The 57,671-nt window shown below is 48.4% G+C and carries 50 protein-coding genes (2 of these 50 cut by a window edge); 26 read left to right on the top strand and 24 right to left on the bottom strand.

Features of this window, described 5'->3' with window-relative positions:
* Window positions 1-665: the 3' portion of an FTR1 family protein gene (locus ACJJIV_RS13370; RefSeq protein WP_444889255.1), read on the top strand. 118 nt of this gene lie to the left of the window's left edge; 665 of the gene's 783 nt are visible here — the last part of the coding sequence; its start codon lies beyond the left edge, outside the window; it ends in the stop codon at window positions 663-665.
* 718 nt (window positions 666-1,383) lie between these two features.
* On the opposite strand, the gene ACJJIV_RS13375 is transcribed toward ACJJIV_RS13370, so the two are convergent.
* From ACJJIV_RS13375 to ACJJIV_RS13400, 6 genes are all read right to left on the bottom strand, one after another.
* Entirely contained in the window at window positions 1,384-1,833 is a 450-nt protein-coding gene (locus ACJJIV_RS13375; RefSeq protein WP_444889256.1) for a GNAT family N-acetyltransferase, read from the bottom strand.
* 432 nt (window positions 1,834-2,265) lie between these two features.
* The gene (locus ACJJIV_RS13380; protein ID WP_252083487.1) at window positions 2,266-2,574 is read right to left on the bottom strand and encodes a hypothetical protein; all 309 of its coding nucleotides are present in this window, start codon (window positions 2,572-2,574) and stop codon (window positions 2,266-2,268) included.
* Window positions 2,575-2,669: 95 nt separating this feature from the next.
* The gene (locus ACJJIV_RS13385) at window positions 2,670-3,056 is read right to left on the bottom strand and encodes a Rid family hydrolase (RefSeq protein ID WP_444889257.1); all 387 of its coding nucleotides are present in this window, start codon (window positions 3,054-3,056) and stop codon (window positions 2,670-2,672) included.
* A gap of 75 nt (window positions 3,057-3,131) precedes the next feature.
* On the bottom strand, window positions 3,132-3,431 hold the full coding sequence (locus ACJJIV_RS13390; protein WP_444889258.1) for a hypothetical protein: 300 nt from the start codon (window positions 3,429-3,431) through the stop codon (window positions 3,132-3,134).
* An 82-nt stretch (window positions 3,432-3,513) separates the two neighbouring features.
* Entirely contained in the window at window positions 3,514-4,032 is a 519-nt protein-coding gene (locus tag ACJJIV_RS13395; protein WP_444889259.1) for a hypothetical protein, read from the bottom strand.
* Between the two features lie 460 nt (window positions 4,033-4,492).
* Window positions 4,493-4,732 carry a hypothetical protein gene (locus ACJJIV_RS13400; protein WP_444889260.1) on the bottom strand — a complete coding sequence of 80 codons (240 nt, stop codon included), beginning with the start codon at window positions 4,730-4,732 and terminating at the stop codon, window positions 4,493-4,495.
* A gap of 2,562 nt (window positions 4,733-7,294) precedes the next feature.
* Here ACJJIV_RS13400 and ACJJIV_RS13405 point away from each other — a divergent pair.
* On the top strand, window positions 7,295-9,841 hold the full coding sequence (locus ACJJIV_RS13405) for an alpha amylase C-terminal domain-containing protein (RefSeq protein ID WP_444889261.1): 2,547 nt from the start codon (window positions 7,295-7,297) through the stop codon (window positions 9,839-9,841).
* 73 nt (window positions 9,842-9,914) lie between these two features.
* Here ACJJIV_RS13405 and ACJJIV_RS13410 read toward each other — a convergent pair whose 3' ends face one another.
* Together ACJJIV_RS13410 and ACJJIV_RS13415 are read right to left on the bottom strand one after the other, a co-directional pair.
* Window positions 9,915-11,816, bottom strand: a complete 1,902-nt coding sequence (locus ACJJIV_RS13410; RefSeq protein ID WP_444889262.1) for an alpha-amylase family protein — start codon at window positions 11,814-11,816, stop codon at window positions 9,915-9,917.
* A gap of 51 nt (window positions 11,817-11,867) precedes the next feature.
* A complete protein-coding gene (locus tag ACJJIV_RS13415; protein ID WP_444889263.1) occupies window positions 11,868-14,309 on the bottom strand; it encodes a glycoside hydrolase family 31 protein in 2,442 nt (813 codons plus the stop codon).
* Window positions 14,310-14,494: 185 nt separating this feature from the next.
* Between ACJJIV_RS13415 and ACJJIV_RS13420 the strand changes: the two genes are divergently transcribed.
* Window positions 14,495-16,000: an MFS transporter gene (locus tag ACJJIV_RS13420; RefSeq protein ID WP_444889264.1), complete on the top strand. Its 1,506-nt coding sequence runs from the start codon at window positions 14,495-14,497 to the stop codon at window positions 15,998-16,000.
* Between the two features lie 177 nt (window positions 16,001-16,177).
* Window positions 16,178-17,584 (top strand): alanine/glycine:cation symporter family protein, encoded by a 1,407-nt coding sequence (locus ACJJIV_RS13425; protein ID WP_444889265.1) that lies wholly within the window; start codon window positions 16,178-16,180, stop codon window positions 17,582-17,584.
* An 84-nt stretch (window positions 17,585-17,668) separates the two neighbouring features.
* On the opposite strand, the gene ACJJIV_RS13430 is transcribed toward ACJJIV_RS13425, so the two are convergent.
* Window positions 17,669-18,076 (bottom strand): L,D-transpeptidase family protein, encoded by a 408-nt coding sequence (locus ACJJIV_RS13430; RefSeq protein ID WP_252083479.1) that lies wholly within the window; start codon window positions 18,074-18,076, stop codon window positions 17,669-17,671.
* Window positions 18,073-18,312, bottom strand: a complete 240-nt coding sequence (locus ACJJIV_RS13435; RefSeq protein ID WP_252083478.1) for a hypothetical protein — start codon at window positions 18,310-18,312, stop codon at window positions 18,073-18,075. Before ACJJIV_RS13435 ends, ACJJIV_RS13430 begins: the two co-directional genes overlap by 4 nt.
* A gap of 628 nt (window positions 18,313-18,940) precedes the next feature.
* On the opposite strand from ACJJIV_RS13435, the gene ACJJIV_RS13440 reads away from it, so the two are divergent.
* The 3 genes from ACJJIV_RS13440 to ACJJIV_RS13450 all read left to right on the top strand — a co-directional run bounded on the left by ACJJIV_RS13440 (window position 18,941) and on the right by ACJJIV_RS13450 (window position 22,796).
* Window positions 18,941-19,276: a gamma-glutamylcyclotransferase family protein gene (locus ACJJIV_RS13440; protein WP_444889266.1), complete on the top strand. Its 336-nt coding sequence runs from the start codon at window positions 18,941-18,943 to the stop codon at window positions 19,274-19,276.
* Between the two features lie 135 nt (window positions 19,277-19,411).
* Complete coding sequence (locus ACJJIV_RS13445; protein ID WP_444889267.1) at window positions 19,412-20,314, top strand: hypothetical protein; 903 nt, start codon at window positions 19,412-19,414, stop codon at window positions 20,312-20,314.
* Between the two features lie 1,030 nt (window positions 20,315-21,344).
* On the top strand, window positions 21,345-22,796 hold the full coding sequence (locus ACJJIV_RS13450; protein WP_444889268.1) for an aryl-sulfate sulfotransferase: 1,452 nt from the start codon (window positions 21,345-21,347) through the stop codon (window positions 22,794-22,796).
* A gap of 204 nt (window positions 22,797-23,000) precedes the next feature.
* Here ACJJIV_RS13450 and ACJJIV_RS13455 read toward each other — a convergent pair whose 3' ends face one another.
* The 3 genes from ACJJIV_RS13455 to ACJJIV_RS13465 form a co-directional block, all read right to left on the bottom strand.
* Window positions 23,001-23,297: a putative quinol monooxygenase gene (locus ACJJIV_RS13455; RefSeq protein ID WP_444889269.1), complete on the bottom strand. Its 297-nt coding sequence runs from the start codon at window positions 23,295-23,297 to the stop codon at window positions 23,001-23,003.
* 20 nt (window positions 23,298-23,317) lie between these two features.
* Entirely contained in the window at window positions 23,318-23,770 is a 453-nt protein-coding gene (locus ACJJIV_RS13460; RefSeq protein ID WP_444889270.1) for a DMT family transporter, read from the bottom strand.
* A gap of 144 nt (window positions 23,771-23,914) precedes the next feature.
* Entirely contained in the window at window positions 23,915-24,589 is a 675-nt protein-coding gene (locus ACJJIV_RS13465) for a type 1 glutamine amidotransferase domain-containing protein (protein ID WP_444889271.1), read from the bottom strand.
* A gap of 114 nt (window positions 24,590-24,703) precedes the next feature.
* Between ACJJIV_RS13465 and ACJJIV_RS13470 the strand changes: the two genes are divergently transcribed.
* The gene (locus tag ACJJIV_RS13470; protein WP_252083465.1) at window positions 24,704-25,585 is read left to right on the top strand and encodes a LysR family transcriptional regulator; all 882 of its coding nucleotides are present in this window, start codon (window positions 24,704-24,706) and stop codon (window positions 25,583-25,585) included.
* Between the two features lie 2 nt (window positions 25,586-25,587).
* On the top strand, window positions 25,588-25,905 hold the full coding sequence (locus ACJJIV_RS13475; RefSeq protein ID WP_252083464.1) for a cupin domain-containing protein: 318 nt from the start codon (window positions 25,588-25,590) through the stop codon (window positions 25,903-25,905).
* 54 nt (window positions 25,906-25,959) lie between these two features.
* Here ACJJIV_RS13475 and ACJJIV_RS13480 read toward each other — a convergent pair whose 3' ends face one another.
* On the bottom strand, window positions 25,960-26,820 hold the full coding sequence (locus tag ACJJIV_RS13480) for a LysR family transcriptional regulator (RefSeq protein ID WP_444889272.1): 861 nt from the start codon (window positions 26,818-26,820) through the stop codon (window positions 25,960-25,962).
* A gap of 180 nt (window positions 26,821-27,000) precedes the next feature.
* Here ACJJIV_RS13480 and ACJJIV_RS13485 point away from each other — a divergent pair, with 180 nt between their 5' ends.
* The 4 genes from ACJJIV_RS13485 to ACJJIV_RS13500 all read left to right on the top strand — a co-directional run bounded on the left by ACJJIV_RS13485 (window position 27,001) and on the right by ACJJIV_RS13500 (window position 31,627).
* The gene (locus tag ACJJIV_RS13485; RefSeq protein WP_444889273.1) at window positions 27,001-28,422 is read left to right on the top strand and encodes an aromatic amino acid ammonia-lyase; all 1,422 of its coding nucleotides are present in this window, start codon (window positions 27,001-27,003) and stop codon (window positions 28,420-28,422) included.
* Window positions 28,419-29,279: a TauD/TfdA dioxygenase family protein gene (locus ACJJIV_RS13490; RefSeq protein WP_444889274.1), complete on the top strand. Its 861-nt coding sequence runs from the start codon at window positions 28,419-28,421 to the stop codon at window positions 29,277-29,279. The genes ACJJIV_RS13485 and ACJJIV_RS13490 overlap by 4 nt, the downstream gene beginning before the upstream one ends.
* 15 nt (window positions 29,280-29,294) lie before the next feature.
* Complete coding sequence (locus ACJJIV_RS13495; protein WP_444889275.1) at window positions 29,295-30,617, top strand: phenylacetate--CoA ligase family protein; 1,323 nt, start codon at window positions 29,295-29,297, stop codon at window positions 30,615-30,617.
* A 221-nt stretch (window positions 30,618-30,838) separates the two neighbouring features.
* On the top strand, window positions 30,839-31,627 hold the full coding sequence (locus ACJJIV_RS13500) for an alpha/beta hydrolase (RefSeq protein ID WP_444889276.1): 789 nt from the start codon (window positions 30,839-30,841) through the stop codon (window positions 31,625-31,627).
* A 65-nt stretch (window positions 31,628-31,692) separates the two neighbouring features.
* Here ACJJIV_RS13500 and ACJJIV_RS13505 read toward each other — a convergent pair whose 3' ends face one another.
* From ACJJIV_RS13505 to ACJJIV_RS13515, 3 genes are all read right to left on the bottom strand, one after another.
* A complete protein-coding gene (locus tag ACJJIV_RS13505; RefSeq protein WP_444889277.1) occupies window positions 31,693-32,568 on the bottom strand; it encodes a polyphosphate kinase 2 family protein in 876 nt (291 codons plus the stop codon).
* Window positions 32,569-32,617: 49 nt separating this feature from the next.
* Window positions 32,618-35,155: a plasma-membrane proton-efflux P-type ATPase gene (locus ACJJIV_RS13510; protein WP_444889278.1), complete on the bottom strand. Its 2,538-nt coding sequence runs from the start codon at window positions 35,153-35,155 to the stop codon at window positions 32,618-32,620.
* A gap of 177 nt (window positions 35,156-35,332) precedes the next feature.
* Window positions 35,333-36,199: a LysR family transcriptional regulator gene (locus tag ACJJIV_RS13515; RefSeq protein WP_444889279.1), complete on the bottom strand. Its 867-nt coding sequence runs from the start codon at window positions 36,197-36,199 to the stop codon at window positions 35,333-35,335.
* A gap of 102 nt (window positions 36,200-36,301) precedes the next feature.
* Between ACJJIV_RS13515 and ACJJIV_RS13520 the strand changes: the two genes are divergently transcribed.
* The gene (locus ACJJIV_RS13520) at window positions 36,302-36,889 is read left to right on the top strand and encodes an FMN-dependent NADH-azoreductase (protein WP_444889280.1); all 588 of its coding nucleotides are present in this window, start codon (window positions 36,302-36,304) and stop codon (window positions 36,887-36,889) included.
* A gap of 201 nt (window positions 36,890-37,090) precedes the next feature.
* Here the strand turns inward: ACJJIV_RS13520 and ACJJIV_RS13525 are convergent, their stop codons facing one another.
* Window positions 37,091-38,728: an alpha-amylase family glycosyl hydrolase gene (locus tag ACJJIV_RS13525; protein ID WP_444889281.1), complete on the bottom strand. Its 1,638-nt coding sequence runs from the start codon at window positions 38,726-38,728 to the stop codon at window positions 37,091-37,093.
* Between the two features lie 234 nt (window positions 38,729-38,962).
* The gene (malT, locus tag ACJJIV_RS13530) at window positions 38,963-41,677 is read right to left on the bottom strand and encodes an HTH-type transcriptional regulator MalT (protein WP_444889282.1); all 2,715 of its coding nucleotides are present in this window, start codon (window positions 41,675-41,677) and stop codon (window positions 38,963-38,965) included.
* Window positions 41,678-42,163: 486 nt separating this feature from the next.
* Here malT and ACJJIV_RS13535 point away from each other — a divergent pair, with 486 nt between their 5' ends.
* The 9 genes from ACJJIV_RS13535 (at window position 42,164) to ACJJIV_RS13575 (ending at window position 49,003) form a co-directional block, all read left to right on the top strand.
* Window positions 42,164-43,057: a hypothetical protein gene (locus tag ACJJIV_RS13535; RefSeq protein ID WP_444889283.1), complete on the top strand. Its 894-nt coding sequence runs from the start codon at window positions 42,164-42,166 to the stop codon at window positions 43,055-43,057.
* A gap of 62 nt (window positions 43,058-43,119) precedes the next feature.
* Window positions 43,120-43,770 (top strand): MBL fold metallo-hydrolase, encoded by a 651-nt coding sequence (locus ACJJIV_RS13540; RefSeq protein ID WP_444882889.1) that lies wholly within the window; start codon window positions 43,120-43,122, stop codon window positions 43,768-43,770.
* A 44-nt stretch (window positions 43,771-43,814) separates the two neighbouring features.
* A complete protein-coding gene (locus ACJJIV_RS13545; protein WP_444889284.1) occupies window positions 43,815-44,426 on the top strand; it encodes a DUF2799 domain-containing protein in 612 nt (203 codons plus the stop codon).
* Between the two features lie 77 nt (window positions 44,427-44,503).
* Entirely contained in the window at window positions 44,504-44,935 is a 432-nt protein-coding gene (locus tag ACJJIV_RS13550) for a hotdog fold thioesterase (protein WP_152455066.1), read from the top strand.
* A gap of 30 nt (window positions 44,936-44,965) precedes the next feature.
* A complete protein-coding gene (locus ACJJIV_RS13555; protein ID WP_444889285.1) occupies window positions 44,966-45,673 on the top strand; it encodes a M48 family metallopeptidase in 708 nt (235 codons plus the stop codon).
* A 55-nt stretch (window positions 45,674-45,728) separates the two neighbouring features.
* A complete protein-coding gene (rlmD, locus tag ACJJIV_RS13560; protein WP_444889286.1) occupies window positions 45,729-47,093 on the top strand; it encodes a 23S rRNA (uracil(1939)-C(5))-methyltransferase RlmD in 1,365 nt (454 codons plus the stop codon).
* A gap of 159 nt (window positions 47,094-47,252) precedes the next feature.
* On the top strand, window positions 47,253-47,621 hold the full coding sequence (locus tag ACJJIV_RS13565; RefSeq protein ID WP_444889287.1) for a DUF2750 domain-containing protein: 369 nt from the start codon (window positions 47,253-47,255) through the stop codon (window positions 47,619-47,621).
* A 54-nt stretch (window positions 47,622-47,675) separates the two neighbouring features.
* Window positions 47,676-48,059, top strand: coding sequence for a VOC family protein (locus ACJJIV_RS13570; protein WP_444889288.1), 384 nt, complete (start codon window positions 47,676-47,678; stop codon window positions 48,057-48,059).
* Between the two features lie 14 nt (window positions 48,060-48,073).
* Entirely contained in the window at window positions 48,074-49,003 is a 930-nt protein-coding gene (locus ACJJIV_RS13575) for an SDR family oxidoreductase (protein WP_444889289.1), read from the top strand.
* 105 nt (window positions 49,004-49,108) lie between these two features.
* Here ACJJIV_RS13575 and mnmH read toward each other — a convergent pair whose 3' ends face one another.
* A complete protein-coding gene (gene mnmH, locus ACJJIV_RS13580) occupies window positions 49,109-50,197 on the bottom strand; it encodes a tRNA 2-selenouridine(34) synthase MnmH (RefSeq protein ID WP_444889290.1) in 1,089 nt (362 codons plus the stop codon).
* Window positions 50,198-50,936: 739 nt separating this feature from the next.
* Between mnmH and ACJJIV_RS13585 the strand changes: the two genes are divergently transcribed.
* On the top strand, window positions 50,937-52,787 hold the full coding sequence (locus ACJJIV_RS13585; RefSeq protein WP_444889291.1) for an SLC13 family permease: 1,851 nt from the start codon (window positions 50,937-50,939) through the stop codon (window positions 52,785-52,787).
* Between the two features lie 2 nt (window positions 52,788-52,789).
* Here ACJJIV_RS13585 and ACJJIV_RS13590 read toward each other — a convergent pair whose 3' ends face one another.
* Window positions 52,790-53,236, bottom strand: coding sequence for a CBS domain-containing protein (locus ACJJIV_RS13590; RefSeq protein WP_444889292.1), 447 nt, complete (start codon window positions 53,234-53,236; stop codon window positions 52,790-52,792).
* A 545-nt stretch (window positions 53,237-53,781) separates the two neighbouring features.
* Here ACJJIV_RS13590 and ACJJIV_RS13595 point away from each other — a divergent pair.
* Both ACJJIV_RS13595 and ACJJIV_RS13600 read left to right on the top strand, forming a co-directional pair.
* The gene (locus ACJJIV_RS13595) at window positions 53,782-54,261 is read left to right on the top strand and encodes a DNA binding protein (RefSeq protein ID WP_252083443.1); all 480 of its coding nucleotides are present in this window, start codon (window positions 53,782-53,784) and stop codon (window positions 54,259-54,261) included.
* 179 nt (window positions 54,262-54,440) lie between these two features.
* Window positions 54,441-55,022, top strand: a complete 582-nt coding sequence (locus tag ACJJIV_RS13600) for a SixA phosphatase family protein (protein WP_444889293.1) — start codon at window positions 54,441-54,443, stop codon at window positions 55,020-55,022.
* 19 nt (window positions 55,023-55,041) lie between these two features.
* Here ACJJIV_RS13600 and cobB read toward each other — a convergent pair whose 3' ends face one another.
* From cobB to ACJJIV_RS13615, 3 genes are all read right to left on the bottom strand, one after another.
* Entirely contained in the window at window positions 55,042-55,746 is a 705-nt protein-coding gene (gene cobB / locus ACJJIV_RS13605) for a Sir2 family NAD+-dependent deacetylase (protein ID WP_444889294.1), read from the bottom strand.
* Window positions 55,747-55,950: 204 nt separating this feature from the next.
* Complete coding sequence (locus tag ACJJIV_RS13610) at window positions 55,951-57,258, bottom strand: NAD(P)/FAD-dependent oxidoreductase (protein WP_444889295.1); 1,308 nt, start codon at window positions 57,256-57,258, stop codon at window positions 55,951-55,953.
* Between the two features lie 170 nt (window positions 57,259-57,428).
* Window positions 57,429-57,671, bottom strand: the end of a protein-coding gene (locus tag ACJJIV_RS13615) for a slr1591 family oxidoreductase (protein WP_444889296.1). Its footprint extends 2,043 nt past the window's final position; 243 of the gene's 2,286 nt are visible here — the last part of the coding sequence; the start codon falls outside the window, past its right edge; its stop codon occupies window positions 57,429-57,431.

A 57,671-nucleotide genomic window follows, 5' to 3' on the forward strand; every position in this document is an offset into this window, starting at 1 on the left:
CGCTATTACTCGGTGGATTGGCTGCAATCGTCTATGGTGAAAACCTTGCGCGAGTCTCCCAGGCAATAAATGGTACAGGCCAGGAGCTGGTGAATGCCGGAATATTAATCATAATCTATATATTATTAATAATAGTCACCACCTTGTTGTTACTTAACTACCGTAAGCAGCAATACCATTTACCCATCATACAGGGCGCTATGCTACTGGCTGTCACACTCGCGATTATGCGCGAAGGGTCAGAAGTTTATGTTTATCTTACTTCCTTTTGGCTGCACCAACCACTCTTACCCTCCGTAATAATCGGAGCATTGCTAGGTGCTGGTATCGGCTATAGCTTAGGTGCATTGCTTTATTATTTTTTATGTAGCCTGCCACCCAAATATACTTTGGGGATTTCCTGTATATTACTCATCATCTTGGCTGCCGGAATGATCCTACAGGCCACGCAATTATTTATTCAAGTAAATTTACTGCCTGGGCAAAAGCCCCTTTGGGATAGTTCCCAACTATTAAGGGAGGACTCAATCCCAGGGCAGCTACTCTTTGCTATAGCTGGTTACGAAGCCACACCAACCCCTCTGGAAGTAAAAGTCTACGCAGGCAGTATTTTTCTTATGCTGTGCGTGCTTGGGGGTGTTTATTATAGGTGTTCCAGAGATTAACTAGTGGGCAGATAAGTTATTCCATTTGGGTTTATTTACGCCTTTTCTTATTGAGGGAATTCTCGTAAATATAGTCTTTCATTCTCATGGCCGAATCATCCATGATTTCAAATAACACATATTCGCGCAATCCTGCTTTGAGACAGAGTGTATTAAATTTTGCGGTTGGTGTGTGCTTAGTGTTCATGATATAGCTTGAAATATATAGGTCTTTTAGGCCCCATTTTAATCTACACATGGGCTTCCATTTCCATGGGATTAGTCCTCTCATGAACACTATCTCTCTATTAAAGTCTATTTCTGTCTGCACAGGGAAGAGCTGTCCCCTTAGGCTAATAACGCGGAGAGCCATATAGGAGATATGCAGAGAACAACCCACTCAGGACCAAGATCCAGCGTGATATTAGCGATATATAAAGTTAGCAAGATTAATCCTGCTAAAACAATAAAGATAACACAATAAGAATTTCTTTTGATAGTTACTGTGCCATCAGTGATGATACATTTTTTGGTTAAATTAATGGTCTACTAACTACTAGAATTTTAAAGATGAAGTCTTCTACATAGTGGTTTTATCGTATATTTCATAAATAAAAATATGTAGCCGAAACCGCTAGGCCAGCCAACATACCTTAACAGTTTATAAAATCATTAAACAGTTTTAACCTGCTAAATATGAACCCTATCGCTATCTGAAATATATATCGAAGAAGTTCCTTTAAGTATAATGGAGTTCCATAATCGTTTCATCGAACTCATCCTGATCTACGACTTTAAATCCAAAACGCTCAAAAAAAGGTTTCATGATGTCATGTCCCTCAACATAACAAATGGATATAGAATCAAAGCCTTCAAGTTTCTTTATTTCTGCTAATACGAGTTTCACTGCTTCTGAACCATAGCCTTGACCTTGAAAGCTGATGTCAATCAATAATTGATCTATAAAGATTTCGTTTGGTTTGCCATCCCTATGATTTGGATAATATTGGATAAAGCCAATTGGCTTGTCTCCAAGATAAACGCCTCGATTGATATAATGATCATAAAACTTGGATGCAGCAATAGCTTCTGATGGAAGAGCTACATAGTTTTCCTGCTCTTTTGTGATGTCAAGGTCAATCATATCGACCCAGTTATCTTTTGTTATTTCTCGTAAGTTAATGTTCAATGATATAAATCCTTTTTATATACAATGGGAAGACTAATATTAATTTATAGAGGTAGAATACAGAGCAGTGAGTGCCTTTGTTCTACATTGTGGGTTTACTTGAATCACTAGCTGCTGTTCTATGGTCTTTAGGCACTTGGCTTTATTGAGAACTTTGCTTTTCAACTCGCAGTTATCACAAGCATATACATCAATATGTTGAATAGGTAATAAACTTCGCGAGAATTTTCTTGGCTTTCTTTTGCCAGTGCAGGATTATAGATGTTTTCCTTTTTTGATGCAGGCATACAGTCATTTTTCTCATAAAATACATGTGAGGCTACTATCATAAGTGGAGTCAAACAAGCTAATACAAGAGTTCCATTTCAAATTATGGTTTTTCACCGCTGGTGCTGCCTGAGCAGTCCTCTAGGAACCAGTAAGAACTCCAGTTTACTGTCTGCGATTATTAAGTTTTTGTGCTCGAACATTCAGTTGATAATCTCCGACGCTAGATAGCAAGCACACAACACCGCAAATGAAGGCGAAGAAGGCTAGAATCCAAAAAAATACAGGCTGATCTTTGACAGTTAAAAGAATTTCTTCTGGACGGAAATTTCCCTTTGTTAGGAGGAATTTTCCATCCAGCACAAGCCAAGGAATTAGCCCTAAAAATATACCTGAAGCTATCAGCAAGTTGATAATTGGCGGTTGATGAGATTGCCTAGGGGCTCCGAATTCTATTAGTGCTTTCCAGTTCATATAAAATCTTAATACAGGGATAAGGTGGCGGTTCGGGTAATATTAACGCGTCGTAAACTTGTTCAGTGACGGGTGGAGCGTACTTCAGCGAATTTTTATATCTGGCCCAATACACAATCCATTTCTGTTTCCACAAGCCATGCCAGATCTATAAAGCGACTTACCTCAACAAATGTGCACGCAGGCTTTATTGTAGAGAATAGCTCTCCATGTGCTTTTGCTGCTTCTTCCCAGCGGGATATATCGGTAAGCATGATACGGGTTCTGATGATACCCGTAGGTTTTCCACCCGCTTCTACTATGGCCTTCATCGAAAGCTCCAGACAGTATTTCGTTTGAGTATACACATCACCAATGTAAGCGGTCTGGCCATCCTTGATAGGTGCCGTACCAGAAACAGAAATTAGGTTTCCAACTCGGCACGCTCTGGAAAAGCCTATCGGCTCTTCCAGATGAGAACCTGAGGAGATTAGTTTTCTCATGTTTCCCTACTTGAGTAAAACACCCACTGTAACGTAGTGAGTACAGGCCTGTAAGATCAAAGTTACTTCTGCACATTACAAGGAATGAACAGCGAGTAGTTTTCTTATCGTAACAGTATTTAACCAAACAATAACAGATGCTACTGCAAATTGACCTAGCGAGTGGAGAAAGAGTTTCGGCCAGAAATCTATTTCCTCAGTTAGCAGTGGGTGCCAAACATATACAAGAGTCAAGTTTCCTGGAAATAGAAATATCTTGTACCCAGGCATACCGCCGCCCCAGACATTCCAATTTAGCGCAAAAGCAATGAGCCCAATTACTAACACTAAAGCACCGCCATAAATCGCGATGGTAGTCGACTTGAATTTACTCATCGTGCATCATATCCCTTAAAGTAGAGGTATGGTTTTGTGAGCGACCTGCTACTTATGATTTTTAGACAACTACTGATCGTGATTACCCAATTACTAATATGCCAAGCTTTTCAGGGGTCACTTTACTACACCAAAGTATTAGGTGCTCCCCAGCGTATAAAATATCTTTTGGGTCGAATGTACAATTATTCAGCTTTTTGTCTGCATCATAAAATTTGGTTACGTCACTTTCTGAAAACGACACGTTTTCTATTGTTTCAGCCAGAATTTTTGCATGCCTATGGTCGATGATTGCAGTACTTCCACCACAATATTCCGAAAGCAGCCTTGCTTCCGGTAGTGAGAGGTTAAAAATTGATTCGGCTTTTTCAGAGAGCATCGAGTCAAAATCAATCATTACCATCCCCGAGTGTTGATATGTACTTTCTTCCTGTGCGTACTTGTTCAGGGCATCAAACCATGGAAAGACCATTTCAGTCTTCTGCTTGATAAAAGGAAGAAGTGGTTTCTTGCCGATTTTATGCTCTACTGGCTTTGACTCAACCAATAGTGTATTAATTTCTAATGTATCAATAGTCCAGAAAGTAGAAATTAGGCTCACGAAGTCACCTTTTGCTCAGCGCCTCTCATAACCGACAACTGAAGCGCAATTGATCTGTTGGTTAGGTATAAATTAAAGAACGTCTCTTTATAGGGTTAACTGTAAACACCTTGAAAGATAATACTGTTGACAGAGGTAGTAGAAGAGTCACACGAGCACCACGAATTTTTCCTGTGAGGAATAATATTGCAGCCGAAATAAATAGGAGCTGCGAAATAATGGCTGTGATACAGCAGTTAAAAATTACTCGATAGTTTCTCTTCCTGTTTTTGAAGGCTTTATAAATGGTAAAAATTGAAAGCGCTATAAATGTCAAAATGACTGTTTGGATAAAGGTAAATGAAGCTGTAAATACATTCTTTATTGTTGAGAAATCCATGCGTACACCTAGCCTCTATTCTTAATGTTAACGTGAGGTGTAGAATCAAACCGTACCTTTATCGGTTGCAAAATAACATTGTTATGTTTTTGAGGTATCAAAGTGCTCATACTGGATTATACTAATTTTTACACCCAATTCATTTGATATTAATTTAAACTGGTGTCCCACTGTTTTAGACGGATCTTTCAAGAATAGCTGTGTAACCAAAGGTTCTTGAGTCTTACCATTGGCTGCAATATGCAAAGCGATATCACGAGAAAATTTACGAAATTCATCGGTTTCAAAAGCCCAGTCATCTGAGTAAGCAAATTCGATCATTACGCCTATCCGATTATGGTGATTGTAGGTTTCAATAAATTTGGCCATATCAAATACTGTGCCTCAAGTACTGGTTGGTGAACTTGATGGTTTTTTGAGAAAAAACGGGCTGCTTTACCGAGCTTTCTTTCTCTGGTTTGCTAACCGTTGAACTTACGACAGACTACTTTTTTGCTAGCCATATTTAGGCTGGAAATGATTTTATTTCTTGTTGGAGTCCTGTTTCTTATAGTTTTTACTGCATCTTCTTCAAACTCTATTTGATTTCACTGCATATTGAAATTACCCCCTTGTTCCGAGATTGGGTCTACTCATTGTTTTTTCATGTCCATGGTAAGTGGACTCTTTGAGAACTCTTGGCTAAAGCGTATCGAAATGTAGACTAAGCTGTCCTGAGGAGGATTCAAGGTCCGGAGACGGTTGATCGGTTTTGTTATGTTGGTTCACGTTCTTGACCTAACAACTGCTTTGTACGTTGCCGATCCCCCTCTTCAAAGGCCACCAAGGCAGCTAACAATGCAGACAGAACCAGGCCCGCAACAGGAATGCTAATAAGCCTAAGGAAGTCAATTGCTGAGTAGCCGATAAATGGTCCGATAATGACCCCGACTATAATCCCAATAAAGCAAGGCACGGGTAGTAGGAATATAGCTCGGGCACATGAAAGAACTGCAGAAATATGTACGCTTTTAATATCTTGAATGGTATTAGATGTTTCATCAGTTAAATCCTTTTACAGTTAGAAAATATAACGCGCGCCGTACAGGAGTGAGTCCAGCCGGCGAAGGCGGCGATGTTTCGGTGATTATTATACACTTAATAAAGCAGTGACATTGCCCAACTCATACCTAAGTTCAGGGGTGAGAAAATACATTGCGCCGACGGTTAGTATGGAAAATAGAAGTCCTAGTAAGAAATACTGCCAATAACGTCGCCTGTATATTTTCCCCGTTTCGGTTAAATATTTTGGAAATACGATTTGCAGACCAAAAAATCTTAAGTGAAGAGGGGTCTTATTGATCTCATTCTTAGCTTTAAACATCATAATAAATGAAGCTACGACACAGACTGCCATTAAGAGGCCAGGTATGAGTACTATTATTTCCATATCTCTTTACTATAACGTTCGGTTTAGGGACGGCTTGGGCATAGCGTTAGCTGTATCAGCCTCGCATTATGTAGCGACTTCAACCGCTTATTAAATTTTAGGCCAACACTCTAGCCAAACCCGCTCATTCGGATGATGCTCTGCAATCGTGATTAATGCCTCATCTAGAGCTCTATCATCGCAAGGGGCAATCGTGTAACTGAAGTTGGTTAGATCAATATTACTTGAACGTAGCGAATCTAGCTCCTGTTCATTCAGCACATCACCCCCTACCCATACTGGATATAGGGCTGATTTAATTATCGGCTCTAATTCTAAGTAGCCTTTTCTTGTAACAGCGAATATAACCATAATGAAATTTAAGATTTATATAGTGATAGTCACAACCACATTATCCTGATTATTATTCCGGGGGCAATTTTACATCAGTTTTCTGAAAAGTAAGCTAAATCAGTGACTTACATTAATTTGGCACTAATGTCATATTTGAAATGGTAGTCATGGTGACCACTACCCTAATAATTATTTGTTGGCTTAATATATTGATCTCAATTATTTTTTCTTGTATCTGGCTTGATCCAGAAATAACAGCCACAAAGAGCTAAAAATCTTGGTCAAATTGATCGCTTATGTGAAAAGGATCTGAGTTATTCAGGTGCTACAGCAATGGTTATTATTAAGCAGGAAGGGTGGTCTTGAAAAAGAGAGAATTGAAAATTTTGAGGGCTGTTTACAAGCGGTAGGTTAGAACCCTATACTGCTTGAGACTACAACAAACCTTGCTTAATTAGGGCTATAATTACTTTGGCTATCATAAGTTGATTTCTACCAGCTTAAGTCACTTGATTTAAATGCTGGGTTTTAAGCCCTCCATCCTCACTGATTCATCATTAACTTAATAGCTGCCACCAAAAATTAATTCTGTTGTTTTTTTGAGCACCGCACTGCTTCTCATGTCACTAAGTTCAAATCCCTGCAGATAAAACTACTACGCCCCCCCTGAAGGGGGATGTGTGCGTTAGTACCATTTCTTTACTCTGCAATAGGTCACACCCCAGAGAGGGTGGGCACTTGTGTCAGAGTCGCTAGGTTAGAAGCACTCTTTGAGTTAGGTATAACAACAATAACTAGGTTGATCTATTTCCTTGCCTGTCATTCTATGACAGTCATTTGCTCACAGGGATACCAGCTTTTCGCTTGGATGTATCCAGCTGCTGAGCCTAGCCGTGAATGTCTGGCAATTTGAACCTCATATTGACTGTTGTGCCCTTGGCTTCTTTTACCTTTGTTGGAAGAACCTTTCTCAGCTTCAGAGCTTACTGTTTCTCAATCGGTGACTTTGGTATTCATATTCAGGAAATCTAGTCCCATTGATCCGCTGTTTGTGTGATTGAGGGCTTAGATACCTGGCTTATAAAAAATAACAGCGAAAAGATGACTAAGAGAAAGCAATAATGAACAGTCCATTTCCCCTAAAAAGGCTACTGGCCAGTACAGGCCTTGTACTTGGTACACTATCTAGTGCCCACGTTAATGCCGGTACCGCTTTTGTACATTTATTCGAGTGGAGCTGGAATGATATCGCCAGTGAGTGTGAGAACTTTCTTGGGCCTAAGGGTTTTGATGCGGTGCAAATATCTCCACCCAATGAGCATATCAGCCTGTCCACCTGGTGGGCGCGCTATCAGCCAGTGACTTATACCAACTTAACCAGTCGCAGCGGTACTGAGGAGGAACTGCAAAGCATGATCAATCGTTGTCATGCAGCAGGTGTAAAAGTCTACGCCGATGCGGTAATTAACCATACGGCGGCCTGGAATGGCGGTGGCACCGGTTGGGGAGGCACTGAGTGGACCTTGCTGGACCATCCGGAGTTTTCTGATAACGACTATCACTCCGATTGCACCATTAATAACTACAATGATGCCAATCATGTGTGGAGCTGTCGGTTGAGTGGTTTGCCAGATTTGGATACTGGCTCCAGTTATGTGCAGGGAAAACTTGCTGGTTACCTGAGTAAATTAAAAGGCATGGGAGTTGATGGCTTCCGTATTGATGCCGTCAAGCACATGTCCCCCGATGATTTACAGGCAATTGTGAATCAAGCTGGCAACCCCTGGGTCTTTTCAGAGGTTATTGGTGCTGCCGGTGAGGCCTCAGAAATCCAGCCTTACAATTATACCTTTCTAGGCCGGGTTACTGAATTTAAATATGGCACTGATGTAGCCAGCAACTTTAGCGGTCAGATTAAAAATCTTGCCACTATTGGTGAAAGCTGGGGACTGCTCTCCTCCAGTGATGCCGTTCATTTTATTGATAACCACGATCGCGAGCGGGGCCATGGTGGCGGTGGTAATCTGACTTATCACGATGGAGCCAAATATAATCTGGCCAATGTCTTTATGCTGGCTCATCCCTATGGCTACCCCAAGGTAATGTCCGGGTATAACTTTACCGATACCGACATTGGCCCTCCCAGCAGTGGCCCGAATAACTGTCAAAATGGTGCCTGGGTCTGCCAGCATCGCTGGGGCAATATCGCCAACATGGTAGGTTTTCGTAACTATACCAATGGCACTGCCATGGATAATTGGTGGGACAATGACAACAACCAGATTGCCTTTGGCCGTGGCAACAAAGGATTTGTGGTGATCAATAATGAGGGGGGCTCTCTGAACCAGACGCTCTACACTGGCATGCCTGCAGGGGATTATTGCAATGTGTTGGCGGGCGATAACGAGTGTAGTGGCGATGTGATTACTGTAGATAGTAGCGGCTATGCCACTTTTAATGTCGCTGCCAACTCTGCCGCGGCAATTCATGGTGGGCAATTGGCGACGCCTTGTGACGATTGTGCTGAATCTGGTTTCCCCAGCCTTTACTTTCGCGGTACCGCCAACAACTGGGGTAGTACAGCATTCGAAAAAGTGAGTGATAATACCTGGCAATTAGTTGTGAACTTTGATGGTCAGGCGGACCAGCGTTTTAAGCTGGATATTTATGGTGATTGGACAGAGAACTACGGCGATGATGGTGCCGATGGTACTTTGGATAAGACCGGTGCAGATATTTATACCTCTGTGAGCGGTAATTACCGAATCGAAGTCAACGACCAGAGCCTGAGTTACAGCCTAACTGAAGTTTCCTCAAAGCAGGCACCGGTTGCGGTTGTCACTCCCTCAGCAGTTACTGTTGCGGTCAATGAAAGTATCACGTTGGATGCCAGCGCTTCTAACGATACCGATGGCAGTGTGGTGTCTTATAGCTGGAGTAGTGGTGGCAGCAACGCTAGTACTTCCCTGAGTTTTGCCAACGCTGGAACCTATACAGAAACCGTAACGGTAACGGATAACGATGGCCTGACTGACAGTGCCACTGCCGCCATTACTGTGACTGACCCCAACGGAGGCTATGCACAGAACTTCACGGCACTGCATTTTCGGGGAACGCCCAATAGCTGGGGCACCCAGGCCATGACTCTGATAGCAGATAATATCTGGCGTACTACGGTTGTATTTGATGGCAGTAGCAACCAGCGTTTTAAATTTGATGTAAGCACTAACTGGGATGAAAATTACGGGGACAACAATGCCGATGGTTCTCTGGAGCAGGGAGGCAATGATATTTATACCAATGTGTCTGGTACTTATCTTGTTGAAGTGAATGATAAAACACTCAGTTATACCCTGACTTGTGTGGATTGCGGCAGCCATGCCTCTAATTTTGCCTCTCTACACTTTCGTGGAACGCCAAATAACTGGGGAGCTGAGGCTATGCAGTTAGTGGCGGACAACCTTTGGGAAATTTCGGTTAACTTCGATGGTCAATCCCAGCAACGTTTTAAGTTTGATGTGAGTGGCGATTGGAGTGAAAACTATGGTGATAGTGACTCTAATGGAACTTTGGAGCAGGGTGGTTCTGATATTTACACCTCCGTTACAGGGAACTATAAGGTGCAGATGAATGATCAGACCTTGATTTATAGTCTGGTAGCCCAGTGAATATTATCTAGTATTGATACAGAAAACCCGGCTTCGAGCCGGGTTTTCTGTAATAAAAGACTGTATTTGCTAGTCAATTGTCAAGCTTGAAGATATGGCCTTCAAAGGGGGGAAGATTAAGTGTTATTCGCCCCTGGCCATTTTGGATAACCAGCTGTTGCTTCGCATTGCTGATCTGCCCTTCTAATACATAGCTGCCGTCTTTCAGTTTCCACTGTTTAAGTAGCTCATTGGGGATCAGCAGTTCGAATTTGCTGGCCTCTCGATCAAAATTTGCAACGATCAAGAGTTTTTCCGTTTTATTCCAGCGCGCAAAAGAAAATTGTTTTTCCCCATAGCCGCTATCCTGTTTGCGGTTGTAGCTGTGCAAGTCCAGATAATCGCCAAGCAGGGCCGGGCTCTGTTTGGAGAAATTAAGCAGGCGCTGGTAGAAGCTGCGCAGCTCTTTTTCTTCTTTTGTCAGCAGTGCAGTGTCAAAAGCGCCCTCATTGTTCCAGCGGCGCACACTGGGTACTGACCAGTAGTCGAAAATGGTGGTGCGGCTGGCTTTACCGAAGCCGGCATCTTTGTTGGCGGGCTCTCCTAACTCCTGGCCAAAGTAAACCAAGGTAGGGGCTGGAGAGAGCACGGCAGATACCAGCATTGCAGGTTTACCAGCCTCTGGGTTGTCAGAAAATTGTGGGCTGGCAATACGCTGCTCGTCGTGGTTCTCCATAAAGCGCAACATATGAGAGGAGATATCTACCAGGCTTGCCTGTACCTGTGCGATTTTATCTGTGCTGCCCTTGTTCTCCATGACCGCACGAATAGCGTCGTAAGTGCCGACTTTATCGTAGAGGTAATCCATTTTGCCCAGATGCAGATAATCTCGATAGCGCTCTGGAGTATAGATTTCGGCAAGTAACAGTGTGTTGGGGTTGCGCATTTTGATGGAGGAATTCAGGTAGCTCCAGAATTCTACCGGTACCATACCGGCCATATCATAGCGGAATCCATCGACTCCAAAGTCCAGCCAGTAGTGGGCGATATCGCGGAATTTTTCCCAGGTGTCCGGGACTTTCTTGTCTGCCCAAAACTGGGCGTGGGCCCGGTAGTCGCGCTCGGCATATTCCTGGGGTAGCTCAGAAAAATTCTTACTGTTATCGGGGCGAACGCCAAAATTAATTTTGACGGTTTCATACCAGTCGTGCATGGCAGGTTGTGCACTGCGCGCGCCATTACCGGTCCATTTCGCTGGACTCTCTATAAACTGCCCATCGACAAGATCATTGGCTTCGCCATTGAGAGGCTGATAACTGTCTTCTGCAACGGGTACGCGGAAGTCTTCGCCCACCACATAGTAGAAATTGTTGTTGCGGGCATAGGTGACCTGGGTGTTGTCGCCAGCTCCAAAATCCTGCACGCCTTGGGGTTTATCGAGAGAATGATAGGCGCGGGCTACATGGTTAGGCACTATATCGATAATTACTTTCAGGCCGGCCTCGTGGCTGCGTTCCACCAGTGCGCGGAATTCCTGTAATCGCTCTGCTGGGTTATTGGCCAGGTCTGGGTTTACGCTGTAGTAATCCTTGATGGCATAGGGAGAGCCGGCGCGGCCTTTGACCACATCTGGATCATCGTTACTGATACCGTATTCCGTATAGTCGCCAACGAGCGCGTGGTGCAGGGCGCCGGTGTACCAGATATGGGTGGCGCCCAGCGCGTGGATTTCATTCAGTGCTTTTGGGGTAAAGTCGGAGAACTTGCCCACACCATTCTCTTCGAGTGTGCCCCAGGGTTTGTTGGTACTGTTAGTGTTGCCAAATAAGCGCGGTAGCACTTGGTAGATAACAGCTTTTTTCTCCACAATTTTTTCAGCGTGCTGTATTTCTTCCGGGCTGCTCTCCTGGCTGCAGCCGGCAGTGCCGAATAGAGCAGCACCTAGTAGGGAAGCCGAAAGGAGTTTGGCAATAAACAGGGAATGTAACTTCTTCATTGTTTCCTGATGACTTTAAATTTTTTTGTCAGTGAACAGCGGTTTGCTGAATTATTGATTTTTGAGCACTAAATCCAGCGGTTCTTTGTGCCAGTCAAATTTAACCAGCAGTTGCTGCTTGCGCTTGTTGTACCAGGCCCCACGGGGTGCCTGAGTAAAGTCTTTTTCACTGTCGAAAATAGGCAGGGATTCGCCGCTAATATCGAGCTGCACGGGCACTTGTTGCCAGTTGTGGATCTTTAAAGTGACCGTGCGAGATTCCGGCATACCGGTATAACCGGCTCCTTCGCGATTAAAGACGAAGGCTAAACCCTGCTGTTTGTTTTCAGCTGAGAAATGTAGCTTCTCGTATTTGCCTTTTTCAAAAGCCTGCGCGGTAGCGCCATCATCTTCATAAACATAGCGCTCGGACTTTGCTGCTGATGGGTGCGCGTAGTAGTCCAGGGTCAGGTTTTTACTGGAGTAATCACGACTGCTGAGGATATCGTCAATGGTGGGAATAATGGCGCCGGCCCGCACCAGTACAGGAATAGTTTTCAGGTCCACTTCTACCAGGGCCTGATCGCCGGAATAGTGTTCATCAGTCCAGTAATCGAACCAGGTGCCGCCGGGCAGTTTTACCGCGACCTCATCCACATCTTCTTCTACGACCGGGGCAACGAGGAAGTCCTGCCCCCAAAGGTAGGCATCCTTGTAGTCCAGGAGAGATAGGTCACTTTCGTTTTCGAAAAACAGCGGGCGCATCAGCGGCATGCCGGTCTGGCTGTTTTCGAAGGCGAGGGTGTAGTTGTAGGGCAGCAGGCGATAGCGCAGTTTTACATATTCGCGCAGGATATCGCGGGTGCGGCGGTCGTGGAAAACCGGTTCGGAAGCAATATGCTCCTGGGCGTGCGGGCGGTAAACCGGTTGGAATACGCCGTACTGTAACCAGCGGATATAGAGTTCGCGGTCAAATCTCTCGCCGCCGGCAAAGCCACCCAGGTCTGAATGGGTGTAGCCAAAGCCTAGCAAGCCCATACTCAGAGCCAATTCCACCTGAGGCTGTAAGCCACCCCACTCCCGAGCGACGTCGCCGGTCCAGGGAATCATGCCGTAGCGCTGGGAGCCGGCAAAACCGGAGCGCATCATAATAAAGGGGCGGTGCTCAGGGTGTTTTGCCGTTTGGCGTTCGTGCAGTAATTGCGCCCAGGCGTGGCCGAAGGCGTTGTGGATTTCATCGGCCATACCGATTGCGTGAACGGTATCGGAGGGGTGAACTTCCGGCTCACCCAGGTCGCCCCACCAGCCGGCTACGCCCTGTTCCAATAATCCGTCGTAAATATTCCAGAACCAGTCGCGGCCATCTTCGGAGAAGACATCGATCAGGCCGGTATTGCCGAAGTAGAAATCAAAACGCTTGGGTTCTCCGGCCAGGTTTTTGGCCAGGGCATTATTCGCCACGGCTTCCTGCCAGCGTTCGGAGGTGGAGAGGACAAAAGGCTCGGTCACCAGGATGGTATTGATGCCGCGTTCTTTAAGGTCGGCCATCATCTTTTCTGGTTCGGGAAAGGCCTCCTTGTCCCAAGCCAGGTTGCCCATATGACCTTTTATATCCGGGCCAAACCAGTAGAGGTCCAACACCAGGGCGTCCAGGGGGAAATCTTCTTCGGCAAACTTATCCACGGTTGCGCGGACTTCAGCTTCGCTGTGATAGCCAAAGCGGGAGGCGAAGTTACCCAGGGCCCAACGGGGGGGCAGGGGCTGTTTGCCGGTGGTGGATACATAATTTTCCAGCAACTGTGGATAAGTCTCACCGGCTACCACGATGTAAGCGGTGCGCCCGGCTACGGCTTCAAATTGCAGGATATCTTCTTCGTTTGCGCCCAGATCCAGGGTGCCGGTGGCAGAGTTGTCGAACAGCAGAATGTATTTGTTGCTGGACAGTACTGCTGGCAGGGAAAAATACATCTGGTTGGATTCGGTGGTGTATCCGTAATGGGCACGGTTATACAGAGGGAGGCGTTGGCCGCGACGGTCCATCCCCATAACCCGCTCTCCGCCGCCCAGCAGTTTTTCCTCTGGTGACAGTGCGAAACGGAATCCGCGCATCGTCTCGGTGGCAAAGAAGCCACTCTCTTCACTCAGGATTTGTTCGCTGCCGCGCAAGTACTCGATTCGGAAGGGAGACTTGTGGATGACTGCAGTAAGCGAGCCAGTGCGGTAAACGAGCTTGTCCCCTTGTTGCTCCAGCATTGCCTCGGATCGGCCAGCAGAATTGGTGGCCAACGCGAATGAGGGCAACTGCTTCAGGCCTTCGCGGCGATAGTGCACCGATAGCGCTGACGGACCAGCCGGGGTGAGGGTGACCTCGCCCTCACTCGTCTGTACAGTTAGTGAGTCTTCGCTCATGGTGTGATCGCGGTAGTTGCGCTGTTCAGCGGCCAGGGATTGAGCGCTCAGGCAGAGTGTAGCTGCGAGGCACACCAGGCGCAGGAGTGGGAGTTTTAGGATCATCGCGCGGGACTTCAGTTGCTTGATTAGGATTCACAGTTTCGTGTTGGCCCGACGCGTATGCTGGGCCTGAGTTTATCCTAAAGCGCAGAATCTGGCCCGCATCCTCCCCGCTGGGGGGAGGATGGAGGCCTGTGGTGGGCGTGTCAGAATGGCAAAATAAGCATAACGAGAGATGCGGTGACCCTATGAGCCAATCAGAGCCCAATCCTATTCAACAGCCCCGTCTGCCCTTTTGGCAGGTGTGGAATGTCAGTCTCGGTTTTCTCGGGGTGCAATTTGGCTTTTCTCTGCAAAATGCCAATGCCAGTAGAATCTTGTCTGATCTGGGGGCGGACCTTCATTCTCTATCCCTGTTCTGGATAGTGGCACCGCTCATGGGACTTATTGTGCAACCTATCGTGGGTTCGGCCTCGGATCGAACCTGGAGTCGCTTCGGTCGCCGCAACCCCTTTATCCTTTTTGGTGCCATCGCCGCAGCCCTGGGGATGGCGTTTATGCCCAATGCCGGGATTGTGGTGGCGATAGTGGCCCCAATTATTTTCGGCGGCGTTATGTTGGCCCTGATGGACGCGGCCTTTAACGTGACCATGCAGCCTTTCCGCGCCCTGGTGTCCGACATGGTGCCATCAGAGCAGCGCACCCTGGGGTACTCGATACAGTCTTTGCTGATTAACATTGGCGCCATCTTCGGCTCCATGTTGCCATTCATCCTGACTAATGTGATCGGTCTGGAAAATACTGCCCGTGCGGGAGAGGTGGCGCCCTCCGTTATATGGGCTTTCTATATCGGCGCCACAGTGCTTCTGGGTAGTGTGTTATGGACTGTGCTGCGTACCAAGGAGTATCCGCCAGAGCAGTACAATGCCTATAAAGGTCTCGACTCCGCGCAACTGGAGCGGGAACGACAGCAAAAAGCCCCACTGGCAAAGCGCTTGATCGGTTTTTTCCAACTGCTAATGAAAATGCCGCGCACTATGCGCCAGCTGGCCCTGGTGCAATTCTTCTCCTGGTTTGCCCTGTTTATTATGTGGGTTTACACCACGCCAGCAATCACTCAACACGTTTGGGGAGTGGAAGCCAAGTGGTTTGATCCCGCCTATCTGGAAAGTGTCAAAGAAATTCCCGCACATATCGCTGCTGCCAAGGGTGCTGCCGGTGACTGGGTAGGAATTATTTTTGCTGCTTACTCTCTGTTCGCGGCGATCTTCTCTATTGTCCTGGCCCGTTTGTCTCAGGTGTTGGGTCGTAAGCTCACTTATTCCCTATCGTTGGCACTGGGCGGTTTTGGATACATCAGCTTCCTGTTCTTCCAGGGGGGCGATCCCACACAGGTGAATCTGTTGATTACAGAAGTTTCCGTACCCAGTGGCGCCCTGGGATTATTGCTACCGATGATGGGTGTGGGCATTGCCTGGGCCGCTATTCTGGCGATGCCCTATGCGATCCTCTCCGACTCGCTGCCGGCGGATAAGACCGGTGTTTATATGGGGATTTTTAATTTCACTATCGCCGCACCGCAGATTGTTTCCGCCCTGGTAGCTGGCTTGATATTGAAAACAGTTTTCGAAAACCAGGCAATTTACATCATTGTTTTGGCGGGGGTGTGTATGTTGCTTGGCGCTATGTCGGTGGCGCTGGTGAGGGAGAGTTCAGAACCCGAGCCCGCATTAAAGGCAACTACTACAGCTTGATAAAAAGTTGTAAAAGATCGTTAAAAAAGCCCCTATTTGGGGCTTTTTTATTGCCGGGATTCCAGGTTTTCCCAAATTTTTCGCATTTATGAGGCTGCGGAGTTTTATGGCGGCATTTTGACAGTCTGGTGTGAGCGTACCTAGACTGGGCGAATCTCACTGGAAATGAATTAAATTATGTCGATATTCCCTGCTATTGATCGGGCATTAGAGGCTTTTGCCAGTTTTGTCTGGGGTCCCCCCTTATTAGTGCTACTCGTTGGTGGAGGCCTCGCGCTATTGATCTATTCTCGTGGCCGTCCCTATCGCCATCTTGGGCACAGTATTGGGCTTTTAAGTGGCCGATACGATGACCCCAATGACCCTGGCCAAGTGAATCACAGCCAAGCACTCTCCACAGCGCTGTCGGGAACCCTAGGGTTGGGCAATATTTCCGGGGTTGCAATCGCAATTACGATTGGTGGACCTGGGGCGATTTTCTGGATGTGGGTAACCGCCCTGGTGGGGGTGGCTACCAAGTTTTATACAGCGACGCTGGCGGTGATGTTTCGCGGTCGCGATGCCTCCGGGGAACTGCAAGGTGGCCCCATGTATGTTATTCGCGAGGGGTTGGGCCGACGCTGGATGCCGCTCGCGGTACTGTTTGCCGTGGCGGGACTCTGCGGTATGTTGCCGGTGTTTCAGTCCAATCAAACCACGCAGCTACTGCGCGAGTCTTTTGCTGAGCCCTTGGGTTGGGTAGCACCCGGAGGTTCACTCACTTTTGATTTTGTTATTGGCTTATTAATTGCTGTTGCATCGGCTTACGTTATAGCCGGTCGTATCCAGCGTATCGGTAAATTCTCCGCAAGAGTAGTGCCGGGCATGGTGCTGTTTTATCTGGGCATGACCCTTGTGGTGATTGCCAGCTTCTGGGAGCAGGTACCGGCAGCATTTGCGCTGATCTTCTCGGATGCTTTCAGCGGTCAAGCTATTGCTGGAGGTACTCTGGGTTCGGTAATCACAGTAGGGGTAAGCCGGGGCGCATTTTCCAATGAGGCGGGTATAGGCACGGAGTCTTTGGCCCATGGTGCAGCGAAAACCCGTGAGCCCGTTCGAGAAGGCGTAGTTGCCATGCTGGGCCCTATTGTAGACACACTGGTTATCTGCACTTGCACTGCCCTGGTGATACTACTGACTGGCGCTTGGCAGCAGGAAGGGGATATTGCCGGCGTTACCCTGACTGCACAGGCATTTTCTCAGGTATTTGGGCAGTTTGGTCCAATTTTGCTACTGCTAATGGTCCTACCACTGGCTTTTAGCACCATCGTCACCTGCTGGTATTACGGTATGAAGTGCTATGTTTTTCTTTTCGGTGGCCGCTGGCAGGGCCTTTATACCGGGCTCTATATGATACTGATTGTATTGGGTGCGGTGGCTTCTCTGAGCGCGGTCAACAGCATTATTATTGGCATGTACGCCGTAATGGCTGTGCCCACTATGGTTTCCACATTACTGCTGGCACGGCATGTAAACCGTGCAGCGCATGCGTATTTCACCCGTATGGAAGTCGCAAAGCGGGAAGGGGCAGAGGCCTCTCAATAGCAGATGTTTTTCCAGGCAAAGAAAAAGGCGGACTTAATAGTCCGCCTTTTTTATGGTGCCTTTTCACAAGTGTCTAGATTTTACCTAAGGCACAACAGATACCTTTGTGCCGACTCTGGCGTGGCGGTAGAAAATCTTCGCCATATGCCAGGGGATGCGGATACAGCCATGGGAGGCTGGGTAACCGGGTACATAACCGGCATGCATGGTGACTGGGCCATTAATCCGCATCATGTAATCCATTGAGGCTCCGCGGAAGCGAGACCCGGCAGGCTTGCGATGGCGGCGTACATCCACATTACTGCGCAGTACTTGGCCACGAGAGCTTATATAGTGACCGTACAGGTTGGAGCGGTGGCTGTATTTCTTTTGTGAAATACGAAAGTTACCAGTAGGAGTTCGGTGGCCTGGTTTACCGGTAGAGACCGGGGACATGCCGGCGAGACGTCCTCCCTTATAGAAGTAGGCCATCTGGTCACTTAAGTCGATCACAATACGCGGTGTACCTTGTACATGGCCTTTAAACCACATATGCCGGCTATTTTGTGGTTGAGCTTGTTGGTATCTGCCGTATCGAGAATATGCCCTTTGGTTCCTGCTGTATCGAGAGTAGCTCCTTTGATTCCTATTGTATCGGGAGTGTCCCCTATACTCTCTCCGGTACCTGTAATCCCTGCTATATCTGGAGTGCCGGTCATAATGCCCTCCATGCCCCTGATGAGCGACATACCTTGGGCTCTGGCGGGAATAGGGATTGGAATAATCCGCAGCATAGGCCAGGGGGGCCAATATTGCCGATCCAACAACCATTAGCGCAGCGGCGAACGAAGCGTTTTTACGTAGAGCTCCTTGTACTTTTTGTAGGGATGATTTCTGTCGTGTAGGTATAGTTTGATGGTTTTGCAGCGAAGGTCGGTTATGCATTACACACCTCTCTATTGCCAGTGGGCCGTGTAAACAACCATGGATTTAGAGCCTAACCATTGCCTGCCAGGGTGCGATATCCCTAGCACCCAATCAGGAGCACGGCGCAGGTCAGAGATTTCCCCAAAGCAGCTCCCCGTATACTCGGCCTCAGCTGCGGGATGGGTTAGCACAGGTTTTCACCAATGCAGGTCCAAGGGATGGTAAGGTCCGTGTCTTGGGCCAGTCACATCAAAAAGGAATAAGTGAATTGCTGGTTATTAATCTCACATACATTTGCAAGAATGGTTTGCGAAGGGATTGATAGGCGTTAGAACTCCAATCTGAGGAATTTTCTTAAAGAGATTTCTTTAGCGGGGTCTTTAGCCGATAAAGTATCAGCGGATTTGCCACATTAGTGAATTATTCATTAGCGGGGTCAGGGGTTAATTTATGGAGCTTTTATTTTCCTACGGCACTCTTCAGCAAGAGAATGTACAACTAGAGACTTTTGGCCGTAAGTTACAAGGATCTGAGGATACTTTAATTGGTTACCAGCTTTCTGAAATAAGAATTATAGATCCACAGGTTGTGCAAACTAGCGGCAAGGAGTTTCACCCCATACTGAAGTACACAGGGCACTCCTCTGATACGGTTGAGGGTATGGTCTTTGAAATCTCTGCCGAAGAGCTTGCTCAGTCTGATGCCTATGAAGTGGATGCCTATCAGCGGGTTGCCGCCAAATTGAAATCTGGTATAGAAGCCTGGATTTATGCTGAGGCAAACTAAAGACGTCATTTACTAAGGTAGTTAAGCTTTTATTAGAGGGCATAGGGAGGTGTTTCACAAGGGGGGATGGGCGAGGGGATGCGGATACTGCAGATTAGGCCAAATTTTTCGCTGCTTCTCTGTGAATCAATAGATATGAAACAATATTTCGATAAAGGCAAGAAGGGCCTAATTGGCCTTTCCCGTGAAGTGCCAGCTGAAATCATCGGCAGTTTAAAAGTTTTTCAAGAAGTAGTTGCCGGACTGCCAATATTTTCTTCTGCGGAGCGCAGTGAGAATTTTGTGCAGAGATACGATGAAAAACATTACTTTGTGATTCCCTATAAGCTCTCACAAACTGGCTTTACTCTGCACACAATGCGTTGTTTGCCTGATGATGCCCCAGAGGTAAATGATCTACCCAAATGCCGAATATTTCACTTTCCCAACTCCCATTATGAGGGGAGTTTACGTAAATTTATGGTGGAGAGCGCCGTAGAGTTATCCCTGGAAAGGGGAAATTCTGGAAAGAGTTCTCTCGAAAGACTGGCGGATGATATCGACAAACTCGATAGAAAATTGACCGTTGGTATGCTGTTAGTTGGGGGTGTTGCCGCAGTGTTTAATCCCCTGATCGGTGCCGGGCTGGCAGCCAAGGCGGTGCTGCCCGGTATGAGTGGCCTGGTCAATAAATTCGGATTGCGCTCAGCCGGAGAAAAGCTATCGGAATTACAAGGTAAAAAAATGCTTCGCCAGGCAGAGGAAGATGTCGCCAAGCAGTTTTCCGAATCGAATACCCTTAAGGTGATCAATCCGATTCTACAAGAATTGGAATTAGCGCTGAGAACCACTGAAGCCCAGCACGACCCATTGACCGATCCCAATTTAGCCGATGGCTCAATCCCTGAGCTTAATAGCGAACACTGGCGCGAGTTGACCGAGCGAGCGGTTTATCATGTATATAAGGATGTGTATCGAGATAAGAGACTGGCCAAAAAGGCTCAATTGGGGCCGGAGGATTTGCGCTGGTTTGAGGTATTGTTTGCGGGGATAAAGTAGCTTTAGAGTTTTTTAAAGATAAATTCAGCAGCCGATTTGGCTGCTGAAAAAAGTAAGAGCGGTCTTTAGAAATTGTAAGTCAGCCCCAGGGAGGAGAGGCTGGGCCTCCTTTCGTCCATTTCAAAAATAGTGTGCGCTAGACTTACGCTCCAGTTGTTGTAGTTCCAGCCAATGAAAACTCCGTAGTAAAGATCACTACCATCGTTCTCACCTTTATCTGAATCGCTGATACTATCGGAAAAAGAGCTTACTACTCTTCCTTCAAAGTCGACGCGCTTATAATTCCAGATATAGTTTTCTTTTTCTTCATATTCGGTTTCTCACAAATGAGAACCTGCACGAATTCCTGTATAGAATCTTTTTGTAATATCGGATGTTAGGGATATGCCAAGCATCTTTGTCTTAGCGTCAATATTAATTTTATAGTTGTAATCATAGTTGCCTGATGCGTACTCACTGTAAGTGATAGAATCACTTTCCCTAATTTTTCCTTCTGTATCACCAAAGTCGGCATCCCCCCCCCTCAATAGCAAAAAAATTATTTAGGCAGTATCCTAAAGTTACTGTCCAATCTCTCGGGCTGGACAGATTTGTTTCAAAATACTCTTCACTTTACTGAGTAGAGATATCTATATCTAACTATCCGTAAGATGGCTTAAGGTAGAAGCTGTTTTCTATTGCCATAGTATTGAATGTGGAAAGAATGATTACGGAGCTGAGAGTAAATCTTTTCAAAGGATATCCTTACATCAATATAATAATCACCTACCTGGATAAGTAGACAGGGCGAGTAATTTGGGGAGGTAAATTGGCAGAGAGGTGAAGGATTAGTTTCTGCAGTGAATTTTTCTAACATCTGGTAAATGTGTGCTAGTTCTCAGTTTTGTGCAAATTACAGAATCAAGCACGTTTAGTCGATAATTATTAATTACGGTTAATTGCAGTCTATAAAAAAATAAACTTCTTTGTAAACCAACGGGGCAATGGTTGCGTTAAACAGTTGTATTCATGACAAACTGTGAGAACCTCTATGAGTAAATATATTAGGTTGGCTGTTTTTCAATCAGTATTCTTACTGTTTTTAACAGGTATTGTCCCTAAGGTTTTTGCGCAGGAAGATGATGCTGTTCAATTAGTACTCAGCGCTCACCCAGAGAACCATCTAATGGTGAATGCCAGCGTGATTACTGCGGAAGCGGCGAGAGTGGCAATAAGGTTTAAATCTGCAGATACCAGCCGACGACGTACAGATTATAGTGAGCCAGGTACAAATCACGAAGTAACCGTGGTCGGCCTGCGCGCGGATACTACCTATCGGTTTACTGCGGTTGCACTTTTAGATAGTGGTGAGGTTGTTCACAGTGAAATCGTAGAGTTTAAAACAGGGTCGGTGCCTGAGGGGGTCCCCGCTGTTGAGCTTTTGAATAAAACGGTTAAGTCCGAGGGTGGCATCACTATCTTCGCGCCATCAGCGGAGAGGGATAGTACTTTCTGGGGATTTGATGAAGAGGGAGAGGTTGTTTGGTATCTGCACGGTGATGTTCCATTAACTGGTGCCCCAGTAGCGAGAAACCTACAGGGTGGGCGTTTACTTTTATTACTCAGTGGGGAGGCCCGAGTAATCTCCTTCTCCGGAGAGGTGTTGTCCTCTTTCGAATTGCCGAGTTATCACCACGATGTCCATTTGCTGGAGAATGGCAATCTGTTGGTGTTAACCAACGAAACTGGCCAGTTTGGTGAGCATTTTTTACAAGGAGATGCCATTTTGGAAATCGATACTGAAGGGAACACAGTTTGGCGATGGTCAGCATTTGATCACTTGGATACCAGCCGTTTCCCCGGTGCTTTGGCCAGTAGGGTTTTGGATAACGGAGCCCTTGACTGGAGCCACTCTAATGCACTGCATTATGTTCCTCAGGATAATTCCATTTTACTTTCTAGCCGCTCTCAGAGCTGGGTGGTCAGTATTGATCATCAGTCTGGTGCGGTAAATTGGATAATGGGGAGGGATTCAGATATTGAGAGCGATTTGAAGGATAAATTCTTTACACTACATACTGGTTCCTGGATGGCTTCGCAGCATGCGCCAATGTTGACAAGTAATCATGAAATTCTGATTTACGACAACAGAAATGAAGCTGAGTTGAGTGGCAATATCTACAATAGCCGTGCAGTAAAGTTTCTGCTCAATACATCGACAATGAGTGCTGAGCAAACCTGGGAATACATAGCGCCAAAGTATACTCAATCATTGGGTGATGTTGATGAGCTTGCCGGTGGAAATATATTACTATGTGCCGGTGGTCCATCGGATATCAGTACGGGGAGTGATCGCAATGCTTACTTGATAGAGGTAACATCGACTAGCCAAGCGGAAACTGCGTGGGAATTAAAAGTGTACGATAGCACGATTTACCGAGCAGAGCGTGTTAGTTGGTCGGAAATGTTGACCACCAATCCTGTTTTTAATTTTCCTGAGTAATGACAAAAACGTTTAGAGCGGGTGGCCCTTATAGTTTTTTAATTCAAGGTGAATAGATTTTTTTCACTGTTGATGAAGCTTATAAATCTACTGCCTTTTTATGATTCAAGTGTCTCCTGTTACTTTCCGAATATTCTCCTTGGCCCACACTAATTTTGTTGTGGGCCTATGATCATTTACTCTGCTGAAGAAAATCGTATGTTTTTAATCGGACGTATGCTGATATTTTTCGATTCTTGGTTCTTTAGCTAAAATTGGTTCTAACTCTTTTAATGATTCTTTTAAATGGGGCTCATCCCAGTGTTTTCTTTCACTTTCTTTTGAATCCCATACCTCTAACGTCATAAAGGTATCTGTTTCCTCACTCGAACATAAAATCTGATAACTCAAACATCCGCTCTCCTTTTCAGAGTTCGCTGCCAGTCTTGTCAGAATGTTCTTAGCTTTCTGTGTTTCTCCAAGTTTAGACTTCACTTTTGCCATTACATATAGATTGGGCATTATCGGATCTCCAGATATATTTATGAATTTCGTTTTACCACTAGTAAGATGCCTGTAATCATTAGAATAAATCCAATAATTCGTTTGGGGTCCAGGCTGGTTTGTTGTGCGCCAAAGAGGCCAAAATGGTCGATGGTGGCCATAGCAAAGAGCTGGCCGAGTAACACAAAGGATATAGTATTGCCAATGCCGTATTTTGGTGAAACCCAGGTGACGCTGAGTACGTAAAAAGCAACTAATATTCCGCCGAGATAAAGGTGCCAGGAGATATCTTTGTGAAAACCGGCTACTTGGAAACCTTCAGTTTTAAATAAGTAAATAATAGAGATGGTCAGTCCGACAAAAAACAAAATCGTCGTAGCGAGAGCAGAGCTGCCAAGCTTCACACCTAGACCGCTATTTAACGTGGCCATCACCGGGATGCCGATTCCGGCAATTAACATTAGCGACGGATAAAGAATTGAGCTAGGCACTGCTGGAACCTCACTGAAGGGGTTTTAAGGCTATAACTGCTCATGTAGATGAGTTGTGTTGGCCCACAATGGAAGCTGAAGGGTTATGGAAAGCTGGCGCAGGGACATCAGTTTGCGCCAGCATTATTGATTCGTTATTAACGGCTAGTTTATTAACTGTTTAACGATCGCTTTACCAACAGCATGTGCACTGGCTGGGTTTTGTCCAGTAATCACACGGCCATCCTCGATGACAAATTCCTGCCAGGGTTGCACTTTGTTAAATCGAGCAGATTTTCTGCTAATAGCTTCTTCAAGCAGAAAGGGGATATCTTCAATGGTGCCAAAATCGATTTCTTCTTCTCGGGTAAATGCAGTCACAGACTTAGTTGCCAGTAAGCTTTCACCATTGCTCAAAGTGATAGGCAGCAGGCCAGCTGGTCCATGGCACACGGCAGCAAGTACACCGCCATTTTCATAATGCTCTGCAGATAACTTGGCAAAGTCCTCATTGCTTGCTAAGTCGGAAAGTAGACCAAACCCACCTGGGTAGAACACCGCATCGTAACTAGCAGTATTCAACTGGTTTACTGGAATAGTGTTGTTGACACGGTTCTGGAAGTCTTCATCGGCCAATACCTGGCTGTTGACCTCATCTCCTTCAATATCTGTACCGTAGAGTGGTGCTTTGCCACCTTTAATAGAGGCAATATCGTAATCAATGCCATTTTCTTTAAGTACATGCACGACGTGAGTCAGCTCAGGGGAGTAGGTGCCATTAGCTTGGTTGGTTTCCCCAAGGGTTGCATGGTTAGTTACAGGAATAAGTACTTTCTTCATGAATCTGTCCTCTGTGTTAAGCATTCAGTGGGGAGGATTCTAGGTTGTCCCTGATAAGATGATAATATGAGATTTCTGTGAAATACTTTTGCTAAATAGCAATAATGGTGAAGTGTGGATACATTTGACGGTGTAGTCGAATTTGTTGCTGTAGCTGAATGCCAGGGTTTCTCTGCGGCCGCCAAACAGTTGGGCTGCAGTACCAGCCATGTGAGCCGGCAGGTGGCTCGCTTGGAGGAGCGCCTGGGGAGCGCTCTTTTGGCTAGAACAACGCGCTTGGTCAGCCTGACTCAGGCTGGGGCTGTTTATTACCAGCGCTGTAAAGAGCTGGTTGTGGGTCTGCAACAGGCCAATGAACAGCTAAGCCTGCAGCAGTATGAGCTGAGTGGCACGTTGCGCGTGAGCTGCGCTGGTTTATTTGCTGAACAGTATGTGGCTCCAGCACTGATGAATTTCGCCTTACAACACCCTGACTTAAAGATCGACATCGATTTCAACAGCCGAATGGCCAATTTTGTAGAGGATGGTATCGACTTTGCGATCCGTTATGGCCGCCTTGAGGACTCTGGGCTGGTGGCTCGCAAGCTGGCTGGCCGCCAGATGATGGCAGTTGCCAGCACGGAATATCTTGATCAATTCGGCAGGCCAATCCACCCACAGGATTTAAAGTCGCACAGTTGTATTGTTGCGAATAATGAGAACTGGATATTTGATATAGAAGGCACCGAGGAGTCTATTCGCGTTAATGGACGCTGGAGAAGTAATAATGCCCATACAGTGGTTAACGCATGTGAAAAAGGCCTAGGTATTGCCTATATGCCAAAAAGCAGTTTTAACCGCTCTATAGAGTCACAGCTATTAGAGCCCGTACTGGAGCCTTTTTGGGGGCGCGGAGCCAGTAGCTGGATTGTGTATCAGAATCGCCGCTTTTTACCAATACGAGCGAGAATGGCCATTGATTATCTAATGGATCACTTTTCTAGCTGGCAGGAGTAAATATGATAAATATTCTAGAAAACCTCCCGAAAAACACTGAGGTTGAGCACTTCCAGGACATCATAAAAAGTGATGCTATACGAATTGAAAGAATTGTTTCATACGGCCAGTCTTCACCGGAGGAAGGTTGGTATGATCAGAGTGAACACGAGTGGGTGCTTGTACTGAGTGGTTATGGTGTGGTGGAGTTTGACTGTGGGGAGATATGCCAGCTGAAGTCTGGTGATTGCTTATTGATAAAGGCTGGAAGAAAGCACCGGGTGATTGAGACATCCTCTGATGAGGCGACGGTATGGCTGGCAATATTTTATCGTGAATAAACTTAAAATAAAGTTCAAAAATAATTGAATTTTGTAGTTTGAATATATCTTCTGCTAACCAAAATTTTTGTAATTTGTAAGTTTAAATTCTTTAATTAGTTTCTCTGCACCTAAGCTATGGGTTATTTCCCTTCGATACACCAAGCAGATTTCATCTTTGAAGCCTGGTTGGTCTTTACTAACCCATTGAAGCTGATTTCTTCCAATTGTTTGAGCAACTCGGCCAGGAATAATACCGACCCCGACTCCCTCAAGTGTCATATTTGTGATCAGTTCGTGGCTAGAGGAAGTAATATATTGTTTATATTTGTTATTTTTTTCCATGTTTTTTAGCAGCCAGTCTGTTTGCATCAGCGCTGGGTCATAAATTAATACGTCCCTAGACTGTATTTTTTCAGGGTTATGCCAAAAACTCACCATATCATGACAGAGGTGCTTTATTATCAAATCAGGATGGGATACGGGATTTACCACAATGCCGATATCAATTTTCCAGCTGATCACTGATTCGACAATTTCCCGAGAAAGCGCGTGTTGGAAGCTTAATTCGATACCTGGATTTTGAGCAATAAATCCGGCCAGCCTTTCAGGCAGCATATGTAGAGAGATGGAGCTGTGACACCCGATAGTGAAGTGACCAACAGCTTCTTTGTTTTCGCGCAGCGCTGAGTACTTTACCTCATCCCAATCATCAAGTAACTGTTGAGCACTTTTTAATAGTCTTAACCCTGCACGAGACAATTGCACACCAGTTTTCTCTCGTATGATTACTTCTGTACCAAGCTGTCTTTCCAGCCTCTTGATAGCCGCGCTTAAACTCGGCTGCCGAATCCCTAATCTCTCTGCAGCTCTTGAGATATTTTTTGTTTTAGCAACTTCAATAAAATAATTGAGTTCATCAGCGTGTGGAAACATAGGTATAACTTATTTAGCCACTTTAAAAAGCCAGTGTGTTTAAGTTGAGTCTACATCGACATTTATTTTGTTGCCATAGATATTGCCTATGGCAACCAGCGACGACATCTATTTTTCAAGTTTCAACTCCCATGCTAATTTCTTCGCCTTCCTAGTATTCAAATTATTTCTGGAGTCAGGGTGTCTACATCATCTCTAAGCTATCCGGCGGTAGCGAATGGTAGTGCAGTAACTTATGAAACTAATTTCAATTCAGTTTTAACTTTTCCTCTACATGCTTGGTATGAGTGGGGATACTTACATAATCCAATTACTGCGAGTGACATAGACCTTTCTAGAGTTAAACACTCCTATGCATTACTGCAGGAACAGCTTGGAGATGATGGAAACCCTATCTACGGTTTGCACACAAGTTATGGAGAAAATGAACGCAATCGCTTAGATCCAAATCAGTGGAAAGAGACACAAGTCAATCTTCTGGAGTATTTAAGAGTTGGTGTTGGTGCGCCATTACCGAAATCGGTAGTCAGGCGTGCATTAAAGTTACAGGCTCTAAAAACAGCGCACGGCTTATCTGGTATCCATCCTTCCACTTATCAAGCGCTTCTTAAGCTAGCCAACAGTGAAACGCTTCCGAGAGTGCCTCGAAAAGGGAGCCTTGGAGCCAGTGGTGATTTGATTTCCATGGCCCATGCTATTTCACCACTGTTTGAACAAGGGCCAAGAGGCCCCCGTGATGTCATTGGGCTTGTAAATACCAATGCTATGATGGCTTCCTGGGCTATTGAACATGATTATCAGCTAAGAAAGCTATTAAGGGATTGTTTCAAATCTGTGGCATTAACCTCCATGGCCATAGGGGCGGGAGATGAACACTTCTCCGAAGGGTTGAGCTATGGAGAGGTGCACGGCAGTTATGCTCGTGCTGGCCAATTACTTACCCAGTTACGACGTGATTACCTGCGCTCCTCAAGAGTTATTGAGGGTGAAAAAAGCTTATTACAAGCCCGATATTCTGTTCGCTGTGCTCCCCAGATATTAGGCCACTGCCTTGATCTATTGGATTATTCTGAGGCAAAAATTCGTTCCGAAGCCACTGCTGTTGCAGATAACCCTCTAATTCTTGAATCAGGCCCATGGCATGGTGGATTGTTTTATGCGATTGGATTGGCAGCTTCTGCCGAATTTATGCAGGAAATTATCCATCGCTTAGCCGAAATGCTTGATCGACAAATATTGATTTTGATGGATCATCGCTTGAATGGAGGGCTGCCGGATAATTTAAATGCTGAATCGTTTAACCACTGTAAAGGAATTCATCAGTTATCGTCGGCTCTGTTCCAGGAAATAAAAGCCAGATCAACACCTGTGCGTCAGATGAGTTTCTCGTGTGAAGGAAACAATCAGGACTTGGTTCCCTGCGGAATGACAGCTCTCAATAATGTCAGCGACCAACTGGATAGCTTAAGGGAAATTATTCGAGCAGCGACTTTTTGCTCAGCTAGGGCAGCAATAATGCGTACAAGTGGCGATTTGCCAGAAGCATTAAAATTAGTGAATTGGCCGCAATATACAACATCTCAATTAGAGAGCATTCTATGAATTTTAACTATTTAACAGGAAATTTTGGTATTGAGATTTCCGCTAAAGAAATTTCTGAATTAGGTCTGGACACTGAGCAAACATTAAAAAATTTATGGCATGAACATGAACTTTTAGTTATCCGAGATATGGACCTGGATACTCAGGCATTTGTTAGGTTCTGCAGCTTGTTTGGGGAGCTTCAGCAGAACTATTTCTTCTTTCAAGGTCACTCAGAGGGTTATCCACAAGTTGCTAAAATTATTAAAGAGCCTGGTGAAAAGAAAAATACAGGAGGAATATGGCATCACGATCAGGGCTATTACTCCAACCCGGTAAAAGGTATCGCATTGTACGGTATTGATATTCCTCCTAGGGGTGGTGATACCCTATTTACAAGTTCAACGCTTGCTTATGAGAATCTGTCAACTGTAATGCAACAGTTAGTCGGTTCACTCAATGTGATACATACGACAGAGTTGATGCTTAAAAAACAGCCGCTGAAGAAATCAGTAGAAGGTAAAGATGGAGATGATTCAAGTATAGAACGAGCACTAAAATTGATGCCACTAGAATCTGCTATACATCCAGCAGTCTGTAAAAATTCTGTAACCGGTAAGCCTTTTCTCTACTTAAACCGAACTACCACCTCGCAATTTGAGGGAATGACATGCGATGAGAGTATGGGGCTTTTGAATTATTTATTTCAGCATATAGAAAAACCAGAATTCAATTGTCGAGTGCAATGGCGTCCTGGGACCTTGGTTATTTGGAATAATCACCAAGTCTTACACTATGCCGTCAATGATTACAATCAACGACGAGAATTACATCGTGTACATTTTTCTGCTGAAAAACCGATTAAGTACTATAAGTGATTAATTGGTGGATTTATGAATTATTATGAGCTGCGAGCTGAGTTTTTACATGTCAATAGTCAGCCTGAAATTGAAAGGCAGAGTTTAAAAGATGAACAGGTGAGGCGGTTATTGCGTGAATCCTTTGAAAAATCTGATTATTATCGCAAGCTAATTATAAATAATAACATTGACATAGAGGAAATAAGAAGTTGTGAAGATTTATATAAGCTACCGATTATAAGTTCGGAATTGTTTTCAATTTCTATGTCAGAAGTTAGTATGAATTATGACAATATTGTTCGCTATTGTCATACTTCAGGCAGTACCGGTGCACCCAAGCGCGTGCCTTATACACGTAAAGATATTGAGCTGGCAATAATCTCTCAGGCTCGAAGCTATTTGCTTGCAGGTGTAGAACCATTCGATAAGTGTTTATGTGCAATGACTTATGGTCCCTGGCCTAGTGGGATGATCTGTCATGCTGCCAGTGAAATTTTTGGTCTCACTATTCCTGCTGATTCTTTTCTAGGAATTGATCATCAGCTACAGAGTCTACAAAAAGATAAGCTGAATTATATGGTTTGCTTACCTTCATTGTTACCAAGGCTGGAGCGTTACTGTCTGGAAAAAAACATATCGCCCGCGTCTTTGAGTGTCAGGAAAATATTCGTAGTGGGTGAATTGTTTTCAGAGACTTTTCGGAGTTACTATGAGGGGGTATTCAACGCCAAGTTAATTAACATGTATGCAAATACGGAATTTGGGCTAATAGCGAGTGAATGCCAATATCATAACTTACATGTCTGGGAAGATTTTTTTCATGTAGAGGTTATTGATCCAGATACGGGTAAGTTATGTGAATATGGCGTTACAGGGGAATTAGTAATAACAGCGCTGAAACGTGAAGCTCTTCCTTTGATTCGTTATAACACACACGATTTGGTTGAAATGTATAAGGAGCCATGTGAGTGTGGCCAAACTGGAGCCTATTTGGGCCCCATCGGAGGGCGTCGCGATAATATGTTCACAATCAATGGGGGAAATATATATCCAATTGTTTTGGAAAATATTGTTACAGCCATTCCTGGGCTCAGCTCCTTTTACCATTGCATTATAGATAAGATTGATGGGCACGATCAATTATCATTTAAAATTGAAGCTAAAGATAATGTTGATGATCAGGAGAAAGAGTATTTGGCGGGTGAGTTTTATAGAGAGTTGACTAGTTTTGATCTAACGCTTCGTATGATATTTCTTGGGCTTGAGTCTGCTTCAAGACTAAATATAGATATCCTTCAGCCTGGTATAATTAGTCAGAAATCAGGAAAGATTAAAAAAATCATAGATAGAAGATGATTTCTGCATCATCAATAGCTTTTCAGTTTGTTGTTTTTGTGGTTAAGTGTTCCCCCGTATAGATGTAGTATATCGAGTAAGGTTGAGGCGGGCTTAAAGTTAAACATTGTTGGTTTGATAGGTGTGTATTTGGGTAAGCCTTACTTTTTTATTAACAAAAATAAAATTTCATATGGGGTGAGCTCATGTTCAGGTGTTGGATTTTTACGTATTTATTTTTGATGTCCTCTTTCTCTTTGGGGGTAGAGGTTGACAAGTCACCCTTGATAGTTGGCGATTCGATAAGCTTTTCATCCGCAATCTTAGATGAAAAGCGCACGTTGAATGTTTACCTACCAGCGAGTTATCAACGCGATACTAAAAGAAGTTACCCGGTAATCTATCTTTTAGATGGTTCTATGAATGAAGATTTTGTTCATATAGCTGGTTTGTTGCAATTTGGGTCCTTTTCCTGGATTAATATGCTACCGGAATCGATTCTTGTTGGAGTCGTAAATGTAGACAGGAAACGGGATTTTACATTCCCCTCGGCTAAGAAGCTGGATAGGCAAGAGTTTCCAACCTCTGGTGGTTCGGATAATTTTATAGGTTTTCTTGATAGAGAAGTTCAGCCTCTAATTGAAAATAATTATCGTGTAAATGGAGATTCTACTTTGATTGGCCAGTCCCTTGGGGGGCTTTTGGCTACAGAAATTCTATTTAAACATGCAGATCTCTTCGATAATTACATCATTATTAGTCCAAGCTTGTGGTGGAGCGGAGAGTCTCTTTTGAAACAAGTTCCTAAAGATTGCTGTGATGATAAGTCGGTCTATGTAGGTGTGGGGAAAGAAGGGGAGGTCATGGAGCGGCTGGCAAGAACTTTATTCAATAAATTAGATAATAATAAAAATAATATACACTTCGGTTATTTTGAACAGCTGGATCATGGCGATACGCTGCATCTTGCTGTATATGATGCATTTGATAAAATTTTTAATGCTAAATATTTAGGTGATAAAAAGGATTAATTGGGTGCAAGCAGGCAGTAGTATTATGTCCTGATTTGTTGATCAAGTGGTTCTATATTTTAAGATCATTTGTTTTTTGAAGGGAGGGTATTTATTAGCCCTTCCTGTAGTTCCTTTTTGTCCAGCTGGTGATATTTCCTCTTGATTTCATTGATATCCACGCTGGGCTTGGGAAAAGTCATTTTTAAGGACTCCATTGCATCTGCCACTATGGAGGCAATCGCAAGATTCCTAAACCATTTGTGGTTTGCGGGAATGACAAACCATGGAGCATGAGAGTGGCTGCATTTTTTTAGGATATCCTCAAAAGCCTGGGTGTAGGCATCCCAGTAGCTTGCCTCTGTATAATCGCTCTCGCTGATTTTCCAGTGTTTGCTTGGGTCATCAATACGCTGTTTAAAGCGTTTCAGTTGTTCATCTGCATCAATATGCAGGAAAAATTTTAATACCAGGGTGTTGTGGTCGGCTAATAATTGTTCGAAGTGGTTGATATGATCGTAGCGCTTGGACCAGATGCTCTCTGGTACCATATTATGCACCCGTTGAATTAATACATCTTCATAGTGGGATCGGTTAAAAATTGCCACATGTCCCTGTGCAGGGGTGACTTTGTGACACCTCCACAGGAAATCATGGGCGGCTTCTTCTTTAGATGGCTGCTTGAAGCTGGTTACCGTACAGCCTTGGGGATTCATTGCTCCAAGCACATGATTAATAGTGCCATCTTTACCGGAGGCATCCCGACCCTGCAGGCAGATCAATAGGGAGCGCTTGTGCTCGGCATACATAAGATATTGCTGTGCGCGAATTCTTTCATCCAATTTATCAATGACTGGCTGGGCCTCTTCGCGATTTTTATAGCAATCTTTAAAACTGGCATCGATCTTATCTAACTGTACCTTGCTGCCGGATTTTACCTGGAATGCCTCGAAGCAATTCATAGTTTTATTTCTTCATGGTAAGTTAAATGATTTGTCCATGCAGGTTGGATTAAATATCCTGCAGACGTTGATAGAGTAGCTTCTTCACCAGATCCAGAATAAACATCCACAAAATCATATAGAGCCAAACGAGCCCGATAATACGCCAGGGAATAGCAGGTACCAGCCAACCAAATCCACACATCAAAACCGTGAGCGCCTGAGTACCGACAATAGCGATAAATAACTTCATTGCGGGCAGTGGCTTTGCGAAGAAGGCAGAGCGAGATCGCACGACAAAAAGTAGTAAATGGCCGCCGGCAACAATTTGTAAAAAAATAATCGTTTGGATCTGAGACTTATCCAGGGGTATCCAGGATTGCCATTGGCTGTTTTGTAGCCATTCCATACCAATCAAAAGCAGTCCCATGGTTTGTGCGATAGAAAAAAGGCCGATAATGGTTGAACCCAATAATAAATCGCGCATTTCCCAGTGCACGGGCTCTTTCGGCAGCAGGGTGTTGTCGTAGGCAATAGTCATAATGGGAATATCGTCAAGCAGTGCTACTAATACGATCATGACTGGGGTGAGGGGAGAAAAACCGAAGAGGATAGTGGCAAACACCACCACCACCATAATATCCAGGGTCATGGATACCCGAAAGAGCACATAATTAATAATGCGTTCAAAGATCTTGCGTGCTTCGTCAATAGCATCCACTACAGTGGAGAGGCCCGGAGCGGTGAGAATAATCGCCGCTGCGGCACGGGCCGCATCGGTGGCGCCACTAACGGCAATTCCGCAATCAGCTTGTTTTAGGGCAGGCGCATCGTTGACACCGTCGCCGGTCATTGCCACCTGGTGCCCTCTCTCTTGTAAGGCTTTTACGATAGCGTATTTATGCTCGGGGAAAACACGGCCAAAGCCATCGGCGCGCTCGACACAATCGACCACCTGCTTGGATAAGTGGTCCATATTCTCCGAGTCTGTAAAAACATCGGCAGCGGCGTAAATATTCTGCCCAATACCCACCTGAGCAGCGATTTCTTTGCCGATAGCGACGTCGTCGCCAGTAATCATTTTTACCTGCAGCCCGTGCTCCCTGGCGCGGCTGATGGTTTGTTTGGAATCATCCCGAGGCGGATCTTCTAAAGAGAGGATGCCAAGAAAGTTCCAGCTTTTCCCATCATTGGAACTCGCCACACCCAGGGAGCGTAAACCCCGTGCGGCGAGTTCCTGCACGCAGTCTGAGGCTTTCTTTTCATTATCACCACTGAGCTTGCACAATTGCATTACCGCTTGGGGCGCACCTTTGCAATAAAACAAAGAGTTTCCACTGTCATCGACTACTTGGGCCTGGGCACGCTTGATTACTGGGTCGAAAGGAGTGAACTCTTTAAGCTGGTAATTATTCAGTGCTTTCTTATCTTTGAGGCCGGCAAAAATTGCCTGATCGATCGGATCACTAGAACCTTTTTCCGATGCGAGCGCCGCGGCGAGAATTAACTGTTCCGGGCTCTTGGCGGCAAATAATTTGGGGTCGTGCAGGCTTAGTTGGTTCTTGGTGAGCGTTCCGGTTTTATCGGAGCAGAGTATATCGACCCCGGCAAGCTCCTCTATAGACTCCAGTCTCGAGACTATGGCTTTTTTTCGGGATAGCGCCAGGGCACCGAGTGCGTTGGTGACAGTGATCACTGAGGGCATTGCTACGGGAATCGAGGCAATTAATAGCACCAGGACTGTGCGTAAAATATTAATAATGTCCGACCAGTGCCAGCTGGGGGCCACCACGATATCCCGATAGAGCTGGGTACCTACCAGTAACAAAGCCAGCACCAGGCACAGCACTATCAGGAAATCGCCAATATGAGTAACGGCTTTTTGCGAGTGGGAGGCGCCTTGGCCGGCACCGGCTACCAGCTTTGCGGTGCGGCCAAAAAAAGTATTACGCCCGGTGCCAATTGTAACGGCGGTCATTTCGCCGCGCTTGGCGATACTACTGGAATAGCCGATGTCTCCTATTTTTTTGCTGACCGGCAATGACTCACCCGTAAGTGCAGCCTGATCGATACTGATGGATTTGCCGTCGACAAAGCGCACATCTGCGGGCACCACTTGGCCGAGCTTGATTCGTACAATATCCCCGGGAACCACATCGGCGGCGTCAATGGTATGAAAACTACCGTCGCGCAACACCTCCGCCTGTGGCGCCATGCTGGCCTTGAGCGCGGCCAGGGCATTGGAGGCCTTGTGCTCCTGCCAAAATCCCGCCACCGCGTTGTAAAGTAGTAGCGCCATAATAATGGCGAAGTCAGGCCAGTGACCGATAAGTGCCGATAGCAGGGCGGCGGCTTCGATCATCCAGGGAATGGGCCCCCAAAAAAAACGCAGAAACTTGAGTAGTGCGCTTTGTTCTTTCTCCTGGATGCTATTGGGGCCATATCGTTGTAGACGTGTCTCGGCTTCGGCCTGGCTTAACCCCTGAGGTGAGGTGTTGAGTGCCTGGTAAATGGAGGGTAAATCGGCTTTCTGCAGGTCAACCTGGGAGCCTTTTAAGTCGGCTTTACTGGCGTTTCCGCTTTCGGATTTTGGCCCGGGTATTGGCACGGATCGATTCCGCCTGTTGAAAATAATTTCCCGTCGAATGGTCCGCCTGTTAACGACAGTTGGGGTTAAATACGGCTAATCGTTATTGAGTGATTGGGCGGTGCATCCATATTAATGGAACATTATAGGCTGTGATCTGATGGACACCCGTAGCTAATAATTTTCAGCTTGATCAGCTTAAAGACATCCTTTTTTAAAGGTGTCCAGGCTGAAGTCCCAAAAGGCTTTAACGCGTGCTGAATTGCGCATTTGAGGATGAGAAAGTAACCAGAAATGGCTTTGGAACTCTTTAAGCTCGAATACTTTCTTTAGTTTGTAAGGTTGCACCATTTTTTGGTCCCCTTCGGGCAAAATGGCAAAACCCAGTTTTGCATTGGTTGCACCTGCCGCCGCCATTACCGAATTACAGTAAATTACTTTGCGGCTATTCTTAAATATTTTTTCACTCCAGCGACCAATCGGCAAACTCAAGCCGCGATAACCAATAATATTCTGCTGCTTAATCTCATCCAGTGTCATTGGACCGCTAACCAAGTCTGGATGGGCAAAAATATGCCAGTTGATATCAAAGAGCTTCTTGGCAATGAGGTTATCCGGAGCACTAGGTGATCCACGAAAGGCAATGTCCGCCTCCCTCTTCTCCAGTGATAGGTGTTCCGCCGAGTCTATGAGTTCAAATTCAACTTTGGGGTGGTGTAAGCGAAAGGCGGCACAGAGTTTTGGGATCACCTCATAAGAGTAAGAGCCGATTGAGGTAATACGGATAATGCCTTCCATTTCCAGGTTTTTAATGCCGGTATTCAAGGCAATGGCATTGATATTCTCGGCGGCTTTTCTGGCGTGTTCTAAAGCCGAATTCCCTTCGTCTGTGAGGAAATAGCCCTGCCTGTCTGCCACGAAAAGCTGGCAGCCAAGATCTTTTTCCAAGGCCTGTAGACGCCTCCAGGCGGTGGAATGGTTTACCCCCAAGGCTTTGGCTGCACTCTGTAGGGAGCCGTGATCTGCCACGGCTATCAGGTATCGAAGATCGTTCCAGTCCATCATTTTGCATTTATGCAATTATAAATTGCATAAATTGATACTTTAGTTGCCAATTTGCAGAGATTATAGTCTCCGCATCATTGATGTTCACTAGCTGGAGAGACTATGAGTCACAAAATTCTTGCCGTTTATGCCTCTGCCTTAGGGGACCATTCGACTTCCAGGTCACTGGCTAAGCACTGGCTGTCACGACAGGCTGCCACTGAAGTCACCGAGTTGGATTTAAGTCTTAACCCAGTTCCGCATTTGAGCGGTGAAATGGTAAGTGCCTTCTTCACCCCTGAGGAACAGAAAAGTGCAGCCCAGAAAGAGCTAACGGAGTATTCGAACAATCTTATTGAACAGGTCAAAAATGCAGATACGGTACTGATTGCAGCACCCATGTATAACTTTGGTAGCCCATCTACTCTGAAAGCTTGGTTTGATCACTTAGCGCGGGCCGGAGTGACTTTTACGTACACAGAAAATGGACCAGAGGGTTTGATTAGAGATACCAAAGTGGTCTTGGTCACGACATCTGGGGGTTTCTATAAAGATTCTGTTATTGATTTTCATGTGCCCTACATCAAGCATTTTCTCTCATTTATTGGCATTGACGATGTCACGGTCATTTATGCTGAAGGGCTGAATATGGGGGATGACCACAAAGAGACTGCCTTAACTCAGGCTAAGGTAGCTCTGGAAGCAATCTGATCTATGAGGCGCATAGCAAAGTAAAAAAGCCGGCTTTGGGCCGGCGGAGAAGCAGACGTCGAAAGGATAAATGACGTTGCAGAGAGACAGAAAAACCAACTTATAGCCCTGGGAGAGATACTGCCGTTTTTCTGAAATTGGCAGCCGGTGGTTGTTGCCACCAGCTGGTAAAATTTTTTGACGGGCTGTTAAAGCCTGAAGTTAATTATTGTTTCGCAATACACCGGCGCCAGCGGCGGGCAAAACCAGCGTGTTTTCTCTCAGCTCCATTGCAAACAGGCCTGGAGTAATATCCTCGGCCCCAAAAAACTCTTGTGGCAGAGCGTAGCTTTCCTCAGTGGCGCCTAGGTTCAGGGCGACCAGGTACACTTCCTTATCTGCGCGGCGCACGAACACCAATAAATCATTGCCGGTATCGAGTACTTCCTGTTGTGCGGTTGCCAGACTTTGGGGCAGTTGCCGGTGCCATTTTATCAATGCACGGAACTGGTTGAGCATGGAGTGCTGGCTGTCTTGCTGCAGGTTCACGGCTAAGTTCCGGTGACTCTGGGAAATCGGTAACCAGGGTTTCCCGCTGGTGAAGCCGGCTTGATCAGCGGTATCGGTCCAGGGCATAGGCGTGCGGCAGCCATCGCGACCTTTGAACTCGGGCCAAAGGTTAATACCGTAGGGGTCCACCAAATCCTCAAAGGCGATATCCGCTTCCGCCAGACCCAGTTCTTCCCCCTGATACAGGCATACGCTACCGCGCAGTACAAGTTGCATCAGTAGGAACAGGGGCGCGCGCTTTTGCGCTAGCTCCGGACTAAGGCCGCGGTTCCAGCGGGTGATAGAGCGCGGCACATCGTGATTGCTAATGGACCAGCAGGGCCATCCTTTTTCAATTACCGCGCGGTTCTTTTCCAGGGTATCTCGCAGGAATTGCGCGCTGCAATCCTCGGTTAATAAATCGAAGGAATAGGCCATATGTAGGCGCTGTTCCGTGGTGTAGTCCGCCATGATCTTATGGGTATTATCGTCACCCACTTCGCCCACGGTAACGGTACCCGGGTATTGATCCATCAGCTGGCGCACACGCTGTAAAAACACCAGGTTTTCTGGCTGGGATTTGTCGTTCTTGTGCCATTGGTAATCGTAGTGATTGACCGGCGGCAGTCCTTTTTGATCCAGCTTAAGCGGGCGGGGAGGATTATCGCTGAGGGCCTGTTGATGGAAGATAAAATTCACCGCATCCAGGCGGAAACCATCCACACCGCGATCCAGCCAGAATTTCATATCCGCCAGCAACTGCGCCTGCACCTCGGGGTTGTGCACATTGAGATCCGGTTGCTCTTTGAGAAAGTTGGCCAGGTAGTATTGGCGGCGGCGGGTACACCAACGCCAGGAGCCACCACCGAAAACAGATACCCAGTTATTGGGCGGGTTGCCATCGGCTTTAGGGTCCTGCCACACATACCAGTCGGCTTTGGGGTTGTCGCGGCTGCAGCGGCTCTCCTCGAACCAGGGGTGCTGATCTGAGGTGTGGCTCAGAATCTGATCGATAATAACTTTCAGGCCGCGGGCATGGGCGGCCTCAATTAAGCAGTCGAAATCCTGCAGATTGCCGAAAATCGGGTCCACATCGCGGTAGTCCGCCACGTCATACCCAAAATCCACCATGGGGGATTTAAAGAAGGGGGATATCCAAATAGCGTCCACACCGAGGGATTTCACGTAATCCAGCTTCTGGGTGATACCTGGCAGGTCGCCGATACCATCGCCGTTGGCGTCGCAGAAACTGCGGGGGTAAATCTGGTAAATAACGCTGTTGCGCCACCACTCGGTGCTGTTGCCGCTCATGGATTACTGCCTTGTCTCATTATTCGAAGGGTGGGGCGGGCCCACTCAGGAAAGGATAGGGTGAGTATGGCGAAGGGCGGAGCCGCGTTCCTCCTCCCCATAGAGGGGGGGAGGGGCTGACCGGGGGGATTTAGAGCAGGAGTAACAAGTTTCGGGAACTGCTCAAATAGAGATGTGCAGAAATCCTGCGGTGGAGTTTTGCGCACATCCTTGTGCCTCGACTTGCAGTTATTCCTATGGGCGGTCCTGCACCGAGCGCAGCATTTGTTCGGCCAGGGTAATCGCTTCCTGGCGGTCTTTGACATCCAGCTTTTGGTAGAGGCTGCGGATGTGGGTTTTGATGGTACTCGGCGCCACTTTGAAGTGCCTGGCGATACGCTCGTTCGAAAGGCCTGAATGAATAGCGTTTAAAACCTGCCACTCCCTTGGAGTGAGTGGTGAGTGACGCAGAAAATCCGGTACCGCGTCGCTGGCGAGAATCTCGCGAATAATAGTGTCGTCCAGCTCAATACGAATGCCACCGTCCAACTCCGGCTGTTGCTGGGCGAGTTTAATCAGTACTTGGGCCTTGTCGGTGGATGCCTCATCCAAGCCCCGTTCCAGCGCAGCCTTGAGAATCACAATCAGGGGTTTGCCAATTTGTAGAAAGCTGGCGCGAAATCCTCTACCTGCGGCCAGCAGTAGTGCCTCGCTAATGGCCTCCACGGCCTCACCGTACTGTTCGCGCAGCCACAACAGGTGGGATTCCAGCACACGGTTGCGCAGGCAATCGGTGATTAAATGACACTCTTCCGCGACCTGTTGCAGGCGGCTCAGCAGGCGATTGGCGTCGGACCAGCGGTGCAGTTCAATCAGTGCGCGCACATGGTTGCGGCCGTGGCACTGTTCAAAGTGATTACTGGGCCTGTCCGCAACTGGCGCAGCTTGCTCCAACCAGCTGGCAATGGCTTGTTGGTTGTCCAGGGCGCGCCAGGTGCGAATACGCGCGGCATCGGCATTGGCAACCCAATCGCGGTGGTAGCGCCCATCTGAGAGTAAGCGGTCGATGCGGGCCAGCCACTCCAGCGATTCCTCTTTTTCTCCGCGCGCCTGGGCGAGCTTCAGCAGCAGCGTGTATTCCGGTAGTAGCCAGTGTTCACCTACCTTGCGGTTGATCTGCATGCCCCGCCGGGCCGAGTGCTCGGCGCTCTCCAAATCCCCCTTTTCCCACTGCAGCTGTCCGAGCAGGCGGCAGACAAACTCGGCGATGGGCAGGGTGGAGAGGTGGTGTTTTTGCACCAGGTTGGACACCTTTTTCTGCAGTGAGGCAGATTTTTGTAGAAGCCCCTGGGCGAAGGCGATCTCACTCTGTTGGCAGATAGCCCAGGCGGCACTGGGAATATCTCCTTCAGCAATAGCCAGGGCCTCCACCTCCAACATATGGGTCGCGGCGGGCTCTAATGCGCCCAGGCAAAAACTGGTCTCACCGGTGACAAGCAGTGCCGAAATCCGCTCGCCTAGTTGGTTGGGCTGTAAAAGTCCCAGGGCCTCTTCGGCATACTCTTTGGCCTGCAGGGTCTGGCCGCGAGCGATGGCCACCTGGGCGCGCATGGTGGCGAAGGCCCCTTCAAACTGGCGCCATTGCTGTGGGTCCTGCCGTTGCAGCCAGCTCTCGGCGGTGGCGAGCATTTTTTCGCACTGGTCGTATTCAAAATTCTCCCGCGCCATTTTTGCCGAGAGCAGGGTGAAGCGCGCACTCTGCTGCAACGCCTCACTGCCGAGCCATTCCAGGCAATCACGCAACAAGCGCGATTGCCCGCCGCGCAGCAGTATTTCTCCCTGGCTATCGAGCAGCTGACACAGGCGCTCGCGGTCACTGCCAGCGAGGGCATGGCGCAGGGCTTCCACCGGTTGTTCCATTTCTTGCCAGGAATCACAAGCGAGAGCGTGCAGGTGCAACAGCTGCTCTCGATTGGTGAGCTGGCGCTGCAGGAAGCGGGCGAAGACTGGGTGGAAGCGGAACCACTGGCGACTGGAGTCCTGTGCCTGCAGGAAGAGTCCGCGCCGCGCCGCTTCTTCCAGCAGTTGTTGGCCATCGTCGCGGCCACTCAGGCGTTCCGCCAGCTGGGCATTGACACGGGTGAGGATCGAAGTGCGCGCGAGTAACTCGCGCAGCTCTGGCTCCAGCCTTTCCAGCACTTCTTCGGCCAGATAGTCGAGGATATGGCTGTGGCCCTGTTCCAGTTCCGTCAGGTAGCGGTCTACTTCTTGGCGATCGCGCACCGACAGGGCGAACAGTTGTACCGCCGGTGGCCAACCCTCGCTCAGGTGGTGCAGTTGAGCGGCGCGGTCGCCATCGAGATTAAATGGCAAGCGCTGCTTGAGAAGACGTGCGATCTCTTCGGTATTCAGGGCCAGTTGATCGCTGCCCAGCTCTAATAGGCGGCCTTGTACGCGCAGGGTGGCTAGCCCCAGGGGCGGCTGGCTGCGGCTGGTGAGAAGGACCCCGACGCCTGGCGGTGCGTGGCGCAACAGGAAGCGAGTGACGCTGTGCACTGCCTGGTTGTCGATATGGTGGTAGTCGTCGAGCACTATGCGCAGTTCGCTGGGCAAGCTGCGCAGTTCACCCAGCAGATGACTGATGACAGTTGTTGGATCCGGACTTTGTGGCGCCGCCAATAAGCGACAGGTTTGCGGTACGCCATTGCCGGTAGCGCGATGCACGCTTTCTACCAGATAGCGACAAAACTGGTTCGGTTCATTGTCGCTGGCATCGAGGGTATACCAGGCCATTGGATTTTCCTGCGCCGAGGCCCAGGAAGTGACCAGCGTGGTTTTACCGTAGCCCGCCGGTGCCGTCACAAGCAGCAGCTGGTCGCTGTGGCTGTCGTCGAGCAGTGCCAGTAAGCGCGGGCGCACCAGGGTATGCTCGGGGCAGTCCGGCAGGCTGTATTTAGAAGTTAAAAGCATCGCTGCGGGCAGGATTGTTTTAAATGTCTGATTTTTATACAGGGATATTATGCACTAGCAGAGCGCTTTTGTGACAGATTTGCGCTGAGGATAGGACGACTTGCTGGATTCTCTTTGGCTAATACTAGAAGTGGCTTTGCTTATGACGGTATATTGATCGGCGGATCCAGTCAGTCTTACCGATCCAGCCCAAAGAGACAAAACCATCAGAAAGAGACCCTGCGGCCAGTTTTTGGCTTGCGATGTCCGGTGTCAGGAACACATCCCTGTGTTCACCGAGACCGGCGTAGAGCTACCCGACAGCGTTATCTGCTTTCCCGGCTGACATTCGTTGCCGTAATACACGAACGTTTGTACGCAGTGGGGGATTCTTGGATCACTGGATTATGAAAAAACAGAGTTATTTCCGAAAAAAATTTGGTGAATAACTGATGCCGTCAGGGAGGTAGGTGCGGCTTCGACAGCAATAATAAAAAAGAGGGAGTTATGGCCGATATTGTGGTTTTGGCAGCGCCGGCTGTGGATGCCGCACACAGGAACTGTGTAAAGCACTTGTTTTCCATGCTCAGGGAAAACCTGGGTGACGACTGGGCGCGCCTTCATTGCGATACTTTTCCTACTGTGGAAGCACTGCCTGGTAATACCCAGCGAGTATTTGAAGATATGCGCAAGTGCGAGGTGGATAGTCTGCGCGCGCGCAAATTCCTGCTCAACACCCTGGCTGAGAACTCGGCGCAATTGGGGGATATCCATAGCCGTAGTGGTCTCTACGAGAGGACCCAGACAGCCATTTATCAAACTCTACAAAAGGCTGCAGCCGCCGCTGGCGATTGCGCTCCGGTGTTGCTTATCAGTCATTCGGCCAGCTGTATTAGCTTGTCCAACTATTTGTGGGATGCCCAGCGGCCCAGCGTTAACCACGGTGTCTGGCGCGATGGCGGGCCAGCCGAGGTGCGCAAGGGCTCCGCGCGGGAGCGCTTTTTACGCCTGAAAACGCTCAGCCATTGGTATACCCTCGGGGCCGGCACGCCGCTGTGGTTTGGGGCCAAGCAGCGCGATCAGATCCAGGCGGTGGCTACGGCCTCCCGCGGGTATCAATTCCGCTGGAAAAATTTCTATCATCCGAATGACCTGCTCGGCTGGCCTCTTAAGCCTCTCAGCCCCAGTTACAACCAAGCGGTATTTCGGGATTACGCGACAAGGCCACTGTCCGATCCAGACAATGCCCTGGCCGGTCCGCAGCTACTGCCACCGGAGGATTACTGGCGCAATGAATTGGTGTGGGAGCAGCTCGGCAAGGACCTGAGCACTCTTCTGCAAAACACCAAGCCGAAGGCAGACGCATCCGCACAGCGATCTCGGCGGGCAGTCGCGGTATAATCGCGGCACTAGCTACTACTCCCGAATCTAGCCACTACTCCCGAATAAGGATGGGTTTTACCATGTCGCTGCAATTTCACTCGGTCCCGGTCACTCCTTTTCAGCAGAATTGCACCCTGCTCTGGTGCGAAGATAGCAAGCGTGCCGCAGTGGTGGATCCGGGTGGCGACCTCGACAAAATTCTGGCGGCTGCGCAAGAGCGCGGGCTCAACATTGAGAAAATCCTGCTTACCCACGGTCATCTGGATCACGTGGGTGGTACTGCGGCGCTCTCTAAACAATTGCAGTTGCCGGTTGAGGGCCCCCATGAGGGCGATGGTTTCTGGATCGAGCAGTTGCCGGTGCAGGCGCAGATGTTCGGTTTTCCCTCAGTGGAGGTGTTCACCCCCGATCGCTGGTTGCAGCAGGGTGATACCGTGACTGTCGGCGACCAGGAGCTGGAGGTGCATCACTGCCCTGGCCATACCCCGGGACATGTGATCTTTTTCCATCGTCCGAGCAAGTTGGCACTGGTGGGCGATGTGCTGTTTGCTGGTTCTATTGGCCGCACCGATTTCCCCCAGGGGGATCACGACACTTTGATTCGTTCGATCACCGAGCGCCTGTGGCCACTGGGTGACGATGTACGCTTTGTCCCGGGTCACGGTCCTATGTCCACTTTTGGTCAGGAGCGTCAGACCAATCCGTTCGTCGCCGATAAACGTTTCGGCTGATAGGTGGTACCGGCAAAACAATAATCTATCGGGAGCCCCTTCCCATGCCTATAAAGCTGAGTGTTTTCCTGTTGACACTGGCCACTGCTATTAGTGGTTGCGCTGTTATTTCCGAGGCGGATTGCCGCAGTGGGCTCTGGTATGAGCGCGGCCTACATGACGGCGCCCGCGGGCGCTCCCAGGCGCTGGTGTACGATATCGCCAAGGAATGCCAAAGTTACGAAATCTATGTGGACAGCGAGGCTTGGTTGCAGGGCCACGAAGAGGGCGTGGAACAATTTTGTACCGCTGAAAATGGCTACGCTCAGGGACGTCAGGGGCGAAAATATGAGGGCGTATGCACTGGGCCCACCGCAGATATTTTTTTGCAGAATTACCAGCGTGGCCTGGCCGACTATCGCGTAGCGCAGGAGTATCGCGATTTATTGTGGCGTCGGGATAATTTAGAACGTGAGCTTTACTCCCTACATCAGGCCCTTAGGCACAGTGATAGCGACAACCAGAGGCGTGCGCTTTACTTCCAGCACAGCCGACTCGAATGGGAGTTGCGCATGTTGGATTTAGAACTGCACCGCTATGGCCTTTTCGGCCCAGACTATTTCACGCCGGGTTTTTATCCGCGCGGCTTTTTTTCATCCGGTTTTTTTTACTGGTGAATTTAGTGGGCTGATATGGCAAGTCAATTCAGTCATTTCCCCCGACCCCAGTTTGGATTTTCAAGAGAGTTATTCCCATGGCAATTTGGCACGTTACTCCCACCCTGGAAGAGATTAACCGGGGCACCGCCCAGTGTATGCCCGGGTATCTGGGCCTGGAGATTACCGCAATCGGTGAGGATTACCTGGAGGGCAAGTTGCCGGTGGATCATCGCACTCGCCAGCCGTTCGGTATTCTACATGGCGGTGCCAATGTGGTGTTGGCGGAAACCCTGGGATCTATCGGTGCCAATCTGCTGGTGGATACCAGTAAGTTTTACTGCGTTGGCCAGGAGATTAATGCCAATCATCTGCGTCCTGTGCCGGAGGGTGAAGTTACTGGCCGGGCCAAGCCGGTACATATCGGGCGCACCAGCCAGGTGTGGGAAATTCTGATTTACGCCCCCAATGGCAAACTGAGTTGTATCTCCCGAATTACCATGGCAGTTGTGGCTCATGCTGCTGGGTAAACTTTACCGGGTTTTATTGAGGCGGTTTTTATGAGTGAAGTGCGGGAATATTTTTTTGAAGATATTCCCTACCGCTTGGTGCGTTCGGCAAGGCGCAAGCGCCTGGGTCTGGTATTGGCTCAATCCGGCGTGGAAGTTCGTATTCCTCAGCGCTGCGCTGCCCGCCACGGCCATCAGTTTTTGCAGGAAAATATCCAGTGGGTACGCGCCCAATTGCTCGCTGCCAACCAGCGTGCGGCACAGGTGCCACAATATCGGTTTGAGTTTGGTGAGCACTTTCCTTGGCTGGGTAAAATGCGCCCCTTGGAGCGCGCGTCTAATCGGGGTGGTGCGGCAATCACCGAAGAGGCCATTCATCTCTATACCTTATCGCCAACCCCCACAGCGCAGCAATTACAGGGGGCCCTACAGCGCCTCTACCAGCGCGAGGCGTTGGCCCTATTAACAGAAAAGTCCCAGTGCTTGGCCGAACAACTGGACTTGCAGTTTTCCACACTGCGAATTCGCCGCACCAAGAGTAAGTGGGGGCACTGCAGTATTCGTGGAGACCTGCAATACAACTGGCTGGTATGCCTGGCACCGGAACCGGTGGTGGATTATCTGGTGGCCCATGAGGTCAGCCATTTGCGCCACCATAACCACGGCCACGATTTTTGGCTGCTGGTTCAAAGTGTTTGCCCCCGCTATAAAGAGCTGCGCCGCTGGCTGCGTGATAACGGCCACCGCCTCACGGTATAGACTTTACCGACAGGTCCCATTGATTTCAGATGTTTTGAATATTCAGTAATTTCCTATGAGCAGAAAACCGCGTTTTATCACTCCGCGTAAGACGGTAAAAAAATCTTTGCCCACCCAGGCAGAAGCCTGCGTGGAAAAATTCAGCCACGATATGCGCGGTCTTGCCCGTGTGGGTAAAAAAACAGTATTTATCGATAACGCCCTGCCTGGTGAAGAAGTGCGTTTTCGTTATAGCGCTCATCGGGCTCGCTTCGATGAGGGTGTTACCAGTGAGATAATTCAGGCTTCGCCACTGCGCTGTGAACCGCGCTGCCCCCATGTGTCCCTGTGCGGGGGCTGCTCCCTGCAACACCTGCAGGCCAATGCGCAAATTGTCGAAAAACAAAAAATCCTGTTGGATCAGCTGGCCCGTTTTGGTGGTATTAAACCTGAGGAAATTTTACCTCCTCTGCTGGCAGAACCTTACGGTTACCGGCGCAAGGCGCGTATCGGTATTCGCCTGGTGAAATCGGCAAAAGGTAAAAAACTCGTTTTTGGTTTTCGCAAAAAGCGCAGCAACGATTTGACCGATATCGATGAGTGCCATGTTTTGCACCCCTCCATCGCTCAACATATTCCCGCGTTGAAGCAACTGGTGGCGGAGAGCGAGGGGCGCGCGCACTTTTCCCAGTTGGAAGTGGCGGTCGGTGATGATGTGGCGGCCTTAGTGTTACGACACCTGCAGCCTTTATCGGAAAGGGATCGACAGCGCTGGCAAGACTTCGCTAAATTATCAGGTATACACATGTATATACAACCTGGTGATGCGGCTTCAATTCAGCCTCTGTGGCCAGAGAATGGCGAGAATTACCTCAGTTATCGTCTGCCGGAATTTGACCTGAGCCTGCACTTCCAGCCGATGGATTTCTTCCAGGTGAATTTCGAGGTCAACCGACAGATGGTGAGCCGCGCTGTGCAGTTATTGGACCCGCAACCCGGCGAGAGGGTGCTGGATCTTTTCTGCGGATTGGGAAATTTCACCCTGCCATTGGCACGCCGCGCCGGGGAGGTCATCGGTATCGAAGGCCTGGGTGCTCTCACTCAAAGGGGCAAGGATAATGCCGAACTTAATGGGCTGAACAATGTGCGCTTTCACACTGCCGACCTGAACGAGGAAATGGTGAAAAAGGCCTGGGCCAGCGACGGCTTCGATAAAATTTTGCTGGACCCACCGCGCGATGGCGCCCTGCAGGCGGTGCGTGGTATCGCCCGCTTTAAGGCGCAGAAAATTGTTTACGTATCTTGTAACCCGGCGACCCTGGCCCGGGATGCGGGGGAATTGACGCAGCTGGGTTTCCGTCTTAAGCAGGCCTGTGTTATGGATATGTTTCCGCAAACAGCCCATGTGGAATCCATGGCGGTATTTGAGCTGGATTCCTAAAGCCATTTATTCAATTTTTTTCCGTCTCTGTGTGTCATTTAAAAAGTCCTGAGGAGCGGAGGTAAAGCAGTTTTACCTGATGCCAGAGCAGTGGCCTGTGCGTTGGTGCGGGGGGCAAACTGGCGTAAACTGCTGGCAAACTAATCAAGCGAAGATGTTATGCAAAGCGAACCCTTAACTGATGATTTTGAAGAAAACTGCGCACGTTTTTTGCCAGAGGCTGCCGAACAGGGCTGCGTCTGGGCGCTGCAGGGGGAAGAGGGCTTTGCGTTGTGCGAATCCGAAAAGCGCCCACAGACCGAGGTGATGCCCTTTTGGTCCCAGCGGGAATTTGCCCAGGCACACTGTGAGGGCGATTGGGCGGATTACCAGGCGGTAGCTATCGACCTGGAAGAATTTATGGATGACTGGCTCACCGGTATGCACGAGGATGTCCTGCTGGTGGGGCTGAACTGGAACAATGAGCTGGACGGTGTGGAGCTGGAACCCATCGACCTGCTGGAGCAATTGGAGCAGGAGCTGCAATAAGCTGCGCCATAGTGCCCCACCCAGCGGATAAAAATTAAACAACGGGGTGTCCTAATGGAGCAGTTTCTCGGCCTGAGTACAGTAATTTACGGTGTAACAGATATTGCAGAGGCCCGTGCCTGGTATGCGCAGCTGCTGCAGAAAGAACCCTATTTCGATAGCGATTGCTATGTGGGTTTTCATCTCGGCCATTGTGAACTGGGCCTGAATCCGGATGCGCGCAGCGCGATCAGCCGCGCGGATGGGGTGATCGCCTACTGGGCGGTTGCGGATATGGCCGCACAGGTCGAGCGTCTTGGAGCCATGGGTGCGCGACAACACAGCGATGTGGTGGATGTTGGCGAGGGCGTACTGATGGCGAGTTTTCTCGATCCTTACGGCAATATTATTGGCTTGATTGAGCAACCCCAGGCCGTGTCGGAGGATTCGAACCAGTAAACGGAGCAGTCCCCGTGAACAAACCACCAGTTTCCAGTTTTCGAAAATCTCCTGATAGCTTTGCCGCAGAGAGCCTTGCCCAAATTGGCCGGGGCTATGTGGCGCCCGACAGAGTCGCACTGATTACGGGCTGTTCCAGTGGTATTGGCCGCGAGCTGGCCCTGGCTTTGCACCGCCGCGGCACAATTGTTATCGCCACCGCGCGGCGCCCGGAAAGTCTGCAGGAATTGGCGGATCTGGGTATCGCCACCGAAGCTCTGGATGTTAATAGCCAGGCAGATATTAACCGGGTGCTACACGCTCTCAAGGCCGCCTACGGTCGTCTGGATATATTGATCAACAACGCCGGTTACGGGCAGATGGGCCCACTGATGGAGCTGGATACCCGCTCCCTGGAAAATCAATTTCGCACCAATGTATTTGCACCGCTGGCACTGGCGCGCGCTAGTGTGCCGTTGATGCGCTCGTGCAAGAGTGCTGTAATTTGTAATATCGGTTCCGTATCCGGTGTTTTGGCTACCCCTTTCTCTGGGGCCTACTGCGCTTCCAAAGCGGCCCTGCACACACTCTCGGAAGTCTTGCGCCTGGAACTAAAACCTTTTGGGATTCGCGTTATGACGGTACAGCCTGGGGCTATTGCCTCGGAGTTCGGCCGCCACGCGGAAGTATCATTGCGCGGTCTCTTGCCCCCAGATTCAATGTATAAGCGCCAGGAAGAGGTGGTACGCGCCCGAGCACAGGAATCTCAACAAAATGCCACCCTGGCCAGTTCTTTGGCACGTAAGTTAGTACGTGAACTACTATGTAAACGGCCGCGCACACTGGTGCGTATCGGCAATCGCAGCCGCCTGTTGCCCTGGCTTGCGCGCTGGTTACCGCATAAATTGCGGGACTGGATTTTATTGCGCCGTTTCAAGTTAAACCGTTTGGCGCACAAGGTATAAGAGAGGCTTAGGGCTGCCTCCCCGGTGTTTTTCATTTGAGTGATTAATTACTTTTCTGCTCGATGCATTACTGGAAATTATCCACTTAAAATTTTTACGCATTAACTAACAGTCGCGCCTGTGATTCAGCCAGTCCTTCACTTCTGAAAAACTACCGCGAAATAGGATAGGGCTGTCACGCTTTTCCATCAGGTGGTTGTAACCACCATCGTAATATTCTCGCAATAAACACATCACCAGTGGAATATAGGCCTCACTGTTTCCACTCTGTTGTAATTCTCGATTTGCATCCATAAGTTGTGCATCCAATATTTGATGGCGTAATCCACCGAGGCGCTTGCGGATTTTACTCAGGTTGTTGCGCAGTTCTTCTCCCAATGTCGTTGCGGAGGAGTTGTCAGCAGTTTTAAAGCGCGGCAGGGCCTCGCAAACATAATCTTGCACAATACGCCGGGCTCGTTGCTCCAGCGGCTCCTCCACCAGGACTCTGGGAGCGTTTTTCATGGCATTTTGTAATGTTGGGGGCAGGGCACAGCGGCCAATAAGCCGGCTTTCATCCTCGATAAAAACTGGTCCGGTAGCTTGCGACAGCTTGAGTAAATCGATACCCACTTGGTTTTCAAAATCGATTTGAGAAGGCTGATCACAACCCGTACGGCCAAAGCTGGAGCCGCGGTGCCTGGCAATCCCCTCCAGGTCGAGTGCCCGTTCTGCACCCTGAATTAACTCTGTCTTACCACTGCCGGTGTGACCGGCAATAACGATCAGCGGCAGCTCCTGGCTCAGGCCTTCCAGCTGGCTGAGCAGATAGGTGCGCATAGCCTTGTAGCCACCATCAATCAGTGGATAATCAATTCCCACATCTCGCAATAATTGCTGTGTAGTGCGCGAGCGCAGGCCGCCACGAAAACAGTAAAGGTAACCCTGAGGGTGGCGATGAATAAATGTACTCCAAGCGTTGAGCCTATGCTCTACGACTTTATCCGTGGCTAGTTGCCATCCCAAATCAATAGCAGCCTGTTGCCCCTGCTGTTTGTACTCGGTACCAATTAACTCCCGTTGTTGGTCGTCTAATAACGGGTAGTTTTCTGCATGGGGAAATGCTCCGCGCTGAAACTCCACCGGTGCTCGTACATCCATCAGCGGAATATCGTGTAGGAATAGATCACGGTAATTCGTAGTATTTTTGCGCAAGGAGGGTCTCCAATATTGCTGTGGAGAGCTTCACTCATTAATGAGGGCTGACCACTCTGAGGCTCTTATAGAGTTAATCAAAGAAACTTTGGTCGATTGTAAGGCTTTTGCTTGTTTGTACGCCAATCCACTTTAGCGCTTAACCGAATAAAATGGCTCCAGGGTATGTCACCACCAATAATTGAGGAGCTAGTAGAGTATTAGTCGCGAATACTTGTGGCTAATTAGCTGAAGGTGTATGTAACGCTTTAGGTTAATTTAGGGCAGGGCCCTTTATGCTCAATTAATAAATAAGAAGAAAAGATATGGTTAGTAATAGGGTGAGAATTTCAATAGGGAGCAGTTATTAATAATTTGGTATCCGTTATGGTTTGGATATCATAATTTTTGGTGAAATTTGACGCCACTAAAATACCTGGGCAGAAAATATCTCCAGATATTCCAATATTTTTATCTAATTTTACACTTTGCCCTATTAGCATAAGTCCAATTAAAATTTCCCTTAATCGTAATAAGAAATATAGATTTCCTATTGGTCCATAAAACTATTGGAAGATTGCTCTCGACTTCCATTGAAACCGAGCCATTGAACTTGGTTGGCGCAAATTATGCCTCTAAACGATCAGTGAAGAGTGGTCTTCCGGCGCCTTTATTCCCGTCAATACCTTATCCTTGTATACCCTGAATGAGTTGCCCCGTGGAATTCTTCACGAGTGCTTCATTCAGGAAATACGTATTTATGACCCTAGATCAGTTGCTTATTCTAATCATTATCGCGATTACGATAGCGCTGTTTATCTGGGGGCCTTGGCGCCACGATATGGTGGCGCTCTCTTCCCTGCTCGCTTGTGTGTTTTTTGGATTAATTCCCCCTGAAAAAGCATTTACTGGATTTGGTCATCCGGCAGTGGTCACTGTGGCCTGCGTGCTGATCCTCAGTCGTGGCCTGCAGAATACCGGAGCTATGGGAGCCCTGGCCCAACGGGTAGTGCCTCGAAGCGGCAATATCACAGTATCAATGTTACTCCTGACTGGGCTCGGTGCTCTTTTATCAGGGTTTATGAACAATGTGGGGGCTTTGGCGCTGTTGATGCCGGTAGCGGCGGATATGGCGGAAAAACAGGGCCTGGCCCCGGGTAAGGTGCTAATGCCCTTGTCTTTCGCCACGATACTCGGTGGCATGACTACCCTGATTGGCACGCCGCCAAACTTGGTGGTCTCCGGTTTCCGCGACAGCGCCGGGGCCGGCAGTTACGGCATGTTCGATTTCACCCCGGTGGGTTTGGCAGTGACCCTGGTTGGCCTGCTCTTTATCGGTCTGCTTGGCTGGCGCCTGGTGCCTGGTCGCGGCCAAGCGGGTGCATCCAGTTTCGATACCGGGACCTACCTCACCGAGGCACTGGTTGGGGAAAAGAGCGCGGCAGTGGGTAAGAGCCTGGGTGAAATTGGCAAGGTATTGGGGGCTGAGGATGCACAGGTAGTCGGGTTGGTACAAAGCGATGCTCGGGTAGCGGCAGTAGCGCCCTGGCAGCGGGTGCAAAGCGGGGACATTCTGGTAATCGAGGCAGAGCCCGCATCCTTAGCAGCGAGTCTTACCAGGCTTGGACTCACCATGGTTGGTGGGGCTGAGACAGAAAAAGACAAGAAAGTGGTTGTACAGCTAGGAGGGGCAAAGCCGCTGCAGGACGAGGATTCTCGGGATAAGAGTAAGGATAAGAGCGTCCCCGCCGGTGAGGAAATGCAGTTGCGCGAACTGGTTGTAATGCCCAATTCTATTTTGGTGGGGCGCTCAACTCAGTTTTTACACCTTTCGACCAACTACCAGATTAATCTGCTGGCCCTCTCCCGGCGCGGACGCCGATCGGTGAAGCGCCTGCGTTCTACGCCGTTGCAGGCGGGCGATGCCCTGCTGATGATGGGTCCCGATAACCATCTCAATAGGTTTGCCCGGGAACAGGGCTGCGTGCCTCTGGCTCAGCGGGATATCGGCATGCCGAACAAGGAGAAGGCTGTCATTGCCCTGCTTGCTATGGCATTGGGAGTTGCGGGTGCAGCCTTTGGCCTGGTCCCCGCAGCGGTCTCATTTGCTACCTGCGTGCTGGCTTTTATGGCACTCAAGGTTGTGCCGCTGCGAAACATTTACGAGGCCTTGGATGGCTCTGTGATTGTTTTGTTGGGCACATTGATTGCCGTGGCCGAGGTGATGGAAAGTACAGGGGCGGCGGACTTGGTGGCACAGGTGCTGCTGGATAGTTTGGCTCAGGGTAGTTCGGTATTGGCTCTGGTGTTGATATTGATCGTTACCATGACATTGTCGGACTTTATGAACAATGTGGCTACTGCGGCGGTGATGTGTTCAATTGCCATTAGTACCGCTGAACAACTGGCGGTGAATCCGGACAGCTTTCTAATGGCTGTGGCCATCGGCTCATCCTGCGCTTTTCTAACCCCGGTGGGCCACCAGAACAATACCTTGATTCTGGGGCCGGGGGGGTTCGATTTTGGTGATTATTGGCGCATGGGGCTGCCTCTGGAGATACTGGTGGTGCTTGTAAGTATCCCCATGTTGCTGTGGGTATGGCCGCTCTAAGCTCAGGCGATGGAGTCGTCCACAGGCTGCGCTAATTCCGCAAGATAGTTGCTACAAAAGCGCAGTATATCGGTCACTGTGACGATACCCACCAGTTCTCCTTCGCGCATGACCAGCACCGAGCCGATACCCGTATCGGCCATAGCCATTAGGATTTTATCCAACGGATCGTGGATATCGGCAATAAAGGGCCGGCGCGCGCACAGGTCGTGGACATAGAGTTGTTGCTCTTCCAGTCGGTGTCCGGGGGCGTTGGCCCTTTCGATATCTCCCTTGGAGATGACCGTTTCCAGATCGCCGGCACGGGTTACTGGCAGATGGCGCACCTTGTGCTCTTCCATTAGCGAAAGGGCATCCTCAACGGTGGCATCAATATCGATGTGATAGGGAAACGGCGTCATCAGAGCCGCTAAAGTGGGCATGTGATGAATATTATGGGTATTGGACATAGCGAGCGTCAGGTATCCAATGGTTTTTGGCAATGAGCGCTATAACAAAAGTCAGCGCAATAATTTGCAATTGGCGACTGCGGTTACAATATAGCCAAAATAGGGATGTTTGAATATCCTTTTGTTCAGGCGAATATCCACGCCTTTGTTACATTTTGTTAGCAATAACCGTGAAGATTCCTATTATATTCAAATGATAGAGCGTAAACGGTTGATATTTGTTGGCGAAAGATTATTATTCGCGACCTCAGCCGAGAAATATAATCAGTGTTTCGGGTTCAATACCGGAAAAGGCTGAAGTCGGCTAGCTTTTAATAATGCATTTGCCGAATATATCTAGCGCTGGAGTCGACCGGTGCAAGGGTATCTCGTTTTTCATTCGGCTAATTCGTAATATGCCGAATATAACATCACTTAACCGCCAGTAATCGGCTAGTGGTGCTGTTAACAATTTTGATATTTCGAATAACCGGACTCGACTCTGTGTCGGCCTCCGCCACAGTGTTTTCTCTGTATTTTTAATAACCGTCGTTGAGGTTTATTGAATGTTCCAGGAATACGAACAACTCGAACAGCAAATTGCCGAGCATCAGGCAAGAATCGAAGAACTGCAGGAGCAAATGGCTCAGGCAGAACGCAAAAAAGATGGCGTTATCGCGTTTGATAAGGCACTGGTTAATCTGGCTGCCGAATATCAGATGGAAGAAGAGGAATTCTTCGTTGCACGTGGCCGCCAGGTCGTTGAGTGGCTGGTAGACCAGCTGAATGATGAAGACGCTCCTGACTACGTACAGACTCTTAAGTCTCGCGTTGCCCGTCACCTGAAAAAAGAGGGTGATAGCCCCCGTCGCGGCCGCCGTGCTGCAGCTACTGCGAGCAAGTCTGCAGAGCCCAAGCTGGAAACCGGTCACTACCGCAATCCGTATACCGGTGCCACTGTAGAGAAGAAAAAGCGCAACCCTAAAGCGCTGAGCCAGTGGATCGATGAATACGGTCTGGAAACCGTTAAAGAGTGGAAGATCTAATTCTGCTCAGGTTTCCTATCCAGCATCGGTAATACCGGTGCTGGATAATCTCCACCAGGGTATTCTTTACATTTCTTAAAAATTTAAACGCATTCTCCTGTATTTCATCGAATATGGGTTTACTGCCCCTATATCCTTTGCATAACCTCCAATCATTATTGGATTGAGAGCATCTTCTTGTGTTTACCCGAATTACCAGTCTGCTAATCATTGGCTTTATAAGTTCGCCTTGGGTCAACACTTGGGCGGAAAGCGCGACATCAAATACCAATAGCCAGACCAATAGCCAGGTTATTTATTTGGTGCGCCATGGGGAAAAAGAGCTGGGGCCTAATGCTGGCAAAGATCCACAACTAGCAAAAGCTGGCAAGGCCCGTGCCGAGCAGTTGGCGCGGATACTCAAAGGTGTGGAAATTGATGCGGTATACAGCACCGATTTTACTCGCACCAGGGAAACTGCCCGCCCATTGGCTGAACAGCGAGGTTTGCCGGTACAAAGCTATGATTACCGTAAATTAAAAGAGTTTGCCGTGGATTTGGACCAGGCCGGCGATCGAATCTTGGTCGTTGGGCATAGTAATACTACGCCGGAAATGGTGGCCCTTCTCGGAGGGGAACAAGGTGCTCCAATTAGAGAATCCGATGAATACGATCGCCTCTATATTGTTATTCGTGACCGAGGCCAGGTAACCACTCTGTTACAACGCTACGGTAAGGACAGCAGACAACATCACGTAGCTGAACTTTCGCAAACGCAGTAGCCGATTAGTTGTGTATACGCTAGTCGAGCAGCTCGCGCACAAAATCTCTAACAATCGCCGAGGCCGGTCCGTAGCGGTGCTCGGTGAAAGCATCACCCACACTGCTGGGTTCTAAATTTAACTCCACACTGTGTGCTCCCGCCAGGTTGGCACATTCTACAAATCCGGCAGCCGGATAGACATTGCCGGAGGTGCCAATACTGATAAACAGGTCGCACTGGCTCAGGGCTTCGTAAATCGCCTCCATCTGCAGCGGCATTTCCCCAAACCACACCACATGGGGGCGCAAGGTACCTGATAGTCCACAACAGTTGCAGTGATCGCTAACCAACAGATCCTCCCGCAGGGAAAACAGCTGGCCGCTGCTGCTGCAGCGGGCTTTGAGCAGTTCGCCATGCATATGGATCAGATGATGGCTGCCGACGCGCTCATGGAGGTCATCGATATTTTGGGTAACCAACAAAAATTCCCCGGTGAACTCTTTTTCCAGTTCGGCCAAAGCCTGATGAGCTGCGTTGGGTACTACATCTCCAGATATTAGATGTTGACGACGTTCGTTGTAAAAACGCTGTACCAACTGGGGATTACGCTCAAAAGCTTCGGGGGTAGCGACATCTTCGATACGTTGGTTTTCCCATAGGCCGTCGGCCCCGCGAAAAGTACGGATACCAGATTCTGCGGAGATACCGGCGCCGGTCAGTACCACGATACGTTGATATTGCATAGGAAATAATTTCGTCAAGCTGCTGTGATTAGGGCATAAAAATATATTGGACAGTTTACGGAGATCAATATTTTATCGAAAGCCTGAAAGCTTTAGTTATGTAGAGCAAGAAAAATATTACGGTTGATAGGCATAAATCAGATGGCCAAGTTAAAGCGGCCAAGATTGACCGCTTAATTTATTGAGATAATTTTTTTGGTTTCCTCAGTGTAATTTAAGACGAGGGCTCACCGCGCGGTTGGCCTGTCCAATGAGATAAAGCAACATCGCCTTTGGCCAGCCGTGGATTGCCGCCAGGTGCATGCGATAGAGTGAGCGGTAGGCAAAACCTGCAATACGCCCTTCTACGGTGAGGCTGCCTTTTACCAGGGTGCCCATCAAATTTCCTACCGCAGTGTATTTACTCAGTGAAACCAGGGAGCCTCGATCCCGATAGTAAAAATGTTCCAGGGGTTTGTTCTCAATCAAAGCGATCAAATTGGAGGCGGTGAGTTTGGCCATCTGTTGTGCTGCTTGAGCGCGCGGCGGTACCCGCTGATCGTCACCATCGACGCAACTGGCACAATCTCCCATGGCAAAAATACTTGGATCAGTTTGAGTTTGCAGTGTGGTTTTCACCTCTATTTGATTGAGGCGATTAGTGGCGAGCCCATCGAGACGGTTGAGAAAATCGGGAGCCTTGACCCCAGCGGCCCAGACGCGAATCGCTGCGGGAATTTCCATGCCGTCACCGGTGGTGAGACCCGTGGGATTGGCACTCGCGATACTGCAACCGGTGAGTACGCGCACTCCCATTTTACTCAGTTCGCGCTCGGCGTTATTGCCCAAGCGCGCCGGCAGGGCCGGCAGCAGGTGCGGTCCGGCTTCTACTACGGTGATATCAATAGCGTCCGAGCTGATTCGCCCATAGTTGCCCATCTGCTTGCTTGCATCCACCAGCTCTGCCGACAACTCCACTCCGGTAGCGCCGCCACCAACTATAGCAATCTGCAAGCTGTTCTTAGTGTGGGTTTCCAGGCGCAAAAAATGATTGAGAAGCTGCTGGTGGAATTTCTGTGCCTGCTCACTGCTGTCGAGAAAGACGCAATGATCACGTACGCCGTGAGTGTGGAAATCGTTGCTCTTGCTGCCGATACAGAGAACTAAATAATCGTATTCCAGTTCGCGAGAAGCCACCAACTCATGGCCCTCGTCATCCAACACCGCCCCCAAAGTGACAACTCGACGCTTTCTGTCGAGAGACTGTAGCGCGCCGAGCTGGAATTCATAGCCGTTAGCGCGGGCGTGTACTTGATAGTTAAGGGCGTCCATATTGGCGTCTAATGCGCCAGCGGCAACTTGATGGAGGAGGGGCTTCCAGATATGGGTACGATTCTTATCGACCAGAGTAATTTGTGCTGTGGGAGAGTTGCGTCTTTTTCCCATGAACGGGGTAAAACTGAAATAGTGCCCGAGCCGCGTGGCTAGATGTAGCCCACTAGCGCCGCCGCCGATGATCACAATTTTTTTCATGGTGGGTGGTCTTCCTGTCGATTACTAATAAGCCGACTCCCCAATCTGTGAAGACCTATCGCCGCAATACATGGTTAGCGGCGCTTGTTTTGCTGCCAGTATCCTCCGCATTGGCAGTGATATCAACAGGCCCGAACAAGTGATGATAAATAGAAATAAAAGCGGAATGATTACACTTGGCTGTGTTCCGCCTCGCTATTGTGAGTGATTAACTGCCGCCAGTGGCCATCCCGACGCAGGCGTATCTTTGGCTGGGGGTTGCCCCTAGTGTTGATCACTCCGATGATGGCGGCCTGGCTGCAGCCACTCTGTAGTAGGGCGCGAACGCAGGCTTCAGCCTTACTGGCAGGAACAGCGGCGAGCAGGCCACCACAGGTCTGTGGATCAGTGAGTAGCGCCCAGTGTGGTAGGGA

The organism is Microbulbifer mixtoriginis (SeqCode), from assembly GCF_052466765.1.

Coding starts and splice junctions, on each gene's coding strand:
- ACJJIV_RS13380 (WP_252083487.1), bottom strand. CDS start 2,574: ATGAACTGGAAAGCACTAATAGAATTCGGAGCCCCTAGGCAATCTCAT.
- ACJJIV_RS13385 (WP_444889257.1), bottom strand. CDS start 3,056: ATGAGAAAACTAATCTCCTCAGGTTCTCATCTGGAAGAGCCGATAGGC.
- ACJJIV_RS13390 (WP_444889258.1), bottom strand. CDS start 3,431: ATGAGTAAATTCAAGTCGACTACCATCGCGATTTATGGCGGTGCTTTA.
- ACJJIV_RS13400 (WP_444889260.1), bottom strand. CDS start 4,732: ATGATCGAATTTGCTTACTCAGATGACTGGGCTTTTGAAACCGATGAA.
- ACJJIV_RS13405 (WP_444889261.1), top strand. CDS start 7,295: ATGAACAGTCCATTTCCCCTAAAAAGGCTACTGGCCAGTACAGGCCTT.
- ACJJIV_RS13410 (WP_444889262.1), bottom strand. CDS start 11,816: ATGAAGAAGTTACATTCCCTGTTTATTGCCAAACTCCTTTCGGCTTCC.
- ACJJIV_RS13415 (WP_444889263.1), bottom strand. CDS start 14,309: ATGATCCTAAAACTCCCACTCCTGCGCCTGGTGTGCCTCGCAGCTACA.
- ACJJIV_RS13420 (WP_444889264.1), top strand. CDS start 14,495: ATGAGCCAATCAGAGCCCAATCCTATTCAACAGCCCCGTCTGCCCTTT.
- ACJJIV_RS13425 (WP_444889265.1), top strand. CDS start 16,178: ATGTCGATATTCCCTGCTATTGATCGGGCATTAGAGGCTTTTGCCAGT.
- ACJJIV_RS13435 (WP_252083478.1), bottom strand. CDS start 18,312: ATGTCGCTCATCAGGGGCATGGAGGGCATTATGACCGGCACTCCAGAT.
- ACJJIV_RS13440 (WP_444889266.1), top strand. CDS start 18,941: ATGGAGCTTTTATTTTCCTACGGCACTCTTCAGCAAGAGAATGTACAA.
- ACJJIV_RS13445 (WP_444889267.1), top strand. CDS start 19,412: ATGAAACAATATTTCGATAAAGGCAAGAAGGGCCTAATTGGCCTTTCC.
- ACJJIV_RS13450 (WP_444889268.1), top strand. CDS start 21,345: ATGAGTAAATATATTAGGTTGGCTGTTTTTCAATCAGTATTCTTACTG.
- ACJJIV_RS13455 (WP_444889269.1), bottom strand. CDS start 23,297: ATGCCCAATCTATATGTAATGGCAAAAGTGAAGTCTAAACTTGGAGAA.
- ACJJIV_RS13465 (WP_444889271.1), bottom strand. CDS start 24,589: ATGAAGAAAGTACTTATTCCTGTAACTAACCATGCAACCCTTGGGGAA.
- ACJJIV_RS13475 (WP_252083464.1), top strand. CDS start 25,588: ATGATAAATATTCTAGAAAACCTCCCGAAAAACACTGAGGTTGAGCAC.
- ACJJIV_RS13480 (WP_444889272.1), bottom strand. CDS start 26,820: ATGTTTCCACACGCTGATGAACTCAATTATTTTATTGAAGTTGCTAAA.
- ACJJIV_RS13490 (WP_444889274.1), top strand. CDS start 28,419: ATGAATTTTAACTATTTAACAGGAAATTTTGGTATTGAGATTTCCGCT.
- ACJJIV_RS13495 (WP_444889275.1), top strand. CDS start 29,295: ATGAATTATTATGAGCTGCGAGCTGAGTTTTTACATGTCAATAGTCAG.
- ACJJIV_RS13500 (WP_444889276.1), top strand. CDS start 30,839: ATGTCCTCTTTCTCTTTGGGGGTAGAGGTTGACAAGTCACCCTTGATA.
- ACJJIV_RS13505 (WP_444889277.1), bottom strand. CDS start 32,568: ATGAATTGCTTCGAGGCATTCCAGGTAAAATCCGGCAGCAAGGTACAG.
- ACJJIV_RS13515 (WP_444889279.1), bottom strand. CDS start 36,199: ATGATGGACTGGAACGATCTTCGATACCTGATAGCCGTGGCAGATCAC.
- ACJJIV_RS13520 (WP_444889280.1), top strand. CDS start 36,302: ATGAGTCACAAAATTCTTGCCGTTTATGCCTCTGCCTTAGGGGACCAT.
- ACJJIV_RS13525 (WP_444889281.1), bottom strand. CDS start 38,728: ATGAGCGGCAACAGCACCGAGTGGTGGCGCAACAGCGTTATTTACCAG.
- malT (WP_444889282.1), bottom strand. CDS start 41,677: ATGCTTTTAACTTCTAAATACAGCCTGCCGGACTGCCCCGAGCATACC.
- ACJJIV_RS13535 (WP_444889283.1), top strand. CDS start 42,164: ATGGCCGATATTGTGGTTTTGGCAGCGCCGGCTGTGGATGCCGCACAC.
- ACJJIV_RS13540 (WP_444882889.1), top strand. CDS start 43,120: ATGTCGCTGCAATTTCACTCGGTCCCGGTCACTCCTTTTCAGCAGAAT.
- ACJJIV_RS13545 (WP_444889284.1), top strand. CDS start 43,815: ATGCCTATAAAGCTGAGTGTTTTCCTGTTGACACTGGCCACTGCTATT.
- ACJJIV_RS13550 (WP_152455066.1), top strand. CDS start 44,504: ATGGCAATTTGGCACGTTACTCCCACCCTGGAAGAGATTAACCGGGGC.
- ACJJIV_RS13555 (WP_444889285.1), top strand. CDS start 44,966: ATGAGTGAAGTGCGGGAATATTTTTTTGAAGATATTCCCTACCGCTTG.
- rlmD (WP_444889286.1), top strand. CDS start 45,729: ATGAGCAGAAAACCGCGTTTTATCACTCCGCGTAAGACGGTAAAAAAA.
- ACJJIV_RS13565 (WP_444889287.1), top strand. CDS start 47,253: ATGCAAAGCGAACCCTTAACTGATGATTTTGAAGAAAACTGCGCACGT.
- ACJJIV_RS13570 (WP_444889288.1), top strand. CDS start 47,676: ATGGAGCAGTTTCTCGGCCTGAGTACAGTAATTTACGGTGTAACAGAT.
- ACJJIV_RS13585 (WP_444889291.1), top strand. CDS start 50,937: ATGACCCTAGATCAGTTGCTTATTCTAATCATTATCGCGATTACGATA.
- ACJJIV_RS13590 (WP_444889292.1), bottom strand. CDS start 53,236: ATGTCCAATACCCATAATATTCATCACATGCCCACTTTAGCGGCTCTG.
- ACJJIV_RS13595 (WP_252083443.1), top strand. CDS start 53,782: ATGTTCCAGGAATACGAACAACTCGAACAGCAAATTGCCGAGCATCAG.
- cobB (WP_444889294.1), bottom strand. CDS start 55,746: ATGCAATATCAACGTATCGTGGTACTGACCGGCGCCGGTATCTCCGCA.
- ACJJIV_RS13610 (WP_444889295.1), bottom strand. CDS start 57,258: ATGAAAAAAATTGTGATCATCGGCGGCGGCGCTAGTGGGCTACATCTA.